The organism is Acinetobacter sp. YH12097 (genome assembly GCF_013419225.1).
Taxonomy (GTDB): Bacteria; Pseudomonadota; Gammaproteobacteria; order Pseudomonadales; family Moraxellaceae; genus Acinetobacter; species Acinetobacter amyesii.
In genome coordinates this window covers 1-57,671 of record NZ_VPAN01000006.1, presented here as the reverse complement: position 1 = coordinate 57,671, position 57,671 = coordinate 1, and the positions used below count along the sequence as shown (strand labels likewise).

Here is a 57,671-nt window from a genome sequence, read left to right as displayed (position 1 = left end):
AAGGAATACAGCAGAATTGCAATGCAGGATGCCAGAAGCTGTAAAAAAAACAACGGAAATCGGGAAATGACTTTGAGGAAAAAATACATAATGTTGTAACTCTTTGAAAACTACACTGGTTATAAGAAGAAAATTTTGCAAAGAGTTTTATTACAGCAAGGATGATGCTGCCCCTATGTCTAAATCACAGATAAGGAGTTAAACATTTTCAGAACAAAATAAAACGAGATAAAACCACTGAGGAAAGTCACCACTCAGTGGTTAAAGAAGGGAATTATTCGACTTTCTCTGCGTTGCCTTTTAAAACCATATAAATCAGCCCCACAAAAATCACAAATGCGCCGCCAATAGAACTTAAGCTAAAGTACAAAATACGGTCATTGGTGTCTAAGGCAAATAGGTTATTGGCCAGAATATAACGCATGAATAACCATTGAGCGACAGCAAATACAATTAGCATAATGCCACGATTACGAACTGCAGGACGCATAGCCATAGTAACGCTCAACTTAAAATTCAAAACGAAGCGCTATTATGCCACTAGCTAGATCATATCTCAATTCATAAAAACCCTGCAAATTTGCAGGGTTCTTCTCACATTCTCAAAACTTATTCTTGAGATTCTGCTTTTGGTTTTTCACGTAAACGAATACCTAAATCACGCAATTGAGTCGCCTCAACTGGTGCAGGTGCTTGAGTCAATGGACATTCAGCTGTCTTGGTTTTCGGGAAGGCAATCACATCACGAATAGACGAAGCACCCGTCATCAACATCACCAAACGGTCTAAACCAAATGCCAAACCACCGTGCGGAGGCGCACCGTATTTCAACGCATTCAACAAGAAACTGAATTTCTCTTCGGCTTCCTCTTCTTCAATACCTAAAGCTTCAAAAATCGCTTTTTGCATTTCTAAAGTATAAATACGCAGTGAGCCGCCACCAATTTCAGTACCGTTCAACACCATGTCGTACGCGACAGATAAAGCTTCACCTGGGTTGCTCTTCACATCTTCAACGCTTGATTTTGGTAAAGTGAATGGGTGATGCACAGAGGTCCATTTACCGTCATCAGTTTCTTCGAACATTGGGAAGTCAACAACCCAAAGTGGCGCCCACTCGCAAGTTGCAAGTTTCATGTCGTGACCGACTTTAATACGTAAAGCACCCATCGCATCATTTACGATTTTCGCTTTGTCCGCACCAAAGAATACGATGTCGCCATTTTCAGCACCAACGCGTTTCAATAGATCAAGTACGATAGGCTCGATAAATTTAACGATTGGAGATTGAAGACCTTCAATACCTTTTTCAAGCTCGTTGACTTTGATGTAAGCCAAACCTTTCGCGCCATAAATGCCAACAAATTTAGTATATTCGTCGATTTGGCTACGTGGAAGCGCGCCAGCACCTGGTACGCGAAGCGCAACAATACGGCCTTTAGGGTCTTTAGCAGGACCTGCGAATACTTTGAACTCAACGTCTTGCATCATGTCTGCAACATCAACAAGTTTCAAAGGAATACGTAAGTCAGGTTTATCAGATGCATAGTCACGCATTGCATCTGCATAAGTCATACGTGGGAACTTGTCGAATTCAACGTTTAGAAGTTCTTTGAACATCTTAACCGTTAAACGTTCCATCAAATCCATAATGTCATCGTCACTCATGAACGATGTTTCAACGTCGATTTGTGTGAATTCAGGCTGACGGTCAGCACGTAAGTCTTCATCACGGAAACATTTAGCAATTTGGTAGTAACGATCGATACCGCCAACCATTAACAACTGTTTGAATAGTTGTGGAGATTGTGGAAGCGCATAGAAGCTACCGTTAGAAACACGGCTTGGTACTAAATAGTCACGTGCACCTTCAGGAGTCGCACGCGTTAAAATTGGTGTTTCAACGTCCAAGAAACCATTTTCTTCGAAGTAGTTACGAATTAGGTTAGTCAATTTAGAACGGAAACGAAGACGATCTAACATTTCTGGACGACGGATATCCAAGAAACGATATTTCAAACGTACTTCTTCAGAAATATTTGTATTGTCGTCATTCAATGGGAATGGCGGAGTTTCTGAACCAGCAAGAACTTCGATTTCTTTACCAAGAACTTCGATTTGACCGCTAGTCATATTCGCGTTTTCAGTACCTTCGTAACGACGACGTACACGGCCTGTAATTTTTAATACGAATTCTGAACGTGATTTATCAGCAGTCGCGAAAGCTTCAGGAGTATCAGGGTCAATCACTACTTGAACAAGGCCATCACGGTCGCGCATGTCAAGGAAGATTACACCACCGTGGTCACGGCGACGGTGAACCCAACCGCATAATGTAACGGTTTGGTCGATTTGGGCTTCAGTAAGTGAGCCGCAGTAATGAGTTCGCATCATAGCGTTAGAAATCCAACTATATGGGTTAAGGTCAGCGAATGCGTAAACAGCGCACCGCTTTTATTCGAATAGGGGATTATGCCTCTTTTTGGCTGTTTTGTCACAAGGACTTATTGCTAAAACTGCCAAATTTACAGCAAATTTTCGGTCAATGATGGGCTTAAGCCGATGACGTTGAAAAAATATTGGTGCTCTTGTTTAAGATCAGAAATATCAGACTACCGAAGCTAAACGTGGCTAAAAATGCACGGAAAAAATAATTAATGGCTTTGCCGACATAGGCATACAAGTCATGCACAAATGCATCTGAATAAATACTGTCAGCAAAATAAAAATAACTTGCGATGCCCGCAGCTAAAGACAGGGCCGCTAAACCATATACATAGACTTTGATGGATGTGGGGACGTTTGCAGTACTTCGATAGTGAAGATGATGACGATAAATCATCCATGCCAAAACGGGGAGTGCCAAGCCAGATAATCCAATTTGCAACACGCGATGTAGGGGATATGAATGACCAAAAAATTGAATCGGCAGACTTAACAGATCCTTAAAAGCAAAGGTACGAAAGTCAACATGGGTCAAGCCATCCCAAACAATATGCGTCGATGTTCCAACGATGAGTGCGAGGATAAGGCTGAGTATAAATCCGCAAAATTTATTGAAATTCTGTAGATTCAGCGGCTTATTTAAACCAAAAAAAGCAAATAACATCGGGCGATAGAGCACATACCACAGCACACAAAACAGCAAACCTAGGATTAAGTTTGGAAAAATTAACCCCGACCATTGATGGGATCCATTGTAGTCAGCATTAGTAAATAAACGGAATAAATCCGGCACCATGCTACCAATTGCGAGTGCTGCAATAGGCAGGCGGTTTCCGCTTAACTTGGAAATAGGCGGTGCGAGTACAGCATGGGATATGGTAAAAGGCATTGAACTAAAATAAATATATGAATAAATACAATGTAGTATCGGTGAGTGTATATGATTTGGGCAGATTAGAATGTTTTTTATTGCAAAACGAATGAAATGTTATATTATAACATTATTCAAAAATATCCTGATTTGAGTCTCTTCAACATGTCTTTTCATAAGAATTTAATAACTGTTTCGATTTTTGCAGTGATTGCACCCAACCTTTATGCCGATGACCCAGAACAACAGGTACAAAAGCTCGAAGCCATTAATGTTCAGGTCCATCCCTTAAACCAAAGTGCGGCAGATTTTGCTGTTGCCGATAATGTCATTCAACATAAAGCCCTTGCACAAGGTGGCGTCACAATTGGTGATGCGTTAGCCGGACAGCCCGGTGTATATTCAAATCAGTTTGGTGCAGGTTCAAGTCGTCCTGTGCTGCGTGGTCAAGATGGGCCACGTGTCAAAGTGTTGGAGCATGCATCTGAAACAGCAGATGTTTCAACTTTATCCCCTGACCATGCAGTGACGGTAGATCCGATTTTGGCCAAACAAATTGAAGTGATCCGTGGACCATCAACACTGTTATATGCTGCAGGAACAGTCGGCGGTTTGGTCAACGTGACGGATCAAAAGATTCCTACCTCTATTCCTGATAAAGGTTATGAAGGGCAAGTTGGGGTTCGTTATAACTCAGGCAGTGATGAAAAATTGGCGAGTGCCGGTGTTACTGCTGCGTTAGGTGAGCAATTTGCCATCCGTGTAGAAGGCTCGAAACGTAAAGCCAATGACTATATTGCACCCAATTATTTTCATGATCATGATGGCGAATTAGAAAAAGAACGCCGAGTCGGTAATACTTTTGCAGAAGGGCAAAATGTCAGTGTAGGTGCGTCATGGATTCATGATCGTGGTTTTGCTGGACTGTCTTATAGCAACCGTCAAGACCAATATGGCTTGCCGGGTCATAGTCATGAATATGAAAGCTGCCATCCACATGATGACCATTTACATTGTGATGGTCATGACAACCATGGGCATACCGATGAACATGATCATTCAGCGCATGATGAACATGATCACGATCATGATGCCGCAGGCCCATGGGTCGACTTAAAGTCAGAACGCTATGATTTCCGTACCGAACTTGCGAATCCGTTTGCGGGCTTCCAAAAACTCCGTGCACATGCAAGTTATACCGATTATCAACATGATGAAATTGAAGGTGATACAGCGGCAACGACCTTTAAAAGTAAAGGTTATGATGGCCGTTTAGAGTTGGTGCATAACCCGATTGCGGATTGGGAAGGTGTGATTGGCGCACAATACAATCAGCAAAAGCTCAATATCAGTGGTGAAGAGTCATTGATGAACCCAAATAAAACCCAAAAATGGAGTGTGTTTGGTTTAGAGCATAAACAATTTGGTGATTTTCATGTCGAGCTGGGCGCCCGTGTCGATCAGCAGAAAATTCAGATCGATTCTGCACAAAAAGATTATGATGATTATGGCATTTCTTATTCAGGTGCTGTGAATTGGGCGTTTGCACCCAATTATAAATTATCCTTGGTGGGTTCTCATCAAGAGCGTTTGCCATTGGCGCAAGAGCTGTATGCAGATGGTAAGCATTTTGCGACCAATACCTATGAACGTGGGAATGAAAATCTAGATGTTGAAAAATCTAATAATCTCGAATTAGGTTTCCATTATGAAAAAGATCAGTTGGATTATCACGTTCATGTGTACCACAACTGGTATGACAACTACATTTATGCAGCAACCAAAGATAATTTTGAAAACTTCCGCTTAGTTGATTACACCCAAGACAAAGCCAAGTTCTATGGCGCGGAAGCTCAAGTGGGTTATGCAGTAAATGACATGTATAAACTCAGTGTCTTTGGTGATTATGTTCGCGGCAAAATTGATGGTGAAAATGCGCCACGTGTGCCTGCCGGGCGCTTAGGAACCAAGGTCGATGTTGACTTTGCCGATGGTTGGTCAGGTCTTGCAGAATATTCACATGTATTCAAACAAGACAAAATTACTGCATTTGAGCGTGAAACAGATGGCTACAACATGGTGAATTTGGGTGTGGCCTATAGTGGTCAATTGAAAGATCAAAATGATTATCGAGTCTATTTCAAAGCCAATAATTTATTGGATGAAGATGTTTACTCTCATACGTCATTCCTTGCCAATATTCCACAAGTCGGTCGTAATTTTACGGTTGGTCTTGAATTTGGTTTCTAATTGAATTTGCACAGACTTCTCTAAGTAAGTCTAGGTAAAGTCACAGAAATCCTCTTGAAAAATCAATGAATAGAACCTAGTCTGAGCGCATTAGACTAGGTTTTTTCTTATGCGCATCATTCAACGAATACATCACAAGCTCAATTGGTCACGTCGTCGCTATGTGGGTGTGGTCATTGGTTTATTAGTTTTAGGTTATTTGGCCTCGGCAACCTATCACACGCTAAAGCCACTCCCAGAAGGGTTGAACTACACGGGAAAACTTCGCCATGCTGAAGTGAACTTTTTAGTGGATGAAACCTATATCGATGCGCAAGGAAAGCAGCAACAGGAACATCGCATTTTTAAAGAAATGCTGAAAATGATTGAGGAAGCACAGTCGACCATTGTGTTGGATATGTTTCTCTTTAATCCTCAAGTTGGCGACTCTCAATTAAAACATGAACCATTAACACAGGAACTGACCGATGCACTGATTTTGAAGCGTCGTCTATCTCCTCAAGTGGAAATTTTTGTGATTACTGACCCGGTCAATTCGGTATATGGCGGCATTCAACCTGAACATTATCGTCAATTACGACAAGGGGGCATTGAGTTGATGGAAACCAATTTGGTACCGCTTCGTGCTTCCAATCCTGCATGGTCAGGCTTTTGGTATATCTGCTGTCAAGATATTGGCAATAACCCACAAAAAGGTTGGTTACCGAACCCATTGGGAACCGAGAAAGTGACGATTCGTAGTTATATGGATCTTTTCAACTTTAAAGCCAATCATCGTAAAACCTTGGTGGTCGATACCGTTGACGGTTGGAAAGGTTTGGTCACCTCTATGAATCCGCATGATGGTAGCTCACGACATTCCAATGTGGCCTTAACCGTCAAAGGCATGACCGCGATTGATCTGCTAAAGACCGAGCAAGCCGTAGGCATGATGTCTAAAGCTAATATTCCATTTGTAGTGATTAAAGATGTTGAAGCCGCGAAAACTCAGCCACAGGTTCAAGTGCTGACTGAAAAAGCCATTTATGATGCCACACTCGACTTAATTGATAGTGCGAAGAAAGCTGGAACTGAAATTGATATTGCTATGTTCTACTTGTCAGAACGTAAAATTATCAAAGCACTCATTGCTGCACATGAACGTGGCGTGAAAATTCGTGTATTACTCGATCCGAATAAGGATGCTTTTGGACGAACCAAAAATGGCATTCCAAATCGACCTGTAGCATCCGAATTACATGAGGCGGGTATTGATGTACGTTGGTGTAATACCCAAGGTGAGCAGTGCCATAGCAAGATGATTTTAAAACGAACTGCTTATCAAGCCGATATGATTTTAGGTTCGGCAAATTTCACCGCGCGTAACTTGAAAAACTATAATTTAGAAACGGATTTACGCGTGATTGGTCTGAAAAATGCGCAAGTTTTTAAAGATGCATCGCAGTACTTTAATACGGCTTGGTCAAATCTGGATGGTAAACAAATGAGTGTCGATTATAGTAAATATGCGGATGAATCGACCTTGAAATATGTGTTGTATCGCTTTATGGAATGGAGCGGAATATCTACTTTTTAGAATTGTCTTAATCTCCCAAATCCCTCTTTTAAAAAGAGGGACTTTCCTCCCTTTTTTAAAGGGAGGTTAGGAGGAATTTAATCAGTTTTAATTCTTCGGTACAGGATTCGGCGGAACGATTTGATCTAAATCTTTATCTGACATTTGATCCAATTCTTTAATATCGGTTTTGATTTTCCATTTATCGGCATCATCTACTGGTTGTGGCAAACGAGCTTCTAACCAGTCACAGATGATATCTGGTGGAAAATCGGCGTGGTTACATTGAATCACCCAAGACAAGAATTGTCTTGCTTCGCCATTCATATATGGTGGCGGAGAAACCGGTAAAAATTGAGTCGGTAAGCGTTCATTTTTAGAAATATAGTTCAATACATGGCCCAATTCTTGAACAGTTTGCCATGCTAAAGGGTGATCTACATTAATTTGAAATTTAAACCACCAAGCAGTTTTACCATCGGTTCCGTACGAGTCAATCAGTTGTTCTTGAATACTTGGAACTTTAGAAAAAAATTGATGAAGTCGGTCAAAACTTAATTCAGACACAGCATTTGATCCACTACGAAATAAAATCAATCTTAGCATAATCCAATGAAAAACAGGCTAGCCTGAAGGTGCGATCAGCTTGGTCGGAAAATTAACAAATTCTTGCACTTGATGGATTTTTATCCATTTTTTCTCCTACAATGGAATTTATACTGAGCGTATAAACCGTCGAGGAGAGCTTAAGTGAAAACCACATTATTCTATGCGATTGCAGGTGTGATGCTGATCAGTGCTTCAGCCAGTACTTTTGCGGAAAACAAGTGGGCAAATTACCAAGGTGTAGATACATCAAAACCACAACACCGTCCACCGTCGATGAATCGGCCTGGCTATCCGCAGCATGCGCCGAATTATCCTCAACATTATCCTCAGTATCCAAGTCGTCCGCCGGTTTATCCGCAATATCCAAATCGACCTTATCCGCAGTATCCACAAAGTGGCATTAGTATTCAATACAATGCGCCGACCACGATTACTCAAAATTCGCAGAGCTATAGTTGGGTCAATGGCGATCCTGCCAGCGCTAGTATTTCGAGTTCGACCTATACCTTTATTAGTGATTGGCAGCGTTTAGGTTTACCTGCACCCCCAAGTGGCATGTACTGGATCTTTGAAAATGGCCGCTATGTGCTGGTGCCTAATCGATAAGGTTTATAACCTCTCCCTTGCGTAGCAGTGCTACTCATCTCCTAAAAGGAGAGGGAACGATTTAGTGTTTAAGCCAATTCATCATCTTGTGGGCGAGGGGTTTTTCCTTCAGGCAGTGGCTTTTCGGAATGCTTGTCTCGAATAACCGAAGGGTAAGTCCAAGAGGCATAGCGCACAATCAAAATGGCCACAGCAAGAATGAGGATCGAACCTGTAGTAATGACCAAGCCCATATCTGCTTTATGGTCATGTTGAATGTCCGAAATCAGTAAACGGGTCAGGGCAGTAATAGCAATATAAATCAGGAAGCGAACAGGCATGTGGTTGGTTTTAAAATAAATACCAACCATGGCACCGAGTTCGAGGTAAATAAACAATAATAAAATATCGTCAATCGTGGCGAATTGTTTAACTGTAATAATTTCAAAAATGGTATGGCCTGCAGACCAAATGATCATACAGCCAATCACAAATAAAGCGATGTAGTGGAAACCTTCCACTGCAAGATTGCCAAAACGGTCAAGGAGGGCTTCAACTTTTTCTACTTTGGGATCACGGTGTGTCATATATATTCCTCCTGTGTAAATTGCGTAAATATTCAATGAAGAACAAGTCATTAAATACCAAGCAAATTTCATGCACATGAAGCGCATATGACAAAAATATTTTTTAGGTTTAATAAAGTTTTTAATGTTAAGTTTGAGCTTAAATTTTGTCCTATAAGAATGAAGCGACGATGTATCAACCAACGCATTTTAAACATGATCAATTGGATGATTTAGTCGAACTCATTCAGCAATACCCGCTTGCAACGGTGGTTATGACAGCTGCCGATGGTACACTTGAGGTGAATCATCTGCCTTTAGAGTATGAAATGCAGCAGGGTGGGTTTGGTGTATTACGTGGGCACATTGCCAAAGCCAATCCAATGTTTGAAATATTGAATCAGTCAGCACATGTCTATGTTATTTTTCAGGCTGAAGATGCTTATATTTCGCCAAGCTGGTATGAAGGAAAACAGGAGCATCATCGCGTTGTACCGACATGGAATTACCGCGTGGTACATGTCAAAGGCAAGATACGTAAAATTGCAGATGAAAAATATTTACGAGGAATTCTGGCTCGTTTGACGCGTCAACATGAAGCTAGCCAACCCGTGCCATGGAAAATGGGCGACGCGCCTCATGATTTTATCGCGGAACAACTGGAAAAAATTATAGCGATTGAAATCGAAATAGACTCAATTTTGGGTAAGTTTAAAGTGAGTCAAAATCGCAGCGTTGTAGATGCAATGAATGTGGCAAAAGCTTTGGAAATGTCGAATGCTGAAATGGTTGAGTCGATCAAAAAATTTTATCCCATGAAATAACAGGCTAAAGAATCATGCCCAATATGATTGAAACTGAACGTTTATGCCTGAGAAAGTATCAGTTAGGAGATGAAATTTCATTATTTGATACATATTTTTCGAATATAGAAGCAACTCGTTATCTGCAGCGGTTACCACATTTAACGATTCAACAGACCAAGAGTGTTTTAGAAAAGTGGGCAGATCATTGTTGGTCGACACATAATCCTGATTTTGCATGGGTGATTAGTGATAAGAATACGCATTTAGCGATGGGCTTACTGTATTTCTTCAATCAAGAAAACCATGGAGAAATACATTTTGGGTTAGGGGTGAATTTTCATGGTTGTGGTTATATGACTGAGGCCTTAATTGGAGGAATTAAGTATTTAAAGCAGAATCATGTCACGAATGTTGTTTCATCTTTTTGTGCTGAGGAACATCTAGCATCACAAAATGTCTTAATGAAGGCCGGATTTAAACAAGATAAAGATACAACGCATTGGGCTAGATTTCCAATGCTAGACGATCAGTTCCATCCTTGTTTTACATATCGAATGAAATTAGGAGATTGTGAATAAGTAAGTATGCTTATGATTTTTTGAAAAAGTTGCACTCAGTGTTTATGTAATAAGAGCAGTAAAATAAAAAAATGCCCGATAAATCGGGCATTTTTGATTTTGTACGACTAATTAAGCTTGGTTGGTAAAGTAATCTTCAGAGAAGTTCATGATCACTTCAGAACCTGCTTTCACTTTAGCAATGCGTAAAGCCAATTCAGGTAAAATACGCTGCGTGAAGTAAAGGGTTAATGCAAGTTTGTTTTGGTAGAACTCGCCATCTTTGTCTTTTGCTGCATCTGCAATGCGGGCAAACATATAGGCAAAGCTGAGTAAGCCTACAGCATGTAGGTAATCAACGGCTGCTGAGTTCGGGAACTCAATGTTTTCACGAGCAGCTTCAAGTACATATTGAGTCACAGCTTCAACTTCAGCTGCTGCATCTAATGTTGCATCTTTGATGTAGTTCAAGCTAGCATCTAAGTTATTGGCAAAATCACGGATTTCTTGGATATATTCAGCAATGAATTCACCATTGCACTTAATGGTTTTACGACCAATTAAGTCTTGAGACTGAACACCGTTGGTTCCTTCGTAAATCTGTGCGATACGCAGGTCACGGATACATTGTTCCATACCCCATTCACGAATAAAGCCATGACCACCAAATACCATTTGCGCATCCAGTGTTGCTTGAAAAGCTGTATCTGTTAAGTACGCTTTCGCAATTGGTGTTAACAGCGCAACACGGTTATTTGCTGCTTTGACTGCTTCTGGATCCGTAGAGAACTTGGTAATGTCCAGTTGTTGACCGACATAAACCGCAAATGCACGAGATGCTTCATTGTTGGCACGTGCATTTAGCAACATACGACGTACATCACCGTGTACAAGGATGCTGTCTGCTGGTTTTGTAGGGGATTGCACGCCAGAAGCGCTGCGACCTTGTAAACGGTCAGTCGCATATTGCGCAGCATTTTGGTAGGCAAATTCAGAAGCACCTAGGCCTTGAATACCCATAGACAGACGTTCGTAGTTCATCATGACGAACATCGCTGCAAGGCCTTCATTTTCTTTACCAACCAGGTAGCCTTTCGCGCCGTCAAAGTTCATCACACATGTTGCAGACGCTTTGATCCCCATTTTATGTTCAATTGAACCAGGGCCTGCAGCATTGCGCTCACCTAGAGAACCGTCTGCATTCACCAAGAATTTAGGCACGATGAATAGTGAAATACCACGTGAGCCCGCAGGCGCATCCGGTGTTTTCGCTAAAACTAAGTGAATAATGTTTTCAGAAAGATCGTGGTCACCGCCAGTGATGAAGATTTTAGTACCTGTGATGTTATAAGTACCGTCTTCATTACGTTCAGCTTTAGTTTTGATAATGCCTAAGTCTGTACCTGCATGCGGTTCAGTTAAGCACATGGTGCCTGACCATTCACCTGTGTACATTTTTGGCAAATAAGTTTCTTTTTGCTCTTGTGATGCATAGCTGTTTAAGGCCATGCCTGCACCTACAGAAAGAAGCGGGTAGAGCATGAAGGATGGGTTGGTTGCAAACAGCATTTCGTCAGACAGAACAGTCAGCATCTTTGGCATGCCTTGACCGCCCCATTCTTCGTCTGCGCCTAGACCAATCCAACCGCCTTCTGCATATTGTTTGAATGCTTCTTTGAAACCAGCAGGAGTCGTGACATTGCCATTGCTATAGGTTGCGCCCTCTTCATCACCTGTGCGGTTTAAAGGATGAGTGACGTTTTGCGCAAATTTTGCCATTTCTTCAAGAATGGCTTCTGCAGTTGCAGCATCAACGTGAGCAAGATTTTCGTTGTTTTGCCAGAATTGTTCTGCTTTAAAAACATCATTTAAGATGAATTTCATATCTGCAAGAGGCGCATTATAAATTGGCATGTTCGTTCACCTGTTTATTGTTTGAATCTGTGGACTTGGGGCAATTTGTATCGGCACAAAGCGTGGAGAAAATTGACCAAAGTAAAATTATGGGACTATTTATAAAGAAAAAGGACTGCCAATGCTATGACCGTCCTTTCTCTATTTCTGCACTCAAGAGTACAATTTTTTGAATATGTTTTAGATATTCACATTAGAATGCAAAGTGTTCTGCATCCAATGCCATAAGAGGATCTAGGCCACCTGCGATCACTTCTACATGAGAGCGGACGCGCGGTAAGATTTTCTTGAAGTAGAAACGGGCAGTCGTTACTTTCGCATTGTAGAAATCAACATCTGTTGTTCCTGCAGCTAAAGTTTCTTGCGCAACTAGCGCCATGCGGGCCCATAGGTAAGCAAGCGTTACATAACCAGAGAAGTACAAGTAATCGACCGCAGCAGCACCCACTTCTTCTGGGTTTTGCATTGCTTTCATACCAATCTGCATAGTCAGGTCGCCCCATTCTTTGTTTAGCGCAGCAAGCGGCTCAACAAATTCTTTCATGGCAGCGTTGTCTTTGTTGGCTTCAACAAATTTATGGATGATCTTGGTGAAGTCTTTCAACATTGCACCTTGAGTACCCAATACTTTACGGCCTAACAAGTCAATCGCTTGAATTTCAGTCGTACCTTCGTATAAGCAAGAGATACGTGTATCACGTACGATTTGCTCCATACCGTGTTCTGAAATGAAACCATGACCGCCGAATACTTGAACACCGTGCTTCGCAGATTCAGAACCTGTTTCAGTTAAGAATGCTTTAGCAATTGGTGTTAATAGAGACAAGATGTTGTCAGAGAATTTACGTTCTTCTTCAGTTGCACCTTGTTCCACGATATCGGCATGGAAAGACAATAAGTAAACCAAAGCACGGCCAGCTTCAGCAAATGATTTTTGCGTCATCAGCATGTTGCGTACAGCAGGGTGAACGATAATTGGATCTGCTTCTTTTTCAGGAGCTTTAGGGCCTGAAAGTGAACGCATTGCCAAACGGTCTTTTGCATAAGCAAGCGCACCTTGGAAAGCACCTTCAGAAGCTGAAAGACCTTGTACAGCAGTACCGATACGTGCAGTGTTCATGAATGTGAACATGCAGTTTAGACCGCGGTTTTCAGGGCCAATCAAGAAACCTTTTGCGTTATCAAAGTTGATGACACAAGTCGCGTTACCATGGATACCCATTTTGTGTTCAATCGAACCACAACGTACAGCATTGCGCTCACCAATTGAGCCATCAGCATTTACATTGAATTTAGGTACGATGAATAATGAAATACCTTTCGTGCCTTTTGGTGCACCTGGTAGACGAGCAAGGACGATATGGATGATGTTTTCAGCCATGTCGTGTTCACCAGCAGAGATAAAGATTTTCTCGCCAGAGATTGCGTAGCTACCGTCTGCTTGTGGTTCAGCTTTAGAACGGATAATACCTAAGTCAGAACCTGCATGAGATTCTGTTAAGCACATCGTACCTGTCCATTCACCTGAAACAAGTTTAGGCAGGTAAGTGTCTTTTTGTTCTTGTGAACCGTGGTGTTCTAAAGTACGTACAGCACCATGAGATAGACCAGGATACATACCCCAAGCCCAGTTTGACGTACCCACCATTTCTGAAATGATGTTACCTAGTGAAACAGGTAGACCTTGACCGCCATACTGTTCTTCAGCAGACAAAGATGGGAAACCAAGTTCGATATATTTTTGATACGCTTCTTTAAAACCAGTTGGTGTTGTTACAACGCCATCATTCCAAGTACAACCTTCACGGTCGCCGACTTGGTTAAGAGGAGAAAGTTCATTTTCACAGAAGTCAGCAGCAGCTTCTAGATATTGGTCAACCAACTCACGGCTTACGGTGTCAGAAAATGCAGGCAGTTGTGCATAGTGATCTTCTGCTTTTAATAGTTCATGCAGAACAAATTGCATATCACGTAAGGGCGCTTTGTATTGTGGCATATCGTTTTCCTCAATACTGGTTTCTACCAGCGTTAGTAATCCTAAATAAACATTTGAACGTGTCTTCAATGACACGTATTGGAATGGTTCTAATCGTGCAACATCTTCTTATTGGGTACAAGCATTTCAGGGCGATTTGTTGGTGACTGTAAAGTCAAAGAAATATCCCTTGAAAATGCTAAGTGCATTGAGTGTAAACACTTTTGGCTGAAAATGAATGACACAAATAGTCAAAAAGCGTAAAAAGATATGTCCAATAAAAAAGGCACTCATGGGAGTGCCTTTTTTTACGCAATGATATTGCGATCTAAGTTTGGATTATTTTACTGGTGCTGGCGTTGGGGCAACAGGGGCTTTAGGTTGGAAGCGCACTTCACATTTACCATTGATTTGCTGTTCGCCAACTTTAATGGCAACCGCACTGCCATCAGTCTTGCCTTGGCATGCTTTCATAATCGCTTGTTGCTTCGCTTGGCGTTCTGCTAAACGCTGATCAAATTGTTTAGTCAGCTCTGCACGTTTTGCATCAGTCAGTGGCTCACCGCGTTGCATCTGACCACGCATGTCGCCATGCATTGGACGATGTTCACCGCGCATTGGTTTGTGTTCACCACGTGCTTTTTTCATGTCTTGACGGTCTGCGTTGAACACCATGGTACATGTACCATCAATGCTTTTATCGCCAGCTTTTACTTGAACTGTTGAACCTGTAGTCTTGCCATCACAGGCTTTTTGCATCTCTGCAAACACTTGACGTTGCTCTGCACGCATTTGTTTGAAATGTTCACGTTGCTCAGGTGACATACGACGATCTTGATCACTATGATGTTGTTTCATCATACGGCCATGATCGTTATCTTTTGGTGCGGTTGTTGATTGACAAGCCGTCAATGCACCCATGCTCAATACGCTTGCACCGATTAAAGCCATTTTGGTCATTTGTTTCATAGTCTATACCCCACCAGATTAGATATTTTTTTCGATGGTTAAAGATTAAATAATAAAGATGTAGAAACAATGGAGAGTTTTTTAGTTGCGTGTTCGCTACAATAATGAATATAGAAGAAAAATGAGAGTTCTCTTTTGAAAATACGTCGTATCCCGATTGCCCTACGCTTGTTTCTGACTGTGCTGTTGACGACGCTCGTCATCACAACGGTAAGTTTAGGCGTGTTGCATTGGAATATGCAGCGTAATTTCACTAAATATGTAGCCGATGTCGAGATGCAAAAGCTTGACCATGTCATTGAAAATTTAGCCGATGTGTATACGGTTTATCATGATTGGGGCAATGCGATTCAGGCGCAGATTTTGCAAATTGAAGGGCAGGCAGCACCCGATGACTATGATCGTCTCTCTCGGTGGTGGCTACGTCGTCAATATGACATTGCATTGCAGCAGCGCTATTTCCAAGATCATAGTTTGAATGCAACGTCGATGTTGGCGACACCGCAGCAAACGGCGGAACAAAAAACTGAAGAGCTGAAATGGCTGGAACAAAATTTACCGTCTGAGTTTCAACCCTTTGAAGGTTTAAAATTTCCTTTAAGCGCGAATCAAAATGTGTTCCGCCCCAAAGAAGCGAACGCGGATGAAAAAGATAAAGATACAGGTCAATCATCTCAAAACAATACCAACAATGGTGGTAAAAAACAGTTTATCCAAATGCCTGACCGCTTGGGCTTGAGTTCGCGTTTATCTTTATATGATGCACAGCGCCAATTTGTCGTGGGTGAACCGACAGATGAACAGATTTCTTATCGTCCGATTATGGTGAATAATCAAATCGTGGGGTATCTAGGACTCAAACCTGTACTCGAGCAAGATGATGCGATCAGTATTAACTTTTTTAGTAAGCAAAAACGTTATTTATTATTGGTTTATGTGCTTAGTTTTATTGCGAGTTTAATTGCTGCACTGTTATTGGCGACCTACTTTAAAAAACCGATTCAGCGTTTGTTAATGGGGACACGTGAGTTAACCAAGGGCAATTATCAACATCAAGTCGCGGTGAACCGTAATGATGAACTCGGCGATTTATCAAATGAATTGAACCAGTTGGCCGTGATTCTCGATCAGCATGAAACGTCACGTCGTCAATGGGTTGCCGATACTTCACATGAATTAAAAACGCCATTGGCGGTGTTGCAGGCTCAAATTGAGGCGATGCAGGACGGTATTCGTAAGCCAACGCCAGAGCATTTTGCTTCGATGCTTAATCAAGTGAGTAGTTTGAAAAAATTGACCAAAGATTTGGCGGATTTGGCGCAAGCCGATGCACAACAACTGAATTGTTATTTGACCACGCTCAATCCGTGGGATGTAGTGATGCAAGAAGTTGAAAGCTTTAAGCCGAAGTTTGAGCAAGCAGATTTGAAAATTACCGCAACGGGCGAAGGGACTTCATTACAATTAGATATAGACCGTTTTAAACAGATTATGGTCAACTTATTGGGCAACAGTATTCGTTATACGGAAGCTGGTGGTGAAGTGCATGTACATACTGAGCAGGATGAAACCCAGTGGACCGTGTATGTCGATGACAGCCCATTTGGTTTAACTGATGAACAGTTGGCACGTTTAGGTGAGCGTTTCTATCGCGTGGATGATTCGCGCACGCGTGCAACCGGTGGTACAGGATTAGGATTGGCGTTATCCGTAAAAATAGCTAGAGCATTGGGCGGAGAATTGAGTTTTGATCATTCTCCATTGGGCGGTTTGCGTTGCAAATTGACATTTCCCAAACAGATGAAACATTAAAAGGAAGCATGCATGAAACATATCATGTTGGTTGAAGATGAAGTGGAACTTGCACAGCTAGTGCGTGATTATCTAGAGGCTGCAGGCTTTGAAGTCAGCATGTTTCATGATGGGCAAGAAGCCTATGAAAGCTTCACTCAACGTAAACCGAGTCTGATGATTTTAGACCTGATGGTGCCCCGTATGGATGGCTTAACCATTTGCCGCAAGGTGCGTGAGCAGTCTGATTTGCCAATTATTATGGTGACTGCACGTACTGAAGAAATTGACCGTGTATTGGGGCTTAATATGGGTGCTGACGATTATGTCTGCAAACCGTTTAGTCCGAAAGAGTTGGTGGCACGTGTGCAAGCGGTATTACGCCGTTTAGAACGAAAAGCAGAACCCGAAGTCAATGATTTATTCCGTATGGACAAAGCACAGCAGCGCATTTGGTATCAACAAAAAGCGCTGAGCTTAACGCCAACGGAGTTCCGTTTACTAGAGTTGTTCTTGGAGCATGTGGGGCAGGTATATTCACGTGCGCAATTGCTAGATCATATCAACCCAGACAGTTTTGAGGTGGCTGACCGTGTCATTGACAGTCACATTAAAAACCTGCGCCGTAAAATTTCGGATGCTGCTGAAACTGGCAACCGCCATGAGTGGATTCAAGCTGTGTATGGCGTTGGCTACCGTTTTGAATATCCAGAAGATTAAAACATAGATTGTAAATTCTAAAAGACAGGCTTCGGCCTGTTTTTTTTGCTACGTGTATAGCTAGTTGCATTAATTTTAAATACAAGAAGAACCGAAAGCCATAAAGGCATAAAATGTGAAATTTGCGCATTTAATGAAAATTGGTTATTATTTTGCTGGAATTTTAACCAGTATGTTTGGGCTGGCAGAGTTCAATGTAGACATAACAATTTTTAAAAATGGAACAGCCAGAGGGCAGAACAGATGAAAAATAGCGCTTTTGTAAAAATAATAATGGTCACGGGTGTCTTGGGTTTAACGGCATGTGGTGGTAGTGATCGTGATGAGACAGGGAGTGTACCGCCAGAGCCAGTTGCCGAGGCTATGGTTCAAAAAAGTGTAGAAGAGCTGACGCTATTGGATGTAAATAATCTTGCATTAAATGCTGCGTCGATTCAGATTTTAAGTGACGAAGAGTGGAAGAAATTACAAGCAAGTAGTTTGAAAACAGCAACAAATGCAAGTACAGCAGATGATTCTGAACAGCTATTTCCACCGATCAACAGTTTACCGACAGCGACTCATTTTAAAGGTCAAAGTTACCTTGCTAATGCTCAAGGCATCGTTAAACTGCCTAAATTGGCTGCAGGCACATATTATGTTTTGGTCACTAAAAATGGACAGTCTGCAGTTTCGGCATTCTTGATCCATCCTAAAAATACCAATAAGAGCATTGTGTTGAATGTTGTCCTCAACTGCTTAGACCAAGACTGTCAGACCTTAAGTGATGCACCTGTCAATGATGCAGTAGTCGGTACGTTGTCTGGTCAGGTCATTTATAAAGGAAAGCCTTTAGCGAATGCGCAAGTCGCATTATCTGGCGGTGCTGCGACCAATGGTGCATTTGTCAGTGCAATTACCGATGCTAATGGTTATTTCACGCTTTCATTTAACGTGTCTAATACGCTGCTTGAAGCATTGAAAAATGCCACGCTCACTATTAGCAGTGCAGGAACTAATACCATTACGAAAAAAGTTACGGTCATTGCTTCTTCTGCATCGGGCTATCAATTTGAAGTGCTGCCCGAAACAACATCTACAGATGCGGTATGGCGTGAAACTTTTGAAGCGGACTCTACTACTCGCAGTGCATGGACAAGGTCACAGCCTAGTGTGGCTAATGTCGATTGGCAGCTGCTCAACAAAGGTCACAATATTCGTAATAACCAAGTGAATCAGCGTGTGCGCTTAGCGCCGAATGACCAAAGTCAAGGCAAGGTACCTGAGCCACTGCAAGGCAATACGGCATATTGGTATGGTGACAAAGTAAATGGCAACTTTATTGGTGCTTTAAGTGATTCATCTACGGCTCCAGAGTTTGATGGCGGCACCTCGCAGCATGACAATACGGGAGAATTGATTTCACCTGTGATTAATCTAAGCCAGTATCAGGCGCCTTTGAGTTTAAGCTTTAAAACATGGTGGGAAATTGAGTCAGTCAATCCAAATAATCAGGGATTTGATTTGATGAATATTTTAGTTTCTACAGACGGCGGTAACAGCTTTAAGACTTTGGCTCGATTAAACCCGCTGGCAGATCCATCCTCTGCATATGAGCGCGCGCCGATTCCATACAGTAATTTAGGCTTTAACCTCGCACCGGCTGCGGTTCAGCAAGAAGCAATTTCATTAGATGAATATGCAGGCAAGGCCAATGTTCAGTTGAAATTCCAATTCAGAACGGTCGATGAACTTTATAACGGTTTCCGCGGCTGGATGATTGATGATGTGGTGATTCAGAAAAAGGCCGGAACTTTCCCATTATTTGATGGTGCGAGTTTTGATGAAAATTCAGATAGTTTCTCTCAGGACTATAGTGGCGTCGCTGCAAAACAAGCGGGCGTTTTGTTGAAAAGCACGAAGAGTTATGCACGGTGGGCTGACGAGCCACAGCGTAAATAAGCACTTATAGATGTTAATTATCTAAGTTACTGATGTTACGCACGTAAAAGTACTTATGCACTTTTAAAATGATTTTTAAGTCTATTCGACGGAGTCTTACATCTAAGGATTGAATAAAGGGATTAGCCTTCGGCTGGAGGTACTTTTGTTTCGGCAAAAGTACCCAAAACCATTGTCATCCGCAAAACTCGTTCACTACCGTCAAATTATTCAAAGCATCGCAAAAACATTTTTGATTAGAAGTAGTCCTGTCTCAAACACTTGTGGATGACGTTACCGCGTATCGCTGTTTTATTTGAATCAAATTGCACTTCTGGTGTTACTGCGTAACATCAGTAAGTTACATATAAGTGATCAATCACTGCGGATTCGCTTTTAAAACAGCGCTCAATTGGGCGCTGTTTTTATGATGTAGGGCATATTGCTGTGTGATGAAGCCTCAAAAATATTCAATAAAAGTATAAATTTGAAAAAAATAGGCAAAAGATTGTCTTGACCTAAGTTATTTAAACCAATCAATAAAACTTTACATTTGATGCTCATCTGATCTGTAAAAATACCTTTAAGTTAAAATTGTTGGATATCAAGATGTAGTTCTTAGCGGATGCACAGGCTACAATCCACTTTTTTATAAGATGAGAACATGTTGTGAGCAGCGAAATGCCTCAACTACAGCGCCGATTAAAGAACCGCCATATTCAGCTGATTGCTATGGGCGGGGCGATTGGTACAGGGCTATTTTTAGGTTCTGCGCATATTATTGAGTCTGCAGGGCCTTCGATCATTTTGGGTTATTTGATTGGCGGGTTAATTGCCTTTCTCATTTAGCAATTTATGGGTACATGGCGGCTTTTTCCCGCATGGTTTTGAAGGCTTATTCTATATGCTGGCCTTTATGATGTTTGCTTTTGGCGGCATTGAACTGATCAGCATGGCGGCAGCTGAAACTGAAAATCCAGATCAAAACATTCCCAAAGCAGTGAATCAGACTGTAATCCGCGTGTTTTTATTTTATATCTGTTCCTTGGCAGTACTGCTGTCGCTGGTGCCGTGGAATCAGTTGAAACTTGGCGGTTTGGATCATAGTCCTTTTGTGATGATTTTTAATCAGATGGGGATTGATTGGGCGGCGCATTTGCTGAATTTTATTATTTTGACGGCATCCGTTTCGGTCTGCAATAGCGGCATGTATGCCAATAGCCGTATGCTGTTGGGCTTGGCAGAGCAGGGCAATGCGCCCAAAGCATTTAAACAGGTGAATAAACACGGTACGCCGATTGCTGCGGTTTTATTTTCTGCTTTGCTGATTTTTGGCTGTGTGCTGCTGAACTATTTCTTGCCTGAAAAAGCATTGAGTTATTTGATTTATATCGTGGTGAGTGCTGCGGTGCTGAATTGGATGTTAATCAGCTTGATTCATTTGAAGTTTAGAAAAGCGATGCAGCAGCAGGGCATACAAACTAAGTTTCCTGCTTTATTTGCGCCGTTCACTAATTACGTTGTATTAGCATTCATGCTGATGATTTTGTACATCATGTGGAATCAGGGTTTTATGTTGTCGGTGCTGATGCAGCCCGTATGGATTTTATTGCTGTTTGTACTGTTTAAGGTGATGCAAGCAAAGAAAGTTTAATAAGATGGAGGCTTAGGGAAGAGCCTTTTGATATGCAGGCGTTCTTGTTTCGCGCTGTTAAAGAATGTCTTTGCTAAATTATTTTGAAAATAAACATATTTATGGAGTGTTAGTATCGATAGCAGCCGTTCCAGTATGCTTTAAATTCATACGGTTTAGGTTAAAGTGTTGATATTAATTAAAAACATTAAAAATTTGGTAAGAAGTATATTTTTTGAATTTTTTTGGGCTGAATAATTAATTTTTTATTTTTAAAAATAAATCGGTAAATAATTATGAATATTAAAATTTTAGATTCTCAGCATTTTGATTCACAAATGAATATGCATTTACAGCAATATTTAATTGAGCATCATTTACCAAAGATAGGTTTTTATCATGTCGTTGCGAAAAGAGATGATACGATCATTGCACTGGGAATGCTTTATTCTAATCATGTCCATCCTAATCGAGATTATATTTTATTTCATGAGGTACAAAATGATTTAGAGGCTAATCTATTGATAAAATTTATCAATGATTTAGAGAAAAAATCTAAAACGAGAGGATTACAACTCATACTCAATTCTAGGAATAATTCTTTACGTGAACTGTTTGAGTCGCATCGTTTTTATATTGCTAGAACGACTTACTTGATTGAATTAACCGAAATAACTGAAATCTATACAGATATAAAAAGAATAAAAACTAAAAAATTAAATCAGATGTCGAAAGAAGAATGGCAAGAATTAAAGAAATTGTTCCATAAAAACTACAGGCGATTTCATGAAGGTGTTAATGCTTTAGCTCAGGAATTTTCACCTGACTTATTGTTCGAATATTTAAAAAATATAAATGTAATGGAGTCAACAATTCTTTTAAACCAACATTCTCAAGTTTGTGCTTACTTTTTTATTGGTGGTTCAGACGAAAATTCAATTGAAGTTGCATATATGGGAGGGATGGATGAGGATCATATGGATGACTATCTGTTTTTCTTTCAAAATGAATTGAGCACATTACTAAAAAAATATAAAACTGTTTATTTTGAAGCTGATGATTCGGATGATTATTTTTCTGCATTAATGCAAAAATTAAACTGTGATTTATCGGACTCTTACTACACATTGATTAAAGACTTAGATGAGTAGAGGCTCATTAGTCTAATTTTTTCGACTAATGACTTAAACCCTTATTTACTTAATGGCTGCTATTTGGAATTTAATTTATCCTTTATAAGAGTATTTAAACACTCCTCAGCAATTCAATCCTCTGCCGTTGTCCCTTATTTAGCTTCGACACCACCAATTCATAAGAATTCAGTACCAAATCTTGCAGCAGTTCTTCTTCCAATGCGTCATCTGTAAAAACAGAAATCCAATGCTGTTTATTCATATGCCAGCCCGCACGAATAAAAGGATAAATATCCTTCAGCATCGTGCCATTATCAGGCAGCACTTTTAGATTGATAGCTGCTTTGCCTTCTAAATGAAAACTCAGCATAAAAACCTTATCCATCACCTTAAACACATCACAGCCTTCACCAAAAGGCTGGCTGCATGTAGTTTCAGGCAGGGCTAAGGCCGTCTTAGCAGCTACAGCGTGTAATGCAATCATAGGGGATAACCTAAAAATAAGCTTGAACGTTAAAGCCTAAGGATGAATATGAATAACGGTATCATTATTTACCAATTGCCAAATTTCATCCATATCAATATTGCGCACTGCAATACAGCCCCAAGTCCAATCTTTTTGTGGGAAATAAGTCATCAGTTGTGGTGCAGCTTTCATTTGTAAACTGGTCGCAGAACCATGAATCATAATATCTCCGCCTGCAGAAACCCCTAAATCTTTAGCTTTCTGTTTATCGGTCGCATTGGGGTAAGAGATATGCAAAGACTTATAAAATGAACTTTGCGGATTGCGCCAATCAATCATATAGCTGCCTTCAGGCGTTTTGCCATCACCTTCTTGAACTTTATGTCCTAGCGGTTGAAAACCCAGACGCATCGGGTAACGCCGAATGACTTGATCCTGATGTTTTAATTCCAAATAACGCTGAGCTTTATGTACCTGAATATTGTCGATCGGCGTTTCTTTGCGAATTTTTTGAATTTGCAAATCACTTAATTCAGGTGGAAAGACCAGTGCATTGGCAGGTGTAGGTAGATATTTTTCAAATTTTTGATAGGCAAAGTAGGCTACCGCAATACAGAAGAGGATAGCGAAACTAAAGATCGTGATATTTTTTCTTGTCATTATTTTTTAGAGGATGAAGTGCTTTCGCAGTCCATCGATTTCTGAATTGTGGATAATGTTTAAATTATCCACAATTTTGCTTCGATTGATGCATTAATTTGTGGATAAATGTTTAAGACGAGCAGCTGACCATCACTTCAGGCACATCACTTGGCAAGGGGCCTAAATCTTCTGTTGTTTCCAGTTCAGGCTGTTTACTAAAGGGCTGACTGAGCAATGTAAACAAACGCTGTACTTCTGAAAAATCATTACGTTCAGCAAGTTCAATCGCCTTTTGTGCCATATGGTTGCGCAAGATATATTGCGGATTGGCCTGTGCCATTTCAGCATCTAAAGCATCGGTGTCCTGATGCGCACGGATGCTTTCATATTGTGCCAAGAAACCTTCAAAGCCGCGGCGGTCAAGGCAATCATCTTTAATGGCTTCATATTCATGATTTTGCAGACGGATAAAGCTTTGCGTGTAATCCAGTTGTTCACTTTGCAGAATGCGTAAAAAGGCCATGGCGCAGTCGAAGCTGTCTTTATGAAAACTCGGCAGCCCCATTTTTTGGCTTAAGCCCAATTTATAATGTTCCAAGAAGGTCAGTTCAAAATGCTCTAAGCATTTGGCTAGATCTTCTTTCCATTGCTCTTTGTCATAATCTGCAGGGCAGAGCGGCACTAAGTTATTCAGCCATTGCCATAGATTCCAATGTCCGATACTTGGCTGCTGCTGATAGGTATAGCGGCCTTGGTAATCCGAATGGTTGTTAATCCAATTTGGACGGAAACGTTCCATAAAGCCATAAGGGCCGAAGTCCAAAGTTGAACCTGTAATATTCAGGTTGTCGGTATTCATCACGCCATGCGCAAAACCAATCAGCTGCCATTTGGCAATCATCACTGCGGTACGCTGAATGACTTGAGTGGCAAAAGCTAAAATCGGTTGTTCGGCATTCAAGCATTCAGGGTAATGCCACTCAATACATTTTTGCGTGAATTCAGGTAGTAAATCACCCTGATATTGATTGATCCATTCAAAATGTCCCAATCGGATATGACAGTCAGATGTACGCAGCATCATCGCGCCGAGCTCGAGTTTTTCACGCTGTACGCCTTGCTCAGAACTGGTAAAACCCACTGCATTACTGGATGCAACGCCTACGCTGTTGAGCGCATGTCCTGCCAAATATTCACGAATAGTCGAGCGCAATACTGCACGACCATCGCCCATGCGTGAGTAAGGGGTCGAGCCGGCGCCTTTAAGGTGCAGGTCAATGGTTTGCCCATGTTTATCGATGATTTGCCCAATCAATAAGCCGCGTCCATCTCCCAATTGGCCTGCCCATTGTCCAAACTGGTGACCTGCGTAGACCATGGCCAAAGGTTCAAATTCTGCAAAGGTTTTTTGACCGCTGCAGATTTCAACCCAAGCCTGTTTATCTGTCTCAGACCATTGCAGCTCATCCGCAAGAGCGGCATTAAAATGCCCAGCTTTTGCACCTTTTAGAGGAACTGGCTGCTGATGGTGATACAGGCGAGGTGGCAGGGTGTTATAGCGGGCATTGAACAGCATAATGATCTTTAAAAATTCAAATTATGTTGAAACTATAGCAAAGACCAGATAGAAAAACTGTAGCTTAAAATCAATAAAGCCTCCATATGTGGAGGCTTTATAATTTGAAAGGCTTAAAAGAATTAAGCGGTTTTCTTTTTCAAGTTACGCATCAATTGATTCAGTGTTTCACGGTGCTGTGACAAACGCTGTTCAACTTGTAGGAATTCAAGTTTGAGTTTGTCATCCATTTGATGAATTTTTTCAGCAACTGCAGTTTTCTTCGCTTGAATTTCCTGCTCTTTTAATTTTGCCCAGTCATTCAAAGTTTGCGAAAACGCATCATATTCTTGAGAAATACGTTGTTTGGCTGTCGTAATATCATCGGTCATGTTGAGACCATAGATGGCAAGGTCTTGTTCCGCATACTTGAACTTCATAGCCAACTCAGCTTTTTTAATATTAAAGCTAGGGATACGGCGTAAATTTTTAGCAAGACCTAATTTAGAGCAGCTCCAAATCAACCATTTTGTTGGATCGTATTGCCACCATTTCACACCATTACGGTAGTCGTATTGGAAAATGTGGTGATAGTTATGATAACCCTCACCCCAAGTAGCAATAGCTAGCCAGAAGTTATCACGAGCGGTATTTTCGTCAGTATACGGACGTTTACCCCACATGTGACACAGTGAGTTAATAAAGAACGTCACATGATGGCTCAAGATTAGACGCATTAAACCGCCCAATAATAGAACGCCCCACATGTCGCCAACAGCCCAACCAATTGGCACTAAAATCGCCGCATGAACAGCAATTACCAGTGGAATGTAGTATTTATCTTGGAACAAAACGACTTTATCTTTTAACAGATCAGGTGCGTTTTTGTAGTTCGGTTCTGCTGCTGGATAATCACGAAGCATCCACCCGATATGGGCATACCAGAAACCACGATTAATCGAGTATGGATCTTGGTCAATATCGTCTACATGACGGTGATGTGTACGGTGACCTGAAGCCCAGAACAAAATACTGTTCTGAACAGCAAAAGTACCCATGAGCATTAAAATGATTTTTAAAGGCAAGGTTGCTTCATAAGCACGGTGTGCCCATAAGCGGTGATAACCTGCGGTAATACCTAAACTGCTGACACCCAGTAAAACAAACATACTGATCCAAGCAGCGGCACTAAAATCATGATTAATGGCATATAACGGAATTGCAATAACTGCGACAATAGGTAAAAACACCAATGCAAAAATAGCAATCCAGTTCATTGGGGCTTTGGGTAGGGGAGCATTCATCTCCAACAGCACTCCTGAAACCTTGGGAGGTATAGATAGGACTAATCCCATTAATTTTTTAAGGGATTTTAAACGTACAGAATAGTAGCACGGGAAAACCCGTTTTCACCACTGTTATTGTACAGTTGTATTGTTCTAAACAGTAACATAATACGACTGAAGTTATTTGACTTTTTGTGGGGTAAAAAAGATGCTAAAAAAACAGCAAAATCGTCAAAATAATCCGCAGCTTTTGGTCAAACACTGTATCTGGGGCGGCTTTCTGATCAGTTGTCTGGGACTCATGGCCTGTCAAAGTTCTCCGACGCAGAAGGTGACTACAAAGTCACAAGGGAAATCACAGGAAAAGTCACATGGCAACAGCGTTGAGCAGCCATTAAAAGTCATTCGCGTAAATGATGGGATACAAGATATTCCATGGACGATTGTGCAAATTGCAGGGCAAAAAGCCAAGTTCTTTCATCATCAACCTTATTTGCAGTTCAGTTCACAATTTCGCCAAATTCAAGGCAATACGGGATGTAATAACATCAGTGGCACTTATGTGATCGATACCTTAAAACACAGCATTGATTTGAATGCGTGAGCAGGCTATTTCAGTTGTGATTCGGCTTTGGCTCAAGAGGCTGAACTTTCAGATGGATTGCAAGCCGCAACACAGTTTCAAATTCAAGCGAAACAGATGACAATGCAAAACAGTCGGGGTCAAACCGTGTTGGTTTTAGAACGAAAATAGGCCAGTTGAAAAAGCCACGTGTTGATCGAAGACTGAATTACATAAAACTAGGGGAATAAAGCAGCATTAAAAATGCTGCATCATCATTTTAGGATAGTCGGTAATTAAGCCGTTAATGCCCCAATCTTTAAGCTGTTTAGCACGATCAACATCGTTGACAGTCCACACGCTCACATTTAATTTTGCCTGCTGTGTGGCCTGAATAATGTCTGAATTGGCGAGTTGGTTCATCCAACCAATTTGGATACAATCCAATTCGAGTGCTTGTTCAATCGCTTTAAATTTTACGTCCGTTTCAACCAAAAGCCCGCGTTTGAAGCCAGATTTTTTTTGTTGCAAAGCAAGATGAATTTTAGGATCAAAACTGGTGATCACAGCGGAATGTTCAAAGCCTTGAAGCTGTTGTTCCAAGGTTTCAGTCAACGCTTCAGCTTCAGCTTGTGTCTTCACCGCTTTCACTTCAACTTCAATATGATCGAAGTTATGAATAATTTTAAGTGTTTGTTCGAGCAGTGGCGTCGGTTCAACTTTATTCCATTCTGACCAAGTAACGGCATGGTTATAGGGTTCTAACTCTTGTGAACTACATTCATATAGATGTTTATCTTGACCTGCCGTTCGCATAAATTGGTCATCATGCATAATCACTAGGGCACGATCTTTCAGTTGCCGAACGTCAAATTCGACAGCACGAATCCCTAAATCTTGAATATATTGAAAACCGCCAAGGGTGTTTTCAGGTGCTTCGCCACGAGCGCCACGGTGACCGATTATGCGCATAAAGGGCCTGCAAAATTGAAAGATAAAAACATAGTGTCCTGTAAGAATGACAGGGAGATGACACTGTTATTTTGATCCGATCATCCTGAAATACAAGAATGATCGGACGAAATGTTTCGATTTATTTCAATGTAAAATAGACTTTTAATTGGTCAAAGGATTTGAGCAATTTTTGAATCCAAAACTTATTGATCAATCGTGTCGTTAATATTTTTCTGCCACAGCACCTCAGAACCACCTTCAGCGCGTTGTAATGTACGCGATGCGACAAATAACCAGTCAGAGAGTCGGTTAAGTAGCTGCAATGACGGTGCTTGAATGTTCTGGTCACGGTTATGTACAGCCATTAAACGACGTTCTGCACGGCGGCAAACTGCACGCGCTTGATGGGCAAAGCTGCACACCAATGTTCCTGATGGCAGGATAAAGTCTTTGAGCATTGGCAGCGCTTCATTCATACGGTCAATGTCATTTTCCAAAAACTCAATTGACACAGGTTGTACCAAGTTGAAGTTTGGAATGCAGACTTCACCGCCAAGGTCGAATAACCAATGCTGAATCAGGCTGAGCGATTTATCCCAAGCCGCTTTGTCTTCAATACTGCTAAGTGCGATGTGCGAACGCAGAATACCAATGCTTGAATTGAGTTCATCGACATCTCCTAAGGCTTCAATGCGTAAATCATCCTTTGCTACACGTGATCCGTCACCAAGACCTGTTGTGCCTGAATCGCCTGTGCGGGTATAAATTTTACTTAAACGGTGGCCCATTTTAATTGTCCATTTTTTGATTAAAAGTTGAATAAATCAGTGTGAAATTAATATCTAACTGTGATGCCAAAGGAAGCCAAACGGCCGCCATTTAAATAGAATTTGCCGTCGAAATTGCCAGCAGAAGCCGTTTTATATTGAACATCGCCGACATTTTGAATATTGGCAAAGAAGCGCAGTTGCTCGTTGGGTTGGTAATAACTATTGAAATCAATCTGAGCATGTCCAGGGATCACATCCTCATCATAATTACTGCTGTCTGAATGGCTGTTCGCACTCAGTGTTGTTGACAGCCCATAATGTTCATCAGCCCAACCAGCTGACAATGCCAGTTTTTGACGTGGGCGGCGGCTCAAATCCAAACCTGTTTTATCATTTTTTGCTTGATTGTAGCTATAACTGGCCTTTGTAAAAAATGCCTCATTGCTCCAATTCACATAGACTTCTGAACCTTGAATGGTCACTGCATCAATATTGGCAAACTTCCAGTTATTGTTGGGATCAGAATCAATAAGGTTATCAATTTCAGTTCTGTAGATAGACAAACCAGTTTTTAGTTGTGGTGTCATTTGTAGGTCTAGCCCAATTTCATAGGATTGACTTTCTTCGGGTTTTAAGTCAGGGTTTGCATAGTCGCCATAATATAAGTCGTTCATGGTTGGCGCTTTAAATGCTGTACCAATATTGGCATAGCTACTAAACAACGGCGTGAAAAAATAACGCGCAGCAACTTGTCCGACCGTGTGTTGACCATATTTTTCATGGTCTTCACGACGAATACCCGCTTGAGTTTTTAATTTATCAGTTTGATATTGGTGCTGTAGATAATAACCCGTACTGTTTAAGTCTTGATGAAAAGACTCTGCAGTTTTTAGCGTTGATGTTTCTAGCTGCCGATGGGTGATGCCTGCAATGATGTTCTGAGACGGCGTCATTTGCTGTTTTGCGGTCAGTTCATATTCAGTGGATTCATAATGGGTCTGTTCAAAGATTTTGAGCTGTTCCAACTCATCTTTAAAATAAGACACGCGAGCATTCAGGGTCAGCTGATCTGTGGGGTTGAAGTGTGACTTCAGGGTTGCAATTTGATTTTTAAAATCTTGCGACTTTTGCTCATATTGCAGTGAATTCCAGCTGTATTGCTCATATTGAGCATTACCTTGGTTTTCAGAATAATCCAATGAAGTGCCAAAGCGTGTTTCTTCATAGCCAAATTTGGTAGACATGCCTTTTTGATTAAAGCTAGAAGCTCTGGCATTTTCATGTTCATGAATCAATGTGCCGTCGGTTTCTAAACGCTGTCCACGAATTTGCGCATAAAAACCTTGCTTGGCTAGGTCTACCCCGACAGTACTTTTATAGGTTTGATTTTCACCTATTTCAGCGCTGATAAAAGCTGCATTTTTTTCAGGGGTTTTGCTAATGATTTGTACCACACCACCAATGGCATTGGTGCCATAAAGGACAGATGCTGGGCCTTTTAAAACCTCAATCTGCTTAATGTCTGTGGTATCTATAAAATTATTTGGCGCTAAACCGCTGGCATCATTATTTAAACGGACACCGTCACGCAATACCAAAGTGTGGTCTGACTCTGTGCCACGTAAAAAAAATGAAGCTTGTTGTCCATAGCCACCCAGCTGCATCATATTGATAGAAGCATCACTCATTAATAAATGTGGAAATGATGCAATTGGTGATTGATCTATGAGCGACTCATCAATAATGGAAATACGTGCTGGCACATTTTCTAATTTTTCTTGTGAGCGTGTTGCAGTCACCACAATGGTATCCATTGTTGGTTGAGCAATGCGCGATTCATTTGCAAAACAAGATGTAGAAAAAGCCCAAGCGGCAGCAATGCCAGCTGCAAGCGCAGTCGGCTGAAAAGGAAAAGGCATACAAAGCTCCATGCATTTACCCCACGTAAATGATTGAGTGATAGAACACGGTCGGCAGGTATCGGACTGGCAAGGTTTCGCTTGCGCACCGTTGCGGGGGCAGTGTTGTAGAAACTTCCCATGCCAACTGTTGTGAATGGTTTAAGTATAGAGAACTCCGATTTATCGAACAATCGAATCCGTCGGGCATTTTAAGATAGCTGCATATACAGCTTGACTTGCTGTGGGGCAGAAACTAATCTGCCCATGCTTCAGGTGCTTCCTTAATTGAGAAGTGAAACTGGGAAGTCAGTCCAGCAGTATAGATCTGTTGTTATCTGACACTGCCCCCGCAACGGTGAATCGTTATTCATAACGTAAGTCCGGAGACCGGCCTGATGCAGACCTATTCATAATGCGGCGGGCGTTATAGCGGGATTGCATGCTTCTGTCTGAAAAATGGCAAGCCATCGCTTACCCAAAACCGCGACGCGTTAACCACTTTTATTTCGCACGGGCGGTGCGATCGGGGAATACAGCATGCATTCTTTCTCTAAGACTCTACTCGGGTCGCTTTTTGTTTTATCTCCACTTTCTGCTGCGATGGCAGCAGACCAAGTTCATCAGCTTCCAGTCATTACCAACACGGTTGCCAATATTGTAGAGCAAGACTCACAAAAAACTTTGGCGGCAGTCACTGTAATTGACCGTGAAGAAATTGAGCGCAAGCAATTTAATTCATTACAAGACTTATTACGTACTGTGCCGGGCGTAACGTATAGCAATACTGGCGGTTTAGGTAAAGTTACGAGTGTTTCAATTCGCGGTACAGGCAATCGCCATGCATTAGTCTTGGTGGATGGTCAAAAGGTAGGTTCAGCAACGCTTGGTGAAACGGCTTTTGAACACCTCCCAATTGATCAGATTGAGCGTGTCGAAGTTCTGCGTGGTCCGCGTTCAAGCTTATATGGTTCAGAAGCGATTGGCGGTGTAATTCAAATCTTTACACGTAAAGGCACGCAAAATGGAATAAAACCATTTGCATCATTAACCTACGGTTCGCATGAAACGTATCAAGGGAATGCTGGTTTAAATATTCGCCAAAATGATACTTGGGCAACACTGAATGTTGCAGGAACAAAAACTCAAGGCATTGATGCGACAAATATTGCTGAGCCTTATGACCTTGATAAAGATGCCTATGAAAACAAGTCAGCATCTTTACGTATGGGGCATAAATTCAATGATCAATTTGATGTTGATGCAAGTGTTTTAGTTGTTGATGGTGAAAATGAATATGATAATAGGGATGACTGGGGTTCTCCTTATATTGATGCAAAAAATGTGCATAGTAAAATCGAGCAAAATGTTTACAGCATTGGTGCTACCTACAAGCCATTTGATGTGTGGACTACAGGATTAAAGTTAGGTCGCTCTGAAGACAAGTTAGATAGCCGAGATGGCTATCCATCAGTGATCAACACTCAGCGGGACAGCTTATCTTGGCTGAATACATTGAACTTTAATCAGCAAAATACATTGATGCTTGGCTTTGATTATCAGAATGATGAAGTCTCAGGTACTAAAGCGTATGCAGTTAAAGAGCGTGATAACAAAGCTTATTTTGCGCAATATCTAGGTTCATTTGGTAACTTCGATGTGCAAGGTGCAGTCCGTCAGGAAGATAACGAGCAGTTTGGTAATCATACGACTGGAAGCGCAACTTTAGGATATCGCTTCAATGATGCAGTGCAAACTTATGTCAGCTATGGCACTGCATTCAAAGCCCCGACATTCAATGATTTGTATTGGCCAGGAAGTGAAAGCCCGACATTGGTTCCAGAGGAATCTGAAAACTATGAAGTTGGTTTCAAGGGCGTGGTCAGCAATGTTCAATGGGAGCTAAACGCTTTCCATAATGAAATTGAAAACATGATCGCATGGGCACCAAATGCATCGGGGAACTATGTTCCAAGCAATATAGATAAAGCCAAAATTAAAGGCGCTGAACTATCACTTACTCAGCAGTTGAATAATTTTCTTTGGAATATCAATTATACCTATCAAGAGCCTGAAAATGAGACAGCAGGGTCCCATGGCAAGCAGTTGGTCTTAAAGCCAAAGCAAATCTTTAATGCATCAGCTGATTATACGATGGATAAATGGACTGTCGGCGCTTCAGTTCATGCCGAAGATAAGCGTTATACCAATGCTGCAAATACTGATGAGTTGGGTTCTTTTGCCACAGTAGATACGCGAGTAACTTATCAAGCAACGCCTGAATTCAGTGTTCAAGCCAAGCTTGCCAATATGTTTGATAAAGAATATTCGACCAACTACAGCAATAGCACTTTATTTAATCAAGACGGCCGCACAGCTTGGATAACCTTACGTTATGCGATGAAATAATTCATTAAAATTTCAAAAGGCCCTGATCATTCAGGGCTTTTTATTTTTGCGCAGTAATCATGCTGAAAATCCACGCAATGCATGAAAATTGCATTACAATGATTCGCCTTTATATTCATAGATAGGCTATGAATAGGGCGGAGTCAGAGCCAAAACAACATGCGAACCCGTGCCAAAATCTGCGGAATTACACGTACTCAAGATATTCAGTCTGTCGTCCAAGCTGGTGCAGATGCGATAGGATTTGTATTCTTTGCGCCCAGCCCGCGCAGTGTAACGGCAGTGCAGGCCGCTAAACTGATTCAGCATGTGCCGCCGTACGTGCAGACCGTGGGTTTATTTGTGAATGCGTCGGCTGTGGACATACAGGCTATTTTAAAAATTTCACCTGTAGACATACTGCAGTTTCATGGCGATGAAAGCCCTGAACAGTGCCAAACGATTGCGAAGTCCGTTGGACGCCGTTGGTATAAAGCCATTCAAATGAAACCTGAATTGGATGTGATTGCCGAAATCCAAGCTTTTCAGCAGGCAGGGGCAAGCGCCGTACTGTTAGATGCATGGCATCCTGAGCTGAAAGGCGGTACAGGGCATAGCTTTGACTGGGCACAGTTCCCAAAACTCGATATTCCTTTAATTTTGGCGGGCGGTTTAAAGCCTGACAATATTGAAGAAGCGATTCAAACCACTGGCGCTTACGCCGTAGATGTGAGCGGTGGTGTAGAATCGGCAAAAGGTATTAAAGACCAACAACTCATAGAACGCTTTATGCAAGGAGTCCATCGTGGATCAGCAAAATAAGATTGACTATACCCAATTCCCTGACGCACAAGGGCATTTTGGTATTCATGGCGGGCGTTTTGTGTCAGAAACTCTTATGGCAGCACTTGAGGACTTAGAAAAACTCTATTTCCGTATGAAAGATGATGCACAGTTTTTGGCAGAATTCGACCGTGACTTGGCGTATTACGTCGGTCGTCCAAGTCCTTTGTATTATGCTGAGCGATGGTCGAAAGAGTTGGGTGGTGCGCAAATTTACTTAAAACGTGAAGACCTGAACCATACAGGCTCACATAAAGTGAATAACACGATTGGTCAGGCTTTGCTGGCTAAACTTTCAGGTAAAAAACGTATTATTGCCGAAACAGGTGCAGGTCAGCACGGTGTAGCAACGGCAACGATTGCAGCACGTTTAGGCCTTGAATGCGTGGTGTTCATGGGTGCAGAAGACGTAAAACGTCAAGCGATGAACGTGTACCGTATGCGTTTACTCGGTGCGACTGTTGTGCCTGTAGAAAGCGGTTCAAAAACATTGAAAGATGCTATGAACGAAGCGATGCGTGACTGGGTCACAAACGTAGATTCTACTTATTACGTGATTGGTACAGTTGCAGGCCCGCATCCATATCCGCAATTGGTTCGTGATTTCCAATCAATCATTGGTCGTGAGGCGCGTAAACAAATTCAGGAACAAGCAGGCCGTTTACCGGATGCGCTTGTTGCATGTGTGGGCGGCGGTTCAAATGCAATGGGCTTGTTCTACCCATTCTTAAATGATGAAGATGTGAAAATGTACGGTGTCGAAGCTGCAGGCTACGGCATTGAAACAGGCAAACACTCTGCACCACTCAATGCAGGGCATGTCGGTGTACTTCACGGTAACCGTACTTACCTGATGTCAGATGATCAAGGTCAGATCATTGAAACACATTCAATTTCAGCAGGTTTGGATTACCCTGGTGTAGGACCAGAACACAGTTTCTTGAAAGATATGAACCGTGTTGAATATGTGCCGATCAATGATACTGAAGCGTTGCAAGGCTTCCGTGATTTAACGCATATTGAAGGTATTATCCCTGCGTTAGAAAGCTCACATGCCATGGCTTATGTGACGAAACTTGCGCCGACGATGGACAAAGACCAAATCATTATTGCAACAGTGTCAGGCCGTGGCGATAAAGACTTAATGACTGTTGCCCGCATTGATGGCGTGGAAATGGTTGAGATGTAAAATCTCCCCCAACCCCTCTTTAATAAAGAGGGGAAAAGCCCTCCTTTGTTAAAGGTGAGGATTTCAGAATGTATTCTGAATCCGCAAGGGGAGGATTAAAAAAAATCGCGCAGAAGTCATTCCGCGCGATTTTTTCTTGCTGAAAATTTTATTGAGGCAAATCACTATAAAATAAATGCAGAATAAAAGTGTGAAATAAATCACAATACTGTGGAAATTTTATTGCTTTAGAAAGACTTTATAACAATGACATTTACCCAATTGGTTCGTGCAGAATCCTTTCCAACCCATATTTCTTGGCAATGGCGTGATACTTTTGCGCTGTGTATTCTTCCGCTGATCTTGCTCAACAGTTATGTCTTAGACCAATTTTTTGGTGTTTCAGCTCAGGTTGCTTTGGGTGATTCGATCTTTCGCGGTATTTTATTTATTGCCGTGTGTTGGCTCTATAAAACGATGCTATATACGCACTGGCAAAAGTATAAGCAGGCCTTTTGGCGCTCAAGTCTGTTGGTGGTTGTTGGTGCAGTCGCTTTACAAGTAGTTATTTCTTTTACACGCAGTCTGTTGCCCGTTGGTGAGAACATTGAAAAAGAATCGACCATTGATCCCAATACGATTGCGTTTTTTAGCTTGCTGATCATCAGCCTTGGGTCATTATTTACCGCATTGCTCGAAGATATTATTTTCCGCTATACCTTGCTACAAAAGCTATTTATACAGCCGTGGCTGTGGCGATTGATATTGGTATTACTGAACTCAATTTTATTTGGCTTGATTCATTATCATAATTTCGATGGCGATTTGATTGCGACCATCAGTTTTATGGTTGCAGGTCTATTTCTCAACCTCATCTATTTGTGGACGAGAAATATTTGGCATGTCTTACTCATTCATTTCGTCAACAATGCAGTACTCTCTTTAGGCGGCGTGATTTTGTTGAAATTACTTCAGCCCTATGTGGGCAGTTGAAGTCAAAAATAGGGGGAGATTGTGTCCAGTTTATTTATGGTGATGCTCGGCGGACGCCATCCAAGAGCAAATATCGAAGTGCATGATGTCATTCTTGCAGTGGGTAACGCATTAGAAGAGGTTTATCCACAACTGAGAACGGCATGGTTTGGTGAGCAAAAAGGCTTACATATTGATGCTTGGGCACAGGTACATACAGTCAGCACTGAAAATCGGCATTATCGTATCCAATTTTGTGATGCCGCGCCCCGAGCTGAAGATGAAAAATTATGGCTGATTAATCTCGGGGGATATGATGCCCGCGAATTTGGTGAATTACATCGTTATGTTTTGGTGACAGGACAAAACGCTAGTGTCGCGAAACAACGGGGCAAGGCTTTTTTTGAGGCAAATTGGCAAAAACAACATACCGATCGAACTCTAGATGTTGATGATTGTATTGCGATTGATCATGTCTATGGGCGCTATATCGAATTGGTTGAAACGCCGCATAGCCAGCAAAATTCATGGAAAAATGATTACATCTTAATAAATGAACATTTGTGATGATTAAGAGCTGAAATGTCAGCTTTTATATTTTTTTGTGATATTCGCCTGAAATCAGATGGATTGTCTTTTCAGGCGTTAAATAATAGGCATAATAACATTCAGGATTTAGACCTTAAACCTCAATGGAATGGCGTATATGGATTTAATACGGCCGAATGGACAGCCGCATTATGGGCGTTTTAGTGAACTTCCCAATCGCATCGATTTAAGTAAGTATGAATATAAGACACCGTATGGAAAACGACTTGAAGGTTGGCGTAAGCGTTTAAAATATAAAAAATTTAAATTTTGTTGTATTCAGCATGAACATTATACGATTGGTCTAGCGATTGCCGATATCGCGTGGGCAGGGCACGGTTTTGTTTATGTGTATGATCATATTACGAATGAAGTATTGGAATGGAATTCGATTAATTTCCTGTCACGCAATACTGTTTTAGATGAACAACCTTTATTTAATCAGAGTCATTTTATTAAGTCAGGGATTCAACTGGACATTCAGCATGCCAATGGTGTGCGATACATTCAAATGTCGAAACATGGTGAACTCAAACTGAGTGCCCGAGTGTTTTGTGCGGGGACTGATCCGCTGAGTATGTGTAGCCCTACAGGGATTAATGGTTGGACCTATACTCAAAAACTAACGACGTTAGGCTGTGAAGGTTTCTTTATCAATAAACAAGGCAAGACCATTCAATTTCATGACCGGACATTGGTGTCTTTAGATGATACCTGTGGTTTTCTTCGTCCTGAAACCGCATGGTTTTGGCTGTCGTGTAACTTTTGGGATAGTCAAAATCGACGCGTTGGGATCAATCTTGCCTCTGGTGTAAATGAAAGCTTTGGCAATGAAAATTGCCTGTGGGTCAATGGACATTTGTATGCCATGTCTGATGTGCTGTTTCAGCAACAAGGCGATAATCAATGGAATATTAGCTCATTAGACAACAGCTTAAATTTGATCGTCACCACAGGTTGGCGGCGCTATGAAAACCTGAATTTAAGATTGGTCGGTAGTCAGTTCAGTCAATGGCAGGCAAAAATTAGCGGTACAATTCAACGTGATGGCGAAGAAATTGTATTCTTAAATGAATATGGTTTACTTGAGCAGCACTATGCCAAATGGTGAGTCTAAGCCTATAAAAAAGCCGCAATCGATGCGGCTTTTTTTATTCAGTGTTTATTTTGCAGCTTGCCAAAACACTTCCGCAGCTTGAATTGGATCATTGGTTTCTTCATAAGTTTTTAACCAGAGATCATAATTTTGCACAATGGAATGCTGACTCGGATGGAAGTCTTTTTTAAACCAATCTCGATATGGCTTGCTCATACGGGTGAGGGTGCCATTTTTACCAAAGAACCACGGTAAGCCTTTCATATTTAATTTTAAACGTTCAGTGAAGCTGAACCCGTCATGTTTCAGCATCACATTAGCACGGTATAAGGTAAAGCCAAGCATCAATCCACTGGTCCAGACCAAAGTAAATTTCTTTAGATTTTCATCGACCTTAGCCACATCTTTCATCACATCAAAAGCCACATCGCGATGTTCCATTTCTTCTATCGCATGCCAAATAAATAATGCACGGACATAAGGATGCGCAGATTCTAAGACGGACTTTTGGCTACAAAAGGTTTCAGCCATCAATGCAGTCAAATGCTCGGCAGAAGCCGTCATGGCAATGTTGTATTCAGGTGAGCGTTTGCTCAGTTCAAATTTAAAAATTTTATTTAGACGTTTAATGAACGCATCGACAGGCATGCCTTGTTGTTTCATCAACATATTCATTTTGTCATGCGCCATACCGTGCTGCGCTTCTTGACGAATAAAGTCAGCGACACGTTGTTGTAAATCAGGGTCTTGAATTTGACTGCGGAACAGACGTACAGATTCAATAAAATAGCGCTCGCCATCAGGAAAGGTCAGGCTCAAGGCATCAAACATACGTGTTAAAAAGGGGTCTCCGCCAAACCAATAGCGCGGGATTTCTTCTAACTTAAAATTTAGCTTTGTGCGAACAATGGGTTCGACTTGATATTTGACGATAGCATTCATGATATTTTTTCTGTGCGAGTCGTGTTGATTGCAGTATGTCGGAGAAATTGCACTTTGTTTTGACAGATATTGCCAATTTTTATACATTTTACGCCATGATGAAAATATAAAATGTCAGAATTGGCAGGTCAGAAAGAGGGGCGAGATGGCTGAAATTCAGATCCCAAATGGTTACTTCCAACTATGGAATATGGTCTTAATTGAGCGTGAATTAAACTATACACAGCTTGAATGGATTGCGCCGTATGCTGCGCAAATTCAGCATGTGCTGTCTTTGCCGATCGACTCTCAATCGCCGAATTCTTTTTTTAACAGCATCATGCAACTGACTCAGCAGCATCTGGATTGCCCGCAATTGGTTTTTGAAATGGCCAAGTATATTCGTGCGGAGCATTTTGGGGTGTTAGGCTATATGGCGACACTGAGTAATAGCGTAGCAGATGCTTTGCAATATGTGATGCGGTTTAGTCGTTTGGTGATTGATGGCGCGCAAATTGTGCCGATGAATATGAGCCATCAAGATCATCAAATTATACTGTCTTGGCCACAGCATGATGATGAATATGCGTTGGTGAATGAATTGACCATGGCCTGTATGGCACATTTGGCCAAGCAAATTTTTCCAGATTCTTTAAAGTTACTCCGCATTCATTTTGCACATGTGCCGCGGATGGCACGTTATCACTATGAAAAGTTTTATGGTTGCCAAATGGAATTTTCGACCCTTAAATATTCATTTGTGATTCATGCCGATAGTTTGGATTTAAAGTCAGAACTTGCAGATCCATCGCTGATGCAATTGTTATTACGTCAAGCCGAAGAGGCGATAGCTGCTCGTTCGCAACATTCAGATCCAATTCAACAGATGCAACAATGCATAGCAGATTATCTCAAATTACAGCAGCAAGCCCCTAAAATAGAATGGTTAGCAGAGGAGTTACATCTGTCAGTCAGAACCCTGCAACGACAGTTAAAGGAGAAAGACACCTCATTTAAGCGGCTTTTGGAGCTGGAACGGATGAAACGCTGTGAATATCTACTTTCACAACAAACCCATTTGACGGATATCGCTTTACAGCTAGGTTATTCAGATCAGTCGGCTTTGGCACGTGCTTTTAAGGCATATAGCGGAGAGACATTATTAGCGCGAAAAAAAGCCTTGAAATTAGAATAAAACGTGCAGATTGCTCGTCAAGAAAAGCCATTCATACAGCATTAAAAAAAGCGGTCAAACGACCGCTCTTTCTTTTAAACCAAGCTTATGCCGCAGCTTTTAATTTTGGATAACGCAGTAAAATGGCAAGGATGGCAAAGATCGCCAAGACCCAACAGTAATACACACTACCAATCAGTTCCACAGGCGAAAGTTTTGCGATCGAACAAGCCAGTAACAGCTGTGCGCCATAAGGAATGAGACCTTGGACTACGCAAGAGAAAATATCCAAGAGCGCAGCAGCACGTTTAGGGTCTACACCATATTCTTTGGCGACTTCACGTGCCATGTCACCAGATAAAATAATTGCGACAGTGTTGTTTGCTACAAATAGGTTAGAGAAAATCACCAAGAAACTGATACCAATTTCACCTGCGCGTTCAGCACCAACTTTAAAGCAGCGTGTCATGCTGTAAATACGTTGAATCAGCCATTCTAAACCGCCTTCTTTTTGCATAATGGCAGAAATACCACCTAAGAAAATAGAAAGCAGGGCAACTTCAAACATGCCGGTAAAGCCCTCATAAATAGAATTATTTAAGCTTAAAAAATTAAATTCAGGTTGAATGACCAAACCAATCAAGCCAGACAGTAAGACACCAATAGTCAGCACAGCAAGCACGTGCAAACGTGAAAAGGCCAAAATAAATACGGCTAAATACGGCAGGATTAGCCACGCATTATAAGTTTTGTATTCAATCGCTTGTGAGCCTTGACTCATAAATAAATAAATACAAATGCTAACGATCGATGCAGGAACAGCAATCCAAACATTGACGTTAAATTTATCGCGAAGTTGAACTTTTTGACTGTTCGTTGCAGCAATGGTGGTATCTGAAATCATCGACAGATTATCACCAAACATGGCACCACCGACCACAGCACCAATGGCATACACCACTTCAATTTCGGTGACTTGAGTAAAACCAAAGGCAATTGGCGCACAAGCTGCAATGGTGCCCATGGAGGTTCCCATCGCTGTGGCAATAAAGGCCGCAATAATAAACAGCATGGGCAGCACGAACTCAGGCGCAATCACCGATAGTCCTAACTGCACTGTTGCATCAACACTACCGATGGCACTGCTGACACTGGCAAAAGCACCAGCGAGCATAAAGACCATAAACATTAATATCAAATTCGGGTGGCTGGCACCTTTCATAAAGGTATCAATCGCGTCATTAATCTTGCCGCGATAGAGCAAAATTGCCAATACAATCGCAGGAAGAGCTGCGACTGGCGCTTTCACTTGATAGAACGCAAACTCAGTTCCAATGATGGAATGGTAAATACCACTGCCCAAAAAAATGGTCAGAAAAACAATAAGCGGAAGCAGTGCAAATGCCCGAGCAGGCACCTTCACTTGTGAATCGGAGGACATAGGAGATAAAAAAATAAAAGTATGCGGCTAGTATAAAGCAGGTTTTGCAATTTAAGGAAAATTAAAATGTAAATGCTAAGCCTGTTATTTTTAACATTTTTTTGATGATAAAATTAAGTTAATCTAAAACCTTATAATTTTGCCAGATCCTAAAATTAGGCATCTTTGATCATTGTGAAAAAAACTGAAATATCGGTAAATGATGCTTTCGGGTTGTTCTGGAAAATTATGTTTGCATGAGAAATGCCGACTGAGGATTGTATGCCCTGTTCAATGGGTAAAAAATAGCGTTACAATGCGATGTCTTGTATTTCGACAAAACCCACATCATAGTTTTGATTCATTCAAGGAAAGTATAACCCTATGTCACGTTTAGCCACTCGATTTGGAACGCTTAAATCTCAACAGCGTAAGGCCTTGGTTTCTTATGTTATGGCTGGTGACCCTCATCCACAAGTAACGGTACCTTTGTTACATCAAATGGTTGAGGCAGGTGTAGATGTGATCGAATTAGGTCTTCCATTTTCAGACCCAATGGCGGATGGCCCTGTTATTGCACTTGCCGCTGAGCGTGCGCTTGCTGCAGGAACCAATACTCTAGATGCCTTGAACATGGTGAAAGAGTTCCGTAAAAACGATACAGAAACACCCGTAGTACTGATGGGCTATTTAAACCCCGTTGAAGTAATCGGCTATGAAAAGTTTGTTGCCTATGCACATGAATGCGGTGTAGATGGCGTGCTCTTGGTGGACCTTCCACCTGAAGAAGCAAAAGATCTAGATGCAGTATTGAAAAAATACGACATGGATCAAATCTTCTTACTTGCGCCAACATCCACTGATGAACGTATTCAGCATGTAGTAAAACAAGCCAGTGGATTTATCTACTATGTTTCTTTGAAAGGTGTGACAGGTGCAGCGACTTTAGACGTTGCTGAAGCTGCGGCACGTATTCAAAAAATCAAATCGTATACTCAGGTACCTGTCGGCGTTGGCTTTGGTATCAGTGATGCAGCATCGGCGAAAGCCATGGGTGTTGCTGCAGATGCGGTGATTGTAGGCAGTGCTTTTGTTAAACAATTTGCAAACTTAGCGCCAGAACAAGCTGTAATCGAAACAGTGAATAAAGTGAAGGAGCTTCGAGCTGCGCTCGATGAGTTAGTATGAGTCAAGACGCAAAAACAGGCAAAATTCTGAGCGCATCTACGCCATGGACAGAGCGTGCGGTACCAGGTATTCATGTACCTGATGAACAGCAAGCATTAAAGGCGACATTTACTGAGCCGACGATTGAATGTCCTGAGTGTCATGCACTTGTGACTCGTACTGCGATGTCATTTAATGCCTACGTTTGTCCACAGTGTGATGAACACTTACGAATGAAAGCCCGTGATCGCTTGAACTGGTTCTTTGACCAAGTACAAAAAGAATTGGGTCAAGAATTTAAAGCCAAAGATCCACTTAAATTTGTAGATAGCAAAGCGTATCCAGACCGTATGTCTGAAGCGCAGAAAAAAACCGGTGAAACAGAAGCTTTAGTGGTGATGCAAGGAACGCTGAAAGGCATTCCAATGATTGCGACCGCTTTCGAATTTGATTTCATGGGCGGTTCAATGGGCACAGTGGTCGGTGACCGTTTTGTTCAAGCGGCTGAACTTGCGATTAAAGCTAAACAACCCCTTATTTGCTTCGCTGCCTCTGGTGGTGCGCGTATGCAAGAAGGCATGTTGTCATTAATGCAAATGGCGCGTACTTCTGCTGCCATCCAAAAAATGAAAGATGCAGGCTTGCCTTATCTAGTGGTGTTGACACATCCAGTCTATGGTGGTGTGACTGCATCATTGGCAATGCTAGGCGATGTTCATTTGGCTGAGCCGAAAGCCATGATTGGTTTTGCTGGTAAGCGTGTAATTGAGCAAACTGTACGTGAAAAATTGGAAGAACCGTTCCAACGTGCAGAATACTTGCTTGATCATGGTGTAGTCGATCAAATTGTCCACCGTCATGCATTACGTGATACAGTTTATCGTATTGTAGCGAAATTGATGAATTTGACTTGAACACAGCACCACTTGCATCTGATTCTTTAAGTACATGGCTCGATTATTGGAGCCATGTTCATGTTACGGGTATTGATCTAGGTCTAGAACGGGTGATTCCTGTTGCAGAACGACTCGGTGTAACCCAGCCTGATGCGAAAGTGCTGACGGTCGCGGGAACAAACGGTAAAGGTTCAACCACGACCACTTTGGCTGCGATTTTAAATGCTCAAGGTTATAACGTGGGGCTATACCAATCACCGCATATTTATCGATTCAATGAACGTGTAAAGCTTCAAGGTGTTGAAGTGTCCGACCAAACCCTGATTGATGCTTTTGTCGCAATTGATCAGGCGCGTCGTGAATGTGAATTAAGTTTATCTTTTTTTGAAGCGACCACTTTGGCCGCTTTTGTTATTTTTAAACAGCAACATTGCGATGTATGGGTACTTGAAGTAGGCCTTGGTGGTCGACTTGATGTGGTCAATGTCGTCGATCCAGATGTTGCAGTGATTACCAATATTGGTTTAGACCATACCGATTGGTTGGGCGACACCATTGAAAAAATTGCTTTTGAGAAAGCAGGAATTATTCGTCCGAATATTCCTGTGATTTTTGGTGGGCAGCAAGTTTTGCCTGAAACCATTCGTCAAAAAGCAGAAGATTGCCAAGCCGCTTTGCATGTACTCAATCGTGATTATTTTTATCAGTACAGTGATGACGGACAATCTTGGATGTTTGCCTCATCAGGTTCAACCTTAAAATTACCCGTGGGTTCTTTGGCACTCGAAAATATCTCTACGGCTGTAGCAGCAATATTAGCTAGTGGTTTGGTGGTCTCTCAGCAGTCGATCGCTCAAGGGATTATCAATGCCAAGTTACAAGGCCGTTTTGAAGTTAGAGAAATTGCAGGTAAAACGGTGATTTTCGATGCGGGACATAACCCGCATGGTGTTGAATTTTTGTTAAAGCAATTGCGAAATTTTCTCCAGTACAATAAACAATACACAGAAGTGATCAGTGTTTTCTCCATGCTGACTGATAAAGACATAAATTCTGTCGTTAACTTATTGAAAGATACGGTAAGAATGTGGAAAATTGCACAATTAAATGTGCCACGTGCGGCATCTATCACACAATTGGATAGCGCACTGCAGCATCAAGTCGTAGAACATTATGACAATGTGCAATTAGCTTTTAAGTCCGCGCTGGAAGAAACAAAGAATAATCAGCTGATTCTGGTATGTGGTTCATTTCATACCTTAGAAGCGGTATGGGAGTATCTGGAAGAATGTCAATGAATAACAAACAACGCTGGATGGGTGGTGTTGTTTTATTAGGTGGTGGTGTACTGCTGGCCGCACTTTTACTTAAAGGCAAAGAAGAAATACATCAAAATCAAAGCCAAACCCCTGAAATAGCTCAAGTTGAGCAACAAGGTCAGGGTGCGGGTAAAATGTCATCATTGACTGTTGATGTTGAAACTGAAAAGCGCTTGCTCGAAGAACAACGACGTACCCGTGAAAAATCGGTTGCGGAGCAAGAAGCACGTGCAGCAGAATTTTTAGCGATGCAACAACAAGCGGAAGCGGATGCAGCACGTAAAGCAGCAGAAGAATATGCGGCTTTAAACGCACATCGTTCAGCTCAACAAAGTTCGGATAATATTCCGCCCGAATTGGTTGAAGATGAAAAAGCCAAGCAAAAGCGTTTAGCTGAGGATAAGTTGGCGGCTCAAAAAAAGTTAGAGACTCAGTCGGCGCAGCAAAAGGCTGATCAGGCACGTATCGCAGCAGATAAACAAAAAGCCGAAGCAAAACGTAAAGCGGATGCTCAAAAAGAAGCTGAACGTAAAGCACATGCTGAAGCTGAGAAAAAAGCAGCAGATAAGAAAGCAGCCGAAGCGAAGCAACAAGCTGAAGAAAAGCGTAAAGCCGAAGAAAAGCACAAGGCAGAAGAAAAGCGTAAAGCAGAAGCCAAGAAAAAAGCTGAAGCTGAAAAAGCACGTGATCTGTTGGAAAATGGCGATAAGCAATGGATGGTACAAGTTGCACTGGCTGCCAATGAAGCCAATGCAGATGCCGTCGCTGCAAAATTACGTGCAAAAGGCTATAAAGTGACAAAGAGTCCGACATCTAAAGGGATTCGTATCATGGTCGGCCCTTCGAAGGACCGTGATGCTGCGGACGCAACACGTAAAAAGATCAATTCAGATGCAAGTTTGAATATGAAATCGGCGTGGGTGATTGATTGGGTACCACTCGATAAACGCTAAGTTTATTTGAGGAATGACCTTTAATAAGATGGATTCAGTAGTTGCTGCTGAATCCATCTTACATTTTTAGGGCTGAATAATCGGTCTATATTTTTCCAAATAGGGTGGAAGCCATAGCCACCTTGTTTCATTTCACGCTTTGCTTCCTCAATGGACCAATGCTGAAAAATAATACGGTACATTGCCACACTCGCGCCTGTACGGTCTGAGCCGTGGTAGCAATGGATTAACACTTTTTGCTGCTGTTGTTCAGCCACTTTTATAGTTTTCATCACCGCCAGTAAATCTTCACGATCGATTTGCCACGTGTGTATCGGAATATGTACAAATTTAATCTTTTGCGTATCAATGACATTGTTTAAGCGTTCTGGGTCATGATGCCGTGAACGTAAATTTATGATCACATCGATGTGCTGTTCTCGTAGAACAGGGGCGAGATCTGCATTAGGTTGTTCACTGCGAAATACAGTTGGGCTGATTTGATAAAAATTATGCTGTTGATGAACGACTTTTCCCCAATGCTTAGGACGTTCATTTAACGGTAATGGATTTGATGTCATGCAACCCGTGAAGCTGAAGCTAACACTAAGGAGGATCATTGGCAGGATTTTAGCGGTCATTGCTTGTGTTCTGATAGCGAGCGAGTTCGAATGGGTCATGTGCGCAGATGAGATCGATGTCCGGATGCTGTGCTAACTGCTGAATCTTATGAAGTGTGTGCAGTCGCTGTGTATTGTCGGTGGCAAATAAACGCTCAAGCTGATTTAAGGCCCGCGAATGAAAATTTGGATTTAATTGATGCTGTGAGTAATAAGCATCGCCACAATATAACAACCAGCGCTGGTTATTTTTAATCGCAATACCGGCATGACCAGCGGTATGTCCCAAAAGTGGAAGCATTAAAATGTCATCTTGAAAAATAGACAGACCGGCAGTGTGTTCTAAGTTAAACCATGCTTGCGTCCCGATGCTTTCGATAAAATTCCAATAACGATGCAGTTGGAATTGCTGTGGTCGATAGCGCAGTCGTGATTTTAAGCTATGAAGGTTTTGAGTGGCATTATATTCACTGGCTAAGACATGCACAGTCGCCTGCGGAAAATCAGAGATCCCGCCAGCATGATCAAAATCTAAGTGTGACAACAAAATGTGTTGAACATCTTGAGCCTTAAAGCCTAATTTTTGAATTTGATGAATCGCACTCAGTTGCGGATTAAATTTGATCTGCGCTGTGCGTGAAATAAACCGACCTAAACGATTTTGTGGATGCAAATAATCTTGTAAGCCCAGTCCTGTATCGACTAAGACGAGCCCTTTATCGGTTTCAATGAGCAGGCAATGACAGACCAAATGTGCGCGAAAGCCTTTCTGTCCAAATAAAGGGGCACACGTTGGACAAAAACTACCACAATGTAAATGATGAATTTGATGAATCACGGTTTGTTATTTTCAAGTTTTTCTTAGTTATAACGGATTTGATAGGTTTAACCAATCTAATTCCAGAGAGGAATTTGTAATCAAAAAAAGCTCATCCGAAGATGAGCAGGTTGGAGAATGCCAGAACGGGCTCGTCATTCGTTCTTAGGGGAAAACTATAAGTAACTATAAGTAACTATGGTTATGATTCTGAGTTGGGTCAGGTGCTGCACTTAAAAATAGTTAAATTTGTACCTTCGCTTTGGTCACTCACAGCAGAGCTTCTTATCTTGCGCTCGGACAGCGTAATGCTCCGTTTTACCTCACTTAGGTTGAGGTGTTAAACGAAGGTAAGGCGTAACCGCGTTATACCCTTGAGGAAAACGTTGTTTGATTTCCTCTTCATCTTTTAAAGATGGCACTATCACCACATCTTCACCTTGTTGCCAGTTGGCCGGTGTTGCAACTTTATGGTTGTCTGTCAGTTGCAAAGAGTCAATGACACGTAAAATTTCATGGAAGTTACGCCCTGTAGATGCAGGATAAGTAATGATTAAACGGACTTTTTTATGTGGATCGATGATCACCAAAGAGCGAACAGTTAATGTTTCGCTGGCATTGGGGTGAATGAAATCATAAAGGGTGGACACTTTACGGTCTTTGTCTGCAATGATCGGGAAGTTCACCGTGGTATTTTGAGTATTATTAATGTCATTAATCCAACCATGATGCGACTCAACATCATCAACAGACAGGGCAATGGCCTTGACACCACGTTTGCTAAATTCATCTTTTAGTTTTGCGGTAAATCCAAGTTCTGTGGTGCAGACTGGGGTGTAATCGGCTGGATGCGAAAATAAAATGCCCCAACTGTCACCTAAAAAGTCATAAAAATGAATGCTGCCTTCGCTTGAGTCTTGAGTAAAGTCTGGTGCAGTATCACCTAAACGAATCGTCATGGAATATCCCCGTATTTATTGAATTTGTTTAACTCAAAAATAAATATGAAGGATTTTTTTTATGATTAAAAATAGTGTTTTTTCATTTCTTTATGAATATATTTCATATAAAACAGTTTTATTGGGGGATAAATGCGAAATATCTCACGACAGAGTCACTATGTTGTCTGCAGAAAATTTGTTACATTAGCTTGCCTTAAGTCTCCGGGGCTAGAACCCGAGCGCAGAATATTTAAGGGGATTTTTGTGCAAAACCCTTGTACTTCGAATTTCTAGCACCATAATAACGACTAAGAAAATATATTCATTTGACAAGCAAGATTTAGAGAGTCTATTCATGTTGGCAAGTCTGATCGGAGGAATCTTCGGTACCAAAAATGAGCGCGAACTCAAACGCATGCGTAAAATCGTAGAGAAGATAAATGCGCTCGAGCCGACGATATCTGTTCTAAGCGATGCAGACTTATCTGCAAAAACTGAAGAATTCAAAGAACGTTATAAAAAAGGCGACAGCCTTGATAAATTATTACCTGAAGCGTTTGCTGTTTGTCGTGAAGCTGCAAAGCGTGTCATGGGCATGCGTCATTATGACGTACAGCTGATTGGTGGTATTACTTTACATGAAGGTAAGATCGCAGAGATGCGTACCGGTGAAGGTAAAACCCTCATGGGAACGCTTGCTTGTTACCTCAATGCGATTAGTGGTGAAGGTGTTCACGTGATTACGGTGAACGACTATCTTGCACAGCGTGATGCTGAATTAAACCGTCCATTATTCGAATTTTTAGGTTTAAGCATTGGGATTATTTACTCAATGCAAGACCCAACTGAAAAAGCTCAAGCGTATCGTGCTGACATTACTTACGGTACCAACAACGAATTCGGTTTCGATTACTTGCGTGACAACATGGTTTTTTCTGCTGCTGAGAAAAAACAGCGCAGCTTAACCTATGCCATCATCGATGAGGTCGATTCGATCCTGATTGATGAGGCACGTACACCGTTGATCATTTCTGGTCAATCAGAAGACTCATCTCAGTTGTATGCTGCCATTAACAGCATTCCACCAAAACTTCATGCACAAAAAGAAGAGAAGGTACCAGATGGTGGTCACTTCTGGATTGACGAAAAACAGCGCTCAGTAGAAATGACCGAAGTCGGTTATGAAACTGTTGAAGCTGAATTGATTCAAATGGGCTTGCTTGCTGAAGGTGAAAGTTTATATTCATCTGCTAATTTAAACTTGGTACACCATGTTTCTGCGGCCATTCGTGCGCATTACCTATACCAACGCAACGTGCATTACATCATCAATGATGGTGAAGTGATTATTGTCGATGAAAACACCGGTCGTACCATGCCGGGTCGTCGTTGGTCTGAAGGTTTGCATCAAGCAGTAGAAGCAAAAGAAGGTTTGGAAATTCAACCTGAAAACCAAACTTTGGCAACCACCACATTCCAGAACTATTTCCGTCTTTATAAGAAATTATCAGGGATGACGGGTACTGCAGATACTGAAGCTGCAGAAATGAAAGAAATTTATGGCTTGGATGTAGTACTGATTCCAACCCATCGCCCGATGATTCGTAATGACCAAAACGATTTAATCTATTTAAACCGTGAAGGTAAATACAATGCCATCATTCAAGAAATTCAACGTGTTCATGAAGCGGGTGTTGCACCGATCCTGATTGGTACAGCAACCATTGAAGCCTCTGAAATCTTATCAGATAAGCTAAAAGAAGCAGGCATTCAACATGAAGTGCTCAATGCGAAACAACATGAGCGTGAAGCGGATATTATTGCGCAAGCGGGTTCACCGCGTGCAGTGACGATTGCTACCAACATGGCCGGTCGTGGTACCGATATTCTGTTGGGTGGTAACTGGAAAGCCTTACTGGCGAAGATTGAAGAACCAACGGCAGCAGATGAAGCGCGTTTAAAAGCTGAGTGGGAACAAAATCATGACATGGTGTTGAACTCTGGTGGTTTACACATCATTGGTTCAGAACGTCATGAATCTCGTCGTATCGATAACCAGTTACGTGGTCGTGCGGGTCGTCAAGGTGACCCAGGTGTATCACGTTTCTACTTGTCGCTTGAAGATGACTTGATGCGTATCTTCGCTGGTGATCGCGTGGTTGCGATGATGCGTGCCATGGGTCTGAAAGAAGATGAAGCCATTGAACATAAAATGGTGTCACGTTCGATTGAAAATGCACAACGTAAAGTTGAAGCACGTAACTTCGATATTCGTAAAAATTTATTAAAATACGATGACGTAAACAACGAACAACGTAAGATTATTTACTCGCAACGTGATGAAATTCTTGTTGAACCGTCTTTACAAGATTACATCGAAACGATGATTCAGGATGTGACTAAAGGCATGATCGAAATATATATTCCACCTGAGTCTATTCACGATCAGTGGGATATAGAAGGTCTTGAAAAGGCGCTACGTGAAGATCTATCGATTGAACTGCCAATTTCGCAGTGGTTAGAGCAAGATCGTCGTTTGGATGAAGAAGCTTTGGTTGAACATATTACTGATGAAGTTCTTCAGCACTACCGTTCACGTCGTACGCAAATGGGTGACGAAACGGCTGCAATGCTCGAACGTCACTTTATGTTGAATTCATTGGACCGCCATTGGAAAGAGCATTTGGCAGCAATGGATTACTTACGTCAAGGGATTCATTTACGTGGTTATGCGCAGAAAAATCCTGAGCAAGAATACAAAAAAGAAGCCTTTAATTTATTTGTAAACATGCTTGCTGTGATTAAGTCAGATGTCGTGACAGATTTATCTCGTATTCATGTGCCTACAGCCGAAGAGCTTGCAGAAATGGAAGCTCAAAAACAGGCTCAAGCTGAATCAATGAATCTTCAATTGTCACACAATGACTTTGATAATTTGTTGGCTGAAGCCAACGGTAATGATGTTATCGATGCGCAATATACACCTGCAGAGCAAGTGATTGTTCCGCCAGAAAGTCGTAACTCACCGTGCCCATGTGGTTCAGGTCTAAAATATAAACAATGTCACGGTAAAATTTAAACAGTATTGTTTAATTTTAAATAAATCAGAGCCATCGCGCTCTGATTTTTTATTTACTCAGCTGATCTGACCTGAATAGTATTTGCAGTGCAGCGGATTAAATGTTATTTAGTTTCTATCAATAACCGTAAGACGGAAAAGACAATGAAAAAAGTACTAAAACCGTTCATGATTGCTGCTTTGGCTTTGCCAACTTTTACCTTTGCAAACGCTCCTCAGACGACTTCTGTAGAGAAAGTTCAACAAGCAGTTGGTCCAACAACAACTCAAGTACAGATTGGTACTGACGGTCAAGTGACTGTAGCGAGCCCGCGTACGGGTATTCGTTATACCTTTGCCAATCCAAATCGTCCAATCGTATTGCAAACTGCAAAAATTGCAGCAGCCAATGCGGCGAATGCTGACCGTATTGTGGCTGAAAACCCAGCCCTTTCTGCTGCGAGTCAACAAAAAGCGAAACAAGTGCTTCTTGATGAAGCAACTCAGCTTGCGCGTAACTAATTTACGACGAACAGCGATAAAGACCAGTCGAAAGGCTGGTTTTTTTATGTGCAAAAGAAATCCACAATAAAATTACAGCAAAACCGTGCTTCTGCTCGATTTTTTATAGATTTTGCACTAAGCTGTATTTTTTATAACTCATATAGTTGGACGTTGAAAAATGGCAGTTGGTGACGTATCTATGCCACAGATGCATGTGGTGAAAGGTGTAAAAATCGGTTCGGCTGAAGCGTATGTGCGCTATCAGAACCGACGTGACCTTGTCATTTTTGAATTTGCTGAAGGTTCTAATGTCGCAGGCATTTTTACTCAAAATGCATTTTGTGCAGCACCGGTGCATATTTCTAAAGCGCACTTATTAGCAGGTAATCCACGTTATTTAGTGATTAACACCGGAAATGCCAATGCAGGTACTGGCAAAATTGGCATGGCAAATGCTGAAGCGACATGTGCGAAACTGGCAGAACTGGCTGGTGTTCAAAATACAGAAGTTCTTCCATTTTCAACAGGTGTAATTGGTGAGCAATTACCTATTGATCGTTTGGTTCAAGGCTTGCAACCCGCATTAGATAGTTTGCAGGAAGATGCATGGTTGGATGCGGCAACGGGCATTATGACCACAGATACAACACCTAAAGGTGCATCTGAACAGTTCGAACTAGATGGCGTTCTGTATACCATGACAGGTATTTCTAAAGGCGCAGGCATGATTCGTCCAAATATGGCGACCATGTTGAGCTATGTGGCAACTGATGCACCCATTAGCCGTGAGCTAGTGCAACAGCTTTTGAAAACCACAGTTAACCTGTCGTTTAACCGTATTACGGTGGATGGTGATACCTCAACGAATGACTCATGTATTTTGATTGCAACGGGCCAAGCTGGTGGCGTAGAAATTACTTCAGAATCAGATTCACGTTATGCTGCTGTTTTAGACGTGTTAACACGTGTAATGAAGCGTCTTGCACAGCTCATTGTCCGTGATGGTGAAGGTGCGACGAAGTTTATTACTGTGGCGGTAGAAGGCGGCGCAGATACTCAAGAATGTTGTGATATTGCTTATAGCATCGCACATTCACCGTTGGTTAAAACTGCAATCTTCGCATCAGATCCAAACTGGGGCCGTATTTTGGCAGCTATTGGTTATGCAGGTGTGCCAAACTTAGATGTTAAAAAAATTCAGGTCTGGTTAGGTGATATTCAAATCTGTAAAGACGGTGGTGCCGCAGCAGATTATACCGAAGCAGCAGGGGCTGCAGAGATGGAGAAATCTGAGATCACGATCCGTGTAGATTTAGGACGTGGCAGTGCTCGAGATACTGTGTATACCTGTGACCTGTCGTATGATTATGTCAAGATTAACGCAGATTACCGTTCATAAGATATTTGATGTTTTTGAAAAGCCTCCGTTGTGAGGCTTTTTTATAAGTGGAACTTTTTAATGACCGGTAAAAAATAGCCAAGTGCCATATTTATGGGTCAGTTGTGAAGCACCTGTGTAGTAGCAGGCATTAAGGATAGAGAAGACGTTGTGATGAATAATGCAAACAACTTAATTGCAAATGAAGCAAAATCAATTGTACAAGCGCATTTGGATCGTTTGGGTGATGTTAAAGAGCATCACTTAACGGAAGCTGCAAAGCTTGAAAAGTTTGAATTAATTAAAGCGGAACTCAAAAAACGTAACGCTGTCCTTGTTGCACACTATTACTGTGATCCTGAAGTGCAGGAACTAGCAGAACTGACCGGTGGATGCGTTTCGGATTCACTTGAAATGGCACGTTTTGGTCGTGACCATCAAGCAACGACGTTGGTGGTTGCAGGGGTGAAATTCATGGGGGAGACCTCGAAGATTTTATCTCCTGAAAAAACTGTATTGATGCCAACCCTAGAAGCAACATGCTCACTTGATTTGGGTTGTCCTGTCGATGAATTTACCAAATTTTGCGATGCACATCCGGATCATACGGTTGTGGTATATGCCAATACCTCGGCGGCAGTGAAAGCGCGTGCAGATTGGGTGGTAACCTCGAGCTGTGCTGTTGAAATTGTTGAGCATTTAGATAGTTTAGGTGAAAAAATTATTTGGGCACCCGATCAGCATCTCGGTCGCTATATTCAAAAGAAAACCGGTGCAGACATGTTGCTATGGGATGGGGCATGTATTGTCCATGAAGAGTTCCGTGCACGTGGTATTGCCAATATGAAAGCGCTGTATCCTGATGCAGCAGTTTTGGTACATCCAGAGTCACCAGAATCTGTGGTGGATATTGCAGATGCCGTCGGTAGCACCTCGCAATTGATCAAGGCTGCACAAACCTTGCCACACGAACGTTTAATCGTGGCAACAGATCGCGGTATTTTTTATAAAATGCAGCAAGCTGTGCCGAATAAAATTCTCATCGAAGCACCGACGGCAGGTGAGGGAGCGACTTGTCGTTCATGTGCGCATTGCCCTTGGATGGCGATGAATGAATTGGATGGCATTCTGGAAGTTTTACAAAAAGGCGATCAGGAAATTTTTGTAGATCCGGCATTGGCTGAGCGTGCTAAATTGCCCTTAGATCGGATGTTGAATTTCAGCGCCAGTTTAAAACGTTAATTTTTGCTTGAAAAATGATTAAAGTGCTTGATAAATAATCGCTTGAAATGATTTTTTATGTTTTTTTGAAGATAGGTGTTGACGTTAATCAACGTCACGCCTAGAATGCACACCGTACCGCATGATATGCGATACAGCGAAAGCTGAGATGAAACGGAGCATAGCACAGCCTGGTAGTGCACCTGGTTTGGGACCAGGGGGTCGTAGGTTCGAATCCTACTGCTCCGACCAATTTTTCAAGGCAAAAATCGCGTGATAGTCTATGTCATCGGTAATGCGCCTGTAGCTCAGTTGGATAGAGCATCCGCCTTCTAAGCGGATGGTCACAGGTTCGAATCCTGTCAGGCGCGCCATTTTAATGGTGTTCTGATACTAGAATCTGAAACTTGTTGTGATGGTGGATGTAGCTCAGTTGGTAGAGCCCCGGATTGTGATTCCGGTTGTCGTGGGTTCGAATCCCATCATTCACCCCAATTCGGAGCATAGCACAGCCTGGTAGTGCACCTGGTTTGGGACCAGGGGGTCGTAGGTTCGAATCCTACTGCTCCGACCATTTTCTCAAAGAAAACGGTCGATAAAAGATACCGCATACAGCGGTTTTTTTATGCCTGTAATTTAAAATGCGTTATATTGGTTATTCACAAGCAAGAACATGATGGTGGATGTAGCTCAGTTGGTAGAGCCCCGGATTGTGATTCCGGTTGTCGTGGGTTCGAATCCCATCATTCACCCCAACTTTTAAAGTTGAAAGCGGAGCATAGCACAGCCTGGTAGTGCACCTGGTTTGGGACCAGGGGGTCGTAGGTTCGAATCCTACTGCTCCGACCATTTATCTCAAAAGCAATACTATGAAAAAGATGCCGCATTTAGCGGTTTTTTTATGCCTGAAATTTATAAAAAATAAAAAAGCCACCTGAAGGTGGCTTTTCCAAATTCCGCTATTTAGGGGATGATGGTGACATTTACACGACGGTTGATGGCACGATTTGTTTCGGTGTCATTGGAAACCATCGGCTGTTCAGCACCACGGGCAATAATTTGAATATTTGAACTGTTATAACCTTGCTTTAAGAAGACGTTTGCGACGCTTTGCGCACGTTTTTCTGACAGTTGTTGGTTGTAATTGGTTTGTCCAACATTATCCGTATGACCAATAAACTTAATTTTGTTTAGGTCATATTTAATCAGTTGAGTGGCAAGTGTATTTAACTTGCCTTGTTGGTGGGGTTGAATTTGATAATCATCAAAACCAAATAAAAGACGTTCTGGTAGGGCAAGTGTCCAACCATCATTGGTTAAGACAAAACCTTCTTTTTTAAGCATGCGTGCTTGTTTGTAGCTTAAGTTACCTAAACTCATGCAGGCTGTCATAGTGGCCGTGAATGCAAGTATAAATAAAACTTTAAATGCGTTCTTTAACATAGCAAATCCTATGAGTTGGGGCGTTGTGGTGCAATGCACCAATGATTATTCGAAAGTTTAGCATCATACATGGCGCGATCCGCATCTGCGATTAGATCTTCTGGCGATTTCGCATTTTGGATCAGTGCCACACCAATATTTGCTTGTAACGCAATATTATGTTGCTCATAAACAAATGTGGAACCATAGCATTCATGTATTTTGTGACAATAGACTTCGAGTTCTGTCAGGAAATTTAAGCGATTGATAATAATTGCAAATTCATCACCACCGAGTCGCGCAACGAAAGCATCATCTGGCAGTGCTTGTTTTAAACAATGTGATGAGGCACGCAGTACTGCATCCCCAGCTAAGTGTCCATATTGGTCATTCACATGTTTAAAGTTTTCAATATCTACAAAGAACACAGCAGCATTCGCTTGTAAGTCAAAAAGTTCAAATAGCTTTTCATAAAAATAATTACGATTTGGCAATTGGGTTAATGCATCATGACGTGCTAGATGAATAAGTTTGTCATTTTCTGAAATTAAGTTTTTATTCGACTGTTCGATTTCACTGAGTAAGCCATTAAAGGCGGTACTAAGCGCGTGTAATTCTTGAATATCGGAATTTGAAACCCGCATTTTATAATCTTTCTTAATGCTAATGGTCTGAGCAGATTCAACAATAGAGCGAACGGATTGCATTAAGTATTGATAAACAGAATTCACCGACCAAAATACGGTAGCCAATAAAAGAATAAAACCTAAAAATAAACCCAATAAAATTTTATGGAAGAAACTAACTAAATCTGAAGAGTTTCCATATACGATTAGTTCACCATAACTTTTCTGATCATGATGGATATCTAAACGAATCGGTTGGCTAAAAAAGAAATAATCCAAAATCGCTTGGCTGGAAAAAGTTGAAATTTCTTGTTGTTCAGTATGTGCGAGCGAGGCATTTTGATGGTTAGTAATTTCTATCGATCGAATGGGATACAGTCGAGTGTATTCGTTTAAAATTTGACGCATCGTTGTTTGGTCATTAAACACCACAGTAGGTTGAACGCGTTCATTTATTGCATTCGATAAAATCGTTAAGCTGTTTTTTGCATAGGTATGCATAGTATAAGTGGAAATAACCAAAAAAATCGCAGAACAAATCGTAAAAGTTAAAGCAAAGATAGTGAGCTGCGAACGCGTAAATAATTGGTGTAATGTAATTGGGTTATAGAGTTGTTTCATTCAGCTGACTCCGAGGACTTCGCCAGTAATAAAACGCGTGGATCAATATGTATTTGTGACTGCGTTAAGCTTTCCATATTAATTTTAAACGAATAACTCTGATTTTTTTTATACAAACAAAATGCACTGCCAGACTCACACTCACTATTGTTACTACTTAGAGAGAGGGCGGGGAAATTAACATGATTGTTTAAAATGCTTTGTTCTTCTTTAGCTGTTAGGTTGGAAAAAAATAAAACTTGGCAATGACTAGATTTGATGTCATTCACATTGATGGCTGTAATTTTATAAGTGCTGTGGGTTGGTGCAAGTTTTTTAAAATCATTGACTAAACTTGAATTATTAATCACGCAAAATTTGGGTGAAGTAGTGTCCCACTTGGCATAACTCAAAATAGAGAAAGTGGTTGTGAAAATATTTGCTGTGGGAGCTGCATATAATAAGGGTGAAATGGAGCACGCCATTATTAAATAGGCAGTTTTTTTTAAAACAACCATACGAAATCAAAAATGTCTTAAATTAAATGGAATGAAAATTGGGTGTATATACGTTTTATTATATGAAATAGGGTGTATATAGCCCAATAATAATACAAAAGAATGTTTATGTGTTTAAAAAAGCGACATGCGTAAAATAAATCATAAAAAATGTGTTGCAACGGATGTGAAATGCTGTAGAATGCACATCCATCGGCGGTGATGAAGATTAAAACTTCTGATAAAACAATGACTTGGTTGAATTGATTAAGTTAGGTTTTATTTGATAAGTTTAAAAATAATTTAAATTACCGGTTGACTCTTTAGAAATAAAGAGTAATATAGCCGACCTAGCTTGCTGGTGACGAACCAACAAGAAGATCATTAAGAGATTATGAAGAACAACTTGTGTGGATTTTTACTGATTGATTGATCGAAATTATTTTCATTGATTGATGGTAGAAATTACTCGAAGTTTATTTGAGCAAATTTTTGTCAGTAATTGATGAGCCAAGATTGGCACCCTTTAAGGTGCTACAAAGTATTAAACTGAAGAGTTTGATCATGGCTCAGATTGAACGCTGGCGGCAGGCTTAACACATGCAAGTCGAGCGGGAATAGGTAGCTTGCTACCGATTTCTAGCGGCGGACGGGTGAGTAATGCTTAGGAA

48 protein-coding genes, 6 tRNA genes, 1 rRNA gene, 2 pseudogenes and 1 riboswitch (1 of these 58 running past the window's edge) are annotated in these 57,671 nt (G+C 41.5%); of the genes and pseudogenes, 33 read left to right on the top strand and 24 right to left on the bottom strand.

Annotation, left to right across the window (positions count from 1 at the left end):
• From FTU37_RS04420 to FTU37_RS04405, 4 genes are all read right to left on the bottom strand, one after another.
• On the bottom strand, positions 1-89 hold the start of the coding sequence (locus tag FTU37_RS04420; protein ID WP_180009389.1) for a lysophospholipid acyltransferase family protein. It extends 790 nt beyond the left edge of the window; 89 of the gene's 879 nt are visible here — the first part of the coding sequence; it begins with the start codon at positions 87-89; its stop codon lies off the left edge, out of view.
• Between the two features lie 185 nt (positions 90-274).
• Positions 275-496 (bottom strand): hypothetical protein, encoded by a 222-nt coding sequence (locus FTU37_RS04415; protein WP_096901541.1) that lies wholly within the window; start codon positions 494-496, stop codon positions 275-277.
• A 113-nt stretch (positions 497-609) separates the two neighbouring features.
• Complete coding sequence (aspS, locus tag FTU37_RS04410; RefSeq protein ID WP_180009387.1) at positions 610-2,394, bottom strand: aspartate--tRNA ligase; 1,785 nt, start codon at positions 2,392-2,394, stop codon at positions 610-612.
• Between the two features lie 160 nt (positions 2,395-2,554).
• The gene (locus tag FTU37_RS04405) at positions 2,555-3,334 is read right to left on the bottom strand and encodes a DUF4184 family protein (RefSeq protein WP_180009385.1); all 780 of its coding nucleotides are present in this window, start codon (positions 3,332-3,334) and stop codon (positions 2,555-2,557) included.
• A 147-nt stretch (positions 3,335-3,481) separates the two neighbouring features.
• Here FTU37_RS04405 and znuD point away from each other — a divergent pair, with 147 nt between their 5' ends.
• Positions 3,482-5,566 (top strand): zinc piracy TonB-dependent receptor ZnuD, encoded by a 2,085-nt coding sequence (gene znuD / locus FTU37_RS04400; protein WP_180123874.1) that lies wholly within the window; start codon positions 3,482-3,484, stop codon positions 5,564-5,566.
• Between the two features lie 109 nt (positions 5,567-5,675).
• On the top strand, positions 5,676-7,142 hold the full coding sequence (locus tag FTU37_RS04395; protein WP_180009381.1) for a phospholipase D family protein: 1,467 nt from the start codon (positions 5,676-5,678) through the stop codon (positions 7,140-7,142).
• Positions 7,143-7,229: 87 nt separating this feature from the next.
• Here the strand turns inward: FTU37_RS04395 and FTU37_RS04390 are convergent, their stop codons facing one another.
• Positions 7,230-7,688 carry a hypothetical protein gene (locus tag FTU37_RS04390; RefSeq protein ID WP_180009379.1) on the bottom strand — a complete coding sequence of 153 codons (459 nt, stop codon included), beginning with the start codon at positions 7,686-7,688 and terminating at the stop codon, positions 7,230-7,232.
• Positions 7,689-7,871: 183 nt separating this feature from the next.
• Here FTU37_RS04390 and FTU37_RS04385 point away from each other — a divergent pair, with 183 nt between their 5' ends.
• A complete protein-coding gene (locus FTU37_RS04385) occupies positions 7,872-8,336 on the top strand; it encodes an RcnB family protein (protein WP_373684076.1) in 465 nt (154 codons plus the stop codon).
• 68 nt (positions 8,337-8,404) lie between these two features.
• On the opposite strand, the gene FTU37_RS04380 is transcribed toward FTU37_RS04385, so the two are convergent.
• Entirely contained in the window at positions 8,405-8,902 is a 498-nt protein-coding gene (locus FTU37_RS04380; protein WP_180123873.1) for a phosphate-starvation-inducible protein PsiE, read from the bottom strand.
• A gap of 170 nt (positions 8,903-9,072) precedes the next feature.
• On the opposite strand from FTU37_RS04380, the gene FTU37_RS04375 reads away from it, so the two are divergent.
• Positions 9,073-9,705 (top strand): FMN-binding negative transcriptional regulator, encoded by a 633-nt coding sequence (locus FTU37_RS04375; RefSeq protein WP_180123890.1) that lies wholly within the window; start codon positions 9,073-9,075, stop codon positions 9,703-9,705.
• A gap of 14 nt (positions 9,706-9,719) precedes the next feature.
• On the top strand, positions 9,720-10,265 hold the full coding sequence (locus tag FTU37_RS04370; RefSeq protein WP_180123872.1) for a GNAT family N-acetyltransferase: 546 nt from the start codon (positions 9,720-9,722) through the stop codon (positions 10,263-10,265).
• 111 nt (positions 10,266-10,376) lie between these two features.
• On the opposite strand, the gene FTU37_RS04365 is transcribed toward FTU37_RS04370, so the two are convergent.
• The 3 genes from FTU37_RS04365 to FTU37_RS04355 all read right to left on the bottom strand — a co-directional run bounded on the left by FTU37_RS04365 (position 10,377) and on the right by FTU37_RS04355 (position 15,102).
• The gene (locus tag FTU37_RS04365; RefSeq protein ID WP_180123871.1) at positions 10,377-12,158 is read right to left on the bottom strand and encodes an acyl-CoA dehydrogenase C-terminal domain-containing protein; all 1,782 of its coding nucleotides are present in this window, start codon (positions 12,156-12,158) and stop codon (positions 10,377-10,379) included.
• 193 nt (positions 12,159-12,351) lie between these two features.
• Positions 12,352-14,154 carry an acyl-CoA dehydrogenase C-terminal domain-containing protein gene (locus FTU37_RS04360; RefSeq protein ID WP_180022419.1) on the bottom strand — a complete coding sequence of 601 codons (1,803 nt, stop codon included), beginning with the start codon at positions 14,152-14,154 and terminating at the stop codon, positions 12,352-12,354.
• Positions 14,155-14,472: 318 nt separating this feature from the next.
• Positions 14,473-15,102 carry a hypothetical protein gene (locus tag FTU37_RS04355; RefSeq protein ID WP_168378758.1) on the bottom strand — a complete coding sequence of 210 codons (630 nt, stop codon included), beginning with the start codon at positions 15,100-15,102 and terminating at the stop codon, positions 14,473-14,475.
• A gap of 135 nt (positions 15,103-15,237) precedes the next feature.
• Between FTU37_RS04355 and baeS the strand changes: the two genes are divergently transcribed.
• The 5 genes and pseudogenes from baeS (at position 15,238) to FTU37_RS04330 (ending at position 22,317) form a co-directional block, all read left to right on the top strand.
• Positions 15,238-16,914 carry a sensor histidine kinase efflux regulator BaeS gene (baeS, locus tag FTU37_RS04350; protein WP_180123870.1) on the top strand — a complete coding sequence of 559 codons (1,677 nt, stop codon included), beginning with the start codon at positions 15,238-15,240 and terminating at the stop codon, positions 16,912-16,914.
• A gap of 12 nt (positions 16,915-16,926) precedes the next feature.
• Positions 16,927-17,613: a response regulator gene (locus FTU37_RS04345; protein ID WP_111885370.1), complete on the top strand. Its 687-nt coding sequence runs from the start codon at positions 16,927-16,929 to the stop codon at positions 17,611-17,613.
• Between the two features lie 243 nt (positions 17,614-17,856).
• A complete protein-coding gene (locus tag FTU37_RS04340; RefSeq protein ID WP_180123869.1) occupies positions 17,857-19,554 on the top strand; it encodes a carboxypeptidase regulatory-like domain-containing protein in 1,698 nt (565 codons plus the stop codon).
• A gap of 648 nt (positions 19,555-20,202) precedes the next feature.
• A pseudogene (locus FTU37_RS04335) lies at positions 20,203-21,187 on the top strand (amino acid permease).
• 275 nt (positions 21,188-21,462) lie between these two features.
• Entirely contained in the window at positions 21,463-22,317 is an 855-nt protein-coding gene (locus tag FTU37_RS04330; RefSeq protein ID WP_180123868.1) for a hypothetical protein, read from the top strand.
• A gap of 94 nt (positions 22,318-22,411) precedes the next feature.
• Here FTU37_RS04330 and FTU37_RS04325 read toward each other — a convergent pair whose 3' ends face one another.
• From FTU37_RS04325 to FTU37_RS04310, 4 genes are all read right to left on the bottom strand, one after another.
• Entirely contained in the window at positions 22,412-22,780 is a 369-nt protein-coding gene (locus FTU37_RS04325; RefSeq protein ID WP_180123889.1) for an MmcQ/YjbR family DNA-binding protein, read from the bottom strand.
• Positions 22,781-22,819: 39 nt separating this feature from the next.
• Positions 22,820-23,425 carry a murein L,D-transpeptidase family protein gene (locus FTU37_RS04320; protein ID WP_180123867.1) on the bottom strand — a complete coding sequence of 202 codons (606 nt, stop codon included), beginning with the start codon at positions 23,423-23,425 and terminating at the stop codon, positions 22,820-22,822.
• Positions 23,426-23,537: 112 nt separating this feature from the next.
• A complete protein-coding gene (locus FTU37_RS04315) occupies positions 23,538-24,983 on the bottom strand; it encodes a YdiU family protein (protein WP_180123866.1) in 1,446 nt (481 codons plus the stop codon).
• A 122-nt stretch (positions 24,984-25,105) separates the two neighbouring features.
• On the bottom strand, positions 25,106-26,266 hold the full coding sequence (locus tag FTU37_RS04310) for an acyl-CoA desaturase (RefSeq protein WP_180022412.1): 1,161 nt from the start codon (positions 26,264-26,266) through the stop codon (positions 25,106-25,108).
• 190 nt (positions 26,267-26,456) lie between these two features.
• On the opposite strand from FTU37_RS04310, the pseudogene FTU37_RS16665 reads away from it, so the two are divergent.
• Positions 26,457-27,002 (top strand): annotated as a pseudogene (locus tag FTU37_RS16665) (META domain-containing protein).
• Positions 27,003-27,068: 66 nt separating this feature from the next.
• Here the strand turns inward: FTU37_RS16665 and FTU37_RS04295 are convergent.
• From FTU37_RS04295 to FTU37_RS04285, 3 genes are all read right to left on the bottom strand, one after another.
• Positions 27,069-27,782: a glycerophosphodiester phosphodiesterase gene (locus FTU37_RS04295; RefSeq protein ID WP_180123863.1), complete on the bottom strand. Its 714-nt coding sequence runs from the start codon at positions 27,780-27,782 to the stop codon at positions 27,069-27,071.
• Positions 27,783-27,967: 185 nt separating this feature from the next.
• A complete protein-coding gene (locus FTU37_RS04290; protein ID WP_111885379.1) occupies positions 27,968-28,552 on the bottom strand; it encodes a cob(I)yrinic acid a,c-diamide adenosyltransferase in 585 nt (194 codons plus the stop codon).
• Positions 28,553-28,599: 47 nt separating this feature from the next.
• Positions 28,600-30,453 carry a TonB-dependent siderophore receptor gene (locus FTU37_RS04285; RefSeq protein ID WP_180123862.1) on the bottom strand — a complete coding sequence of 618 codons (1,854 nt, stop codon included), beginning with the start codon at positions 30,451-30,453 and terminating at the stop codon, positions 28,600-28,602.
• Positions 30,454-30,689: 236 nt separating this feature from the next.
• Positions 30,690-30,846: riboswitch (cobalamin riboswitch) on the top strand.
• Positions 30,847-30,972: 126 nt separating this feature from the next.
• Between FTU37_RS04285 and FTU37_RS04280 the strand changes: the two genes are divergently transcribed.
• The 6 genes from FTU37_RS04280 (at position 30,973) to FTU37_RS04255 (ending at position 37,502) form a co-directional block, all read left to right on the top strand.
• The gene (locus FTU37_RS04280) at positions 30,973-32,841 is read left to right on the top strand and encodes a TonB-dependent receptor domain-containing protein (RefSeq protein WP_180123861.1); all 1,869 of its coding nucleotides are present in this window, start codon (positions 30,973-30,975) and stop codon (positions 32,839-32,841) included.
• A 159-nt stretch (positions 32,842-33,000) separates the two neighbouring features.
• The gene (locus FTU37_RS04275; RefSeq protein ID WP_180063999.1) at positions 33,001-33,642 is read left to right on the top strand and encodes a phosphoribosylanthranilate isomerase; all 642 of its coding nucleotides are present in this window, start codon (positions 33,001-33,003) and stop codon (positions 33,640-33,642) included.
• Positions 33,626-34,852 (top strand): tryptophan synthase subunit beta, encoded by a 1,227-nt coding sequence (gene trpB, locus FTU37_RS04270; protein ID WP_180123860.1) that lies wholly within the window; start codon positions 33,626-33,628, stop codon positions 34,850-34,852. Before FTU37_RS04275 ends, trpB begins: the two co-directional genes overlap by 17 nt.
• Before the next feature lie 246 nt (positions 34,853-35,098).
• Positions 35,099-35,824: a CPBP family intramembrane glutamic endopeptidase gene (locus tag FTU37_RS04265; protein WP_180123859.1), complete on the top strand. Its 726-nt coding sequence runs from the start codon at positions 35,099-35,101 to the stop codon at positions 35,822-35,824.
• Between the two features lie 21 nt (positions 35,825-35,845).
• Complete coding sequence (locus tag FTU37_RS04260) at positions 35,846-36,370, top strand: DUF1543 domain-containing protein (RefSeq protein WP_180009070.1); 525 nt, start codon at positions 35,846-35,848, stop codon at positions 36,368-36,370.
• 139 nt (positions 36,371-36,509) lie between these two features.
• Complete coding sequence (locus FTU37_RS04255; protein ID WP_180040652.1) at positions 36,510-37,502, top strand: DUF2804 domain-containing protein; 993 nt, start codon at positions 36,510-36,512, stop codon at positions 37,500-37,502.
• A 51-nt stretch (positions 37,503-37,553) separates the two neighbouring features.
• Here the strand turns inward: FTU37_RS04255 and FTU37_RS04250 are convergent, their stop codons facing one another.
• A complete protein-coding gene (locus FTU37_RS04250) occupies positions 37,554-38,429 on the bottom strand; it encodes a metal-dependent hydrolase (RefSeq protein WP_180123858.1) in 876 nt (291 codons plus the stop codon).
• A gap of 145 nt (positions 38,430-38,574) precedes the next feature.
• Between FTU37_RS04250 and FTU37_RS04245 the strand changes: the two genes are divergently transcribed.
• Positions 38,575-39,603 carry an AraC family transcriptional regulator gene (locus tag FTU37_RS04245; RefSeq protein ID WP_180009064.1) on the top strand — a complete coding sequence of 343 codons (1,029 nt, stop codon included), beginning with the start codon at positions 38,575-38,577 and terminating at the stop codon, positions 39,601-39,603.
• Positions 39,604-39,688: 85 nt separating this feature from the next.
• Here FTU37_RS04245 and FTU37_RS04240 read toward each other — a convergent pair whose 3' ends face one another.
• The gene (locus FTU37_RS04240; protein ID WP_180123857.1) at positions 39,689-41,023 is read right to left on the bottom strand and encodes a Na+/H+ antiporter NhaC family protein; all 1,335 of its coding nucleotides are present in this window, start codon (positions 41,021-41,023) and stop codon (positions 39,689-39,691) included.
• Between the two features lie 363 nt (positions 41,024-41,386).
• Between FTU37_RS04240 and trpA the strand changes: the two genes are divergently transcribed.
• From trpA to FTU37_RS04220, 4 genes are read left to right on the top strand one after another with little or no spacing between them, the layout of a single operon-like run.
• The gene (trpA, locus tag FTU37_RS04235; RefSeq protein WP_078191221.1) at positions 41,387-42,190 is read left to right on the top strand and encodes a tryptophan synthase subunit alpha; all 804 of its coding nucleotides are present in this window, start codon (positions 41,387-41,389) and stop codon (positions 42,188-42,190) included.
• Positions 42,187-43,083, top strand: coding sequence for an acetyl-CoA carboxylase, carboxyltransferase subunit beta (accD, locus tag FTU37_RS04230; RefSeq protein ID WP_180113373.1), 897 nt, complete (start codon positions 42,187-42,189; stop codon positions 43,081-43,083). The genes trpA and accD overlap by 4 nt, the downstream gene beginning before the upstream one ends.
• The gene (folC, locus tag FTU37_RS04225) at positions 43,080-44,363 is read left to right on the top strand and encodes a bifunctional tetrahydrofolate synthase/dihydrofolate synthase (protein WP_180123856.1); all 1,284 of its coding nucleotides are present in this window, start codon (positions 43,080-43,082) and stop codon (positions 44,361-44,363) included. Before accD ends, folC begins: the two co-directional genes overlap by 4 nt.
• Positions 44,360-45,337, top strand: a complete 978-nt coding sequence (locus FTU37_RS04220) for an SPOR domain-containing protein (RefSeq protein WP_180123855.1) — start codon at positions 44,360-44,362, stop codon at positions 45,335-45,337. Before folC ends, FTU37_RS04220 begins: the two co-directional genes overlap by 4 nt.
• A gap of 20 nt (positions 45,338-45,357) precedes the next feature.
• On the opposite strand, the gene FTU37_RS04215 is transcribed toward FTU37_RS04220, so the two are convergent.
• The 3 genes from FTU37_RS04215 to FTU37_RS04205 all read right to left on the bottom strand — a co-directional run bounded on the left by FTU37_RS04215 (position 45,358) and on the right by FTU37_RS04205 (position 47,712).
• Positions 45,358-45,897, bottom strand: coding sequence for a dual specificity protein phosphatase family protein (locus FTU37_RS04215; RefSeq protein ID WP_373686270.1), 540 nt, complete (start codon positions 45,895-45,897; stop codon positions 45,358-45,360).
• Positions 45,898-45,946: 49 nt separating this feature from the next.
• On the bottom strand, positions 45,947-46,774 hold the full coding sequence (locus FTU37_RS04210; protein WP_180113370.1) for an MBL fold metallo-hydrolase: 828 nt from the start codon (positions 46,772-46,774) through the stop codon (positions 45,947-45,949).
• 302 nt (positions 46,775-47,076) lie between these two features.
• The gene (locus FTU37_RS04205; protein WP_180024520.1) at positions 47,077-47,712 is read right to left on the bottom strand and encodes a peroxiredoxin; all 636 of its coding nucleotides are present in this window, start codon (positions 47,710-47,712) and stop codon (positions 47,077-47,079) included.
• Between the two features lie 337 nt (positions 47,713-48,049).
• On the opposite strand from FTU37_RS04205, the gene secA reads away from it, so the two are divergent.
• The 10 genes from secA to FTU37_RS04155 all read left to right on the top strand — a co-directional run bounded on the left by secA (position 48,050) and on the right by FTU37_RS04155 (position 54,704).
• The gene (gene secA / locus FTU37_RS04200; protein ID WP_180123853.1) at positions 48,050-50,773 is read left to right on the top strand and encodes a preprotein translocase subunit SecA; all 2,724 of its coding nucleotides are present in this window, start codon (positions 48,050-48,052) and stop codon (positions 50,771-50,773) included.
• A gap of 144 nt (positions 50,774-50,917) precedes the next feature.
• Positions 50,918-51,274 (top strand): hypothetical protein, encoded by a 357-nt coding sequence (locus FTU37_RS04195; protein WP_180055834.1) that lies wholly within the window; start codon positions 50,918-50,920, stop codon positions 51,272-51,274.
• Positions 51,275-51,434: 160 nt separating this feature from the next.
• Entirely contained in the window at positions 51,435-52,655 is a 1,221-nt protein-coding gene (gene argJ / locus FTU37_RS04190; RefSeq protein ID WP_180123852.1) for a bifunctional glutamate N-acetyltransferase/amino-acid acetyltransferase ArgJ, read from the top strand.
• Between the two features lie 153 nt (positions 52,656-52,808).
• Positions 52,809-53,876 carry a quinolinate synthase NadA gene (nadA, locus tag FTU37_RS04185; RefSeq protein WP_180123851.1) on the top strand — a complete coding sequence of 356 codons (1,068 nt, stop codon included), beginning with the start codon at positions 52,809-52,811 and terminating at the stop codon, positions 53,874-53,876.
• A 154-nt stretch (positions 53,877-54,030) separates the two neighbouring features.
• Positions 54,031-54,107 (top strand) — tRNA-Pro (locus tag FTU37_RS04180).
• A 45-nt stretch (positions 54,108-54,152) separates the two neighbouring features.
• Positions 54,153-54,229 (top strand) — tRNA-Arg (locus FTU37_RS04175).
• Positions 54,230-54,273: 44 nt separating this feature from the next.
• A tRNA-His gene (locus FTU37_RS04170) sits at positions 54,274-54,349 on the top strand.
• A 3-nt stretch (positions 54,350-54,352) separates the two neighbouring features.
• A tRNA-Pro gene (locus tag FTU37_RS04165) sits at positions 54,353-54,429 on the top strand.
• Between the two features lie 105 nt (positions 54,430-54,534).
• Positions 54,535-54,610 (top strand) — tRNA-His (locus FTU37_RS04160).
• 17 nt (positions 54,611-54,627) lie between these two features.
• Positions 54,628-54,704: transfer RNA gene (locus FTU37_RS04155), tRNA-Pro, on the top strand.
• Between the two features lie 114 nt (positions 54,705-54,818).
• Here the strand turns inward: FTU37_RS04155 and FTU37_RS04150 are convergent.
• Genes FTU37_RS04150 through FTU37_RS04140 form a run of 3 tightly spaced genes read right to left on the bottom strand, consistent with a single transcriptional unit; the run spans position 54,819 to position 57,021 of the window.
• Positions 54,819-55,298 carry an OmpA family protein gene (locus tag FTU37_RS04150; protein WP_168378784.1) on the bottom strand — a complete coding sequence of 160 codons (480 nt, stop codon included), beginning with the start codon at positions 55,296-55,298 and terminating at the stop codon, positions 54,819-54,821.
• A gap of 8 nt (positions 55,299-55,306) precedes the next feature.
• Positions 55,307-56,524: a diguanylate cyclase domain-containing protein gene (locus tag FTU37_RS04145; RefSeq protein ID WP_180123850.1), complete on the bottom strand. Its 1,218-nt coding sequence runs from the start codon at positions 56,522-56,524 to the stop codon at positions 55,307-55,309.
• Entirely contained in the window at positions 56,521-57,021 is a 501-nt protein-coding gene (locus tag FTU37_RS04140; RefSeq protein ID WP_180123849.1) for a YfiR family protein, read from the bottom strand. Before FTU37_RS04140 ends, FTU37_RS04145 begins: the two co-directional genes overlap by 4 nt.
• Before the next feature lie 525 nt (positions 57,022-57,546).
• Here FTU37_RS04140 and FTU37_RS04135 point away from each other — a divergent pair.
• A 16S ribosomal RNA gene (locus tag FTU37_RS04135) occupies positions 57,547-57,671 on the top strand; the annotation flags it as partial.

Coding starts and splice junctions, on each gene's coding strand:
- FTU37_RS04415 (WP_096901541.1), bottom strand. CDS start 496: ATGGCTATGCGTCCTGCAGTTCGTAATCGTGGCATTATGCTAATTGTA.
- aspS (WP_180009387.1), bottom strand. CDS start 2,394: ATGATGCGAACTCATTACTGCGGCTCACTTACTGAAGCCCAAATCGAC.
- FTU37_RS04405 (WP_180009385.1), bottom strand. CDS start 3,334: ATGCCTTTTACCATATCCCATGCTGTACTCGCACCGCCTATTTCCAAG.
- znuD (WP_180123874.1), top strand. CDS start 3,482: ATGTCTTTTCATAAGAATTTAATAACTGTTTCGATTTTTGCAGTGATT.
- FTU37_RS04395 (WP_180009381.1), top strand. CDS start 5,676: ATGCGCATCATTCAACGAATACATCACAAGCTCAATTGGTCACGTCGT.
- FTU37_RS04380 (WP_180123873.1), bottom strand. CDS start 8,902: ATGACACACCGTGATCCCAAAGTAGAAAAAGTTGAAGCCCTCCTTGAC.
- FTU37_RS04375 (WP_180123890.1), top strand. CDS start 9,073: ATGTATCAACCAACGCATTTTAAACATGATCAATTGGATGATTTAGTC.
- FTU37_RS04370 (WP_180123872.1), top strand. CDS start 9,720: ATGCCCAATATGATTGAAACTGAACGTTTATGCCTGAGAAAGTATCAG.
- FTU37_RS04365 (WP_180123871.1), bottom strand. CDS start 12,158: ATGCCAATTTATAATGCGCCTCTTGCAGATATGAAATTCATCTTAAAT.
- FTU37_RS04360 (WP_180022419.1), bottom strand. CDS start 14,154: ATGCCACAATACAAAGCGCCCTTACGTGATATGCAATTTGTTCTGCAT.
- FTU37_RS04355 (WP_168378758.1), bottom strand. CDS start 15,102: ATGAAACAAATGACCAAAATGGCTTTAATCGGTGCAAGCGTATTGAGC.
- FTU37_RS04345 (WP_111885370.1), top strand. CDS start 16,927: ATGAAACATATCATGTTGGTTGAAGATGAAGTGGAACTTGCACAGCTA.
- FTU37_RS04340 (WP_180123869.1), top strand. CDS start 17,857: ATGAAAAATAGCGCTTTTGTAAAAATAATAATGGTCACGGGTGTCTTG.
- FTU37_RS04330 (WP_180123868.1), top strand. CDS start 21,463: ATGAATATTAAAATTTTAGATTCTCAGCATTTTGATTCACAAATGAAT.
- FTU37_RS04320 (WP_180123867.1), bottom strand. CDS start 23,425: ATGACAAGAAAAAATATCACGATCTTTAGTTTCGCTATCCTCTTCTGT.
- FTU37_RS04315 (WP_180123866.1), bottom strand. CDS start 24,983: ATGCTGTTCAATGCCCGCTATAACACCCTGCCACCTCGCCTGTATCAC.
- FTU37_RS04310 (WP_180022412.1), bottom strand. CDS start 26,266: ATGAATGCTCCCCTACCCAAAGCCCCAATGAACTGGATTGCTATTTTT.
- FTU37_RS04295 (WP_180123863.1), bottom strand. CDS start 27,782: ATGCGCATAATCGGTCACCGTGGCGCTCGTGGCGAAGCACCTGAAAAC.
- FTU37_RS04290 (WP_111885379.1), bottom strand. CDS start 28,552: ATGGGCCACCGTTTAAGTAAAATTTATACCCGCACAGGCGATTCAGGC.
- FTU37_RS04285 (WP_180123862.1), bottom strand. CDS start 30,453: ATGCCTTTTCCTTTTCAGCCGACTGCGCTTGCAGCTGGCATTGCTGCC.
- FTU37_RS04280 (WP_180123861.1), top strand. CDS start 30,973: ATGCATTCTTTCTCTAAGACTCTACTCGGGTCGCTTTTTGTTTTATCT.
- FTU37_RS04275 (WP_180063999.1), top strand. CDS start 33,001: ATGCGAACCCGTGCCAAAATCTGCGGAATTACACGTACTCAAGATATT.
- FTU37_RS04265 (WP_180123859.1), top strand. CDS start 35,099: ATGACATTTACCCAATTGGTTCGTGCAGAATCCTTTCCAACCCATATT.
- FTU37_RS04255 (WP_180040652.1), top strand. CDS start 36,510: ATGGATTTAATACGGCCGAATGGACAGCCGCATTATGGGCGTTTTAGT.
- FTU37_RS04250 (WP_180123858.1), bottom strand. CDS start 38,429: ATGAATGCTATCGTCAAATATCAAGTCGAACCCATTGTTCGCACAAAG.
- FTU37_RS04245 (WP_180009064.1), top strand. CDS start 38,575: ATGGCTGAAATTCAGATCCCAAATGGTTACTTCCAACTATGGAATATG.
- FTU37_RS04240 (WP_180123857.1), bottom strand. CDS start 41,023: ATGTCCTCCGATTCACAAGTGAAGGTGCCTGCTCGGGCATTTGCACTG.
- trpA (WP_078191221.1), top strand. CDS start 41,387: ATGTCACGTTTAGCCACTCGATTTGGAACGCTTAAATCTCAACAGCGT.
- accD (WP_180113373.1), top strand. CDS start 42,187: ATGAGTCAAGACGCAAAAACAGGCAAAATTCTGAGCGCATCTACGCCA.
- FTU37_RS04220 (WP_180123855.1), top strand. CDS start 44,360: ATGAATAACAAACAACGCTGGATGGGTGGTGTTGTTTTATTAGGTGGT.
- FTU37_RS04215 (WP_373686270.1), bottom strand. CDS start 45,897: ATGACATCAAATCCATTACCGTTAAATGAACGTCCTAAGCATTGGGGA.
- FTU37_RS04205 (WP_180024520.1), bottom strand. CDS start 47,712: ATGACGATTCGTTTAGGTGATACTGCACCAGACTTTACTCAAGACTCA.
- secA (WP_180123853.1), top strand. CDS start 48,050: ATGTTGGCAAGTCTGATCGGAGGAATCTTCGGTACCAAAAATGAGCGC.
- FTU37_RS04195 (WP_180055834.1), top strand. CDS start 50,918: ATGAAAAAAGTACTAAAACCGTTCATGATTGCTGCTTTGGCTTTGCCA.
- argJ (WP_180123852.1), top strand. CDS start 51,435: ATGGCAGTTGGTGACGTATCTATGCCACAGATGCATGTGGTGAAAGGT.
- nadA (WP_180123851.1), top strand. CDS start 52,809: ATGAATAATGCAAACAACTTAATTGCAAATGAAGCAAAATCAATTGTA.
- FTU37_RS04150 (WP_168378784.1), bottom strand. CDS start 55,298: ATGTTAAAGAACGCATTTAAAGTTTTATTTATACTTGCATTCACGGCC.
- FTU37_RS04145 (WP_180123850.1), bottom strand. CDS start 56,524: ATGAAACAACTCTATAACCCAATTACATTACACCAATTATTTACGCGT.
- FTU37_RS04140 (WP_180123849.1), bottom strand. CDS start 57,021: ATGGTTGTTTTAAAAAAAACTGCCTATTTAATAATGGCGTGCTCCATT.